The organism is Peribacillus sp. FSL R5-0717 (assembly GCF_038002945.1).
Classification (GTDB): Bacteria; Bacillota; Bacilli; order Bacillales; family DSM-1321; genus Peribacillus; species Peribacillus frigoritolerans.
Genome location: NZ_JBBOOF010000001.1, coordinates 1,730,144 through 1,787,814, shown reverse-complemented (window position 1 = coordinate 1,787,814; position 57,671 = coordinate 1,730,144). Strand labels below are relative to the sequence as shown.

At 36.0% G+C, this 57,671-nt stretch carries 57 protein-coding genes and 6 pseudogenes (1 of these 63 cut by a window edge); 49 read left to right on the top strand and 14 right to left on the bottom strand.

What is annotated here, in order from left to right; all coding sequences use genetic code 11:
* The 7 genes from NYE65_RS08660 to NYE65_RS27215 form a co-directional block, all read left to right on the top strand.
* Positions 1–84: the 3' end of a GNAT family N-acetyltransferase gene (locus tag NYE65_RS08660; protein WP_328177403.1), read on the top strand. 405 nt of this gene lie to the left of the window's left edge; the window shows 84 of its 489 coding nt (coding positions 406–489); its start codon lies off the left edge, out of view; it ends in the stop codon at positions 82–84.
* Positions 85–530: 446 nt separating this feature from the next.
* Positions 531–1,106 carry a TetR/AcrR family transcriptional regulator gene (locus NYE65_RS08655; protein ID WP_057279053.1) on the top strand — a complete coding sequence of 192 codons (576 nt, stop codon included), beginning with the start codon at positions 531–533 and terminating at the stop codon, positions 1,104–1,106.
* A 111-nt stretch (positions 1,107–1,217) separates the two neighbouring features.
* A complete protein-coding gene (locus NYE65_RS08650) occupies positions 1,218–2,066 on the top strand; it encodes an alpha/beta fold hydrolase (protein ID WP_340860541.1) in 849 nt (282 codons plus the stop codon).
* Between the two features lie 14 nt (positions 2,067–2,080).
* A complete protein-coding gene (locus NYE65_RS08645; RefSeq protein WP_340860540.1) occupies positions 2,081–3,139 on the top strand; it encodes an alkene reductase in 1,059 nt (352 codons plus the stop codon).
* Between the two features lie 104 nt (positions 3,140–3,243).
* Positions 3,244–4,236 carry an NADP-dependent oxidoreductase gene (locus NYE65_RS08640; protein WP_340860538.1) on the top strand — a complete coding sequence of 331 codons (993 nt, stop codon included), beginning with the start codon at positions 3,244–3,246 and terminating at the stop codon, positions 4,234–4,236.
* 144 nt (positions 4,237–4,380) lie between these two features.
* A complete protein-coding gene (locus tag NYE65_RS08635) occupies positions 4,381–4,563 on the top strand; it encodes a hypothetical protein (RefSeq protein ID WP_328177413.1) in 183 nt (60 codons plus the stop codon).
* Positions 4,564–4,574: 11 nt separating this feature from the next.
* Complete coding sequence (locus tag NYE65_RS27215) at positions 4,575–4,934, top strand: DUF4181 domain-containing protein (RefSeq protein WP_445670411.1); 360 nt, start codon at positions 4,575–4,577, stop codon at positions 4,932–4,934.
* 277 nt (positions 4,935–5,211) lie between these two features.
* On the opposite strand, the gene NYE65_RS08630 is transcribed toward NYE65_RS27215, so the two are convergent.
* On the bottom strand, positions 5,212–5,661 hold the full coding sequence (locus NYE65_RS08630; RefSeq protein WP_214771527.1) for a hypothetical protein: 450 nt from the start codon (positions 5,659–5,661) through the stop codon (positions 5,212–5,214).
* Positions 5,662–6,072: 411 nt separating this feature from the next.
* On the opposite strand from NYE65_RS08630, the gene NYE65_RS08625 reads away from it, so the two are divergent.
* The 9 genes from NYE65_RS08625 to NYE65_RS08585 all read left to right on the top strand — a co-directional run bounded on the left by NYE65_RS08625 (position 6,073) and on the right by NYE65_RS08585 (position 12,930).
* A complete protein-coding gene (locus tag NYE65_RS08625; RefSeq protein ID WP_340860535.1) occupies positions 6,073–6,528 on the top strand; it encodes a hypothetical protein in 456 nt (151 codons plus the stop codon).
* 47 nt (positions 6,529–6,575) lie between these two features.
* Positions 6,576–7,013 (top strand): hypothetical protein, encoded by a 438-nt coding sequence (locus NYE65_RS08620; protein ID WP_340860534.1) that lies wholly within the window; start codon positions 6,576–6,578, stop codon positions 7,011–7,013.
* A gap of 164 nt (positions 7,014–7,177) precedes the next feature.
* Positions 7,178–7,795, top strand: a complete 618-nt coding sequence (locus NYE65_RS08615; protein WP_340860532.1) for an NUDIX hydrolase — start codon at positions 7,178–7,180, stop codon at positions 7,793–7,795.
* Positions 7,796–8,088: 293 nt separating this feature from the next.
* Positions 8,089–9,009 carry an alpha/beta hydrolase gene (locus tag NYE65_RS08610; protein ID WP_340860530.1) on the top strand — a complete coding sequence of 307 codons (921 nt, stop codon included), beginning with the start codon at positions 8,089–8,091 and terminating at the stop codon, positions 9,007–9,009.
* A gap of 286 nt (positions 9,010–9,295) precedes the next feature.
* Entirely contained in the window at positions 9,296–10,084 is a 789-nt protein-coding gene (locus NYE65_RS08605; RefSeq protein ID WP_340860528.1) for a class I SAM-dependent methyltransferase, read from the top strand.
* A gap of 183 nt (positions 10,085–10,267) precedes the next feature.
* Complete coding sequence (locus tag NYE65_RS08600) at positions 10,268–10,762, top strand: GNAT family N-acetyltransferase (protein WP_328177910.1); 495 nt, start codon at positions 10,268–10,270, stop codon at positions 10,760–10,762.
* Positions 10,763–10,811: 49 nt separating this feature from the next.
* A complete protein-coding gene (locus NYE65_RS08595) occupies positions 10,812–11,297 on the top strand; it encodes an HIT family protein (RefSeq protein ID WP_134783723.1) in 486 nt (161 codons plus the stop codon).
* 205 nt (positions 11,298–11,502) lie between these two features.
* A complete protein-coding gene (locus NYE65_RS08590) occupies positions 11,503–11,772 on the top strand; it encodes a DUF3784 domain-containing protein (RefSeq protein ID WP_340860525.1) in 270 nt (89 codons plus the stop codon).
* A 450-nt stretch (positions 11,773–12,222) separates the two neighbouring features.
* The gene (locus NYE65_RS08585) at positions 12,223–12,930 is read left to right on the top strand and encodes a cytochrome c biogenesis CcdA family protein (RefSeq protein ID WP_340860523.1); all 708 of its coding nucleotides are present in this window, start codon (positions 12,223–12,225) and stop codon (positions 12,928–12,930) included.
* Between the two features lie 252 nt (positions 12,931–13,182).
* Here the strand turns inward: NYE65_RS08585 and NYE65_RS08580 are convergent, their stop codons facing one another.
* The 3 genes from NYE65_RS08580 to NYE65_RS08570 all read right to left on the bottom strand — a co-directional run bounded on the left by NYE65_RS08580 (position 13,183) and on the right by NYE65_RS08570 (position 14,843).
* The gene (locus NYE65_RS08580; protein WP_230163494.1) at positions 13,183–13,386 is read right to left on the bottom strand and encodes an alpha/beta-type small acid-soluble spore protein; all 204 of its coding nucleotides are present in this window, start codon (positions 13,384–13,386) and stop codon (positions 13,183–13,185) included.
* Positions 13,387–13,634: 248 nt separating this feature from the next.
* On the bottom strand, positions 13,635–14,042 hold the full coding sequence (locus tag NYE65_RS08575; protein ID WP_214926098.1) for an ester cyclase: 408 nt from the start codon (positions 14,040–14,042) through the stop codon (positions 13,635–13,637).
* Positions 14,043–14,081: 39 nt separating this feature from the next.
* Positions 14,082–14,843 (bottom strand): MBL fold metallo-hydrolase, encoded by a 762-nt coding sequence (locus NYE65_RS08570; protein ID WP_328176550.1) that lies wholly within the window; start codon positions 14,841–14,843, stop codon positions 14,082–14,084.
* A 129-nt stretch (positions 14,844–14,972) separates the two neighbouring features.
* On the opposite strand from NYE65_RS08570, the pseudogene NYE65_RS08565 reads away from it, so the two are divergent.
* The 8 genes and pseudogenes from NYE65_RS08565 to NYE65_RS08535 all read left to right on the top strand — a co-directional run bounded on the left by NYE65_RS08565 (position 14,973) and on the right by NYE65_RS08535 (position 23,732).
* Positions 14,973–15,383 (top strand): annotated as a pseudogene (locus NYE65_RS08565) (Lrp/AsnC family transcriptional regulator).
* Between the two features lie 220 nt (positions 15,384–15,603).
* Positions 15,604–15,705, top strand: a complete 102-nt coding sequence (locus tag NYE65_RS27210; RefSeq protein ID WP_412762767.1) for an LPXTG cell wall anchor domain-containing protein — start codon at positions 15,604–15,606, stop codon at positions 15,703–15,705.
* Between the two features lie 186 nt (positions 15,706–15,891).
* A complete protein-coding gene (locus tag NYE65_RS08560; RefSeq protein WP_340860515.1) occupies positions 15,892–16,542 on the top strand; it encodes a class I SAM-dependent methyltransferase in 651 nt (216 codons plus the stop codon).
* A 674-nt stretch (positions 16,543–17,216) separates the two neighbouring features.
* Positions 17,217–18,128, top strand: a complete 912-nt coding sequence (locus NYE65_RS08555) for a DUF4240 domain-containing protein (RefSeq protein WP_328177393.1) — start codon at positions 17,217–17,219, stop codon at positions 18,126–18,128.
* 1,005 nt (positions 18,129–19,133) lie between these two features.
* Complete coding sequence (locus tag NYE65_RS08550; RefSeq protein ID WP_340860512.1) at positions 19,134–20,021, top strand: LysR family transcriptional regulator; 888 nt, start codon at positions 19,134–19,136, stop codon at positions 20,019–20,021.
* A gap of 238 nt (positions 20,022–20,259) precedes the next feature.
* Entirely contained in the window at positions 20,260–20,919 is a 660-nt protein-coding gene (locus NYE65_RS08545) for a type 1 glutamine amidotransferase domain-containing protein (RefSeq protein WP_340860510.1), read from the top strand.
* Between the two features lie 363 nt (positions 20,920–21,282).
* Positions 21,283–22,078 (top strand): annotated as a pseudogene (locus tag NYE65_RS08540) (SDR family NAD(P)-dependent oxidoreductase).
* Between the two features lie 328 nt (positions 22,079–22,406).
* Positions 22,407–23,732, top strand: a complete 1,326-nt coding sequence (locus tag NYE65_RS08535; protein WP_253514430.1) for an FAD-dependent oxidoreductase — start codon at positions 22,407–22,409, stop codon at positions 23,730–23,732.
* A gap of 398 nt (positions 23,733–24,130) precedes the next feature.
* Here the strand turns inward: NYE65_RS08535 and NYE65_RS08530 are convergent, their stop codons facing one another.
* The 3 genes from NYE65_RS08530 to NYE65_RS08520 all read right to left on the bottom strand — a co-directional run bounded on the left by NYE65_RS08530 (position 24,131) and on the right by NYE65_RS08520 (position 28,244).
* Positions 24,131–24,799, bottom strand: a complete 669-nt coding sequence (locus NYE65_RS08530) for a TetR/AcrR family transcriptional regulator (protein ID WP_328177414.1) — start codon at positions 24,797–24,799, stop codon at positions 24,131–24,133.
* 32 nt (positions 24,800–24,831) lie between these two features.
* The gene (locus NYE65_RS08525; protein WP_253514432.1) at positions 24,832–25,989 is read right to left on the bottom strand and encodes an FAD-dependent oxidoreductase; all 1,158 of its coding nucleotides are present in this window, start codon (positions 25,987–25,989) and stop codon (positions 24,832–24,834) included.
* A 671-nt stretch (positions 25,990–26,660) separates the two neighbouring features.
* The gene (locus NYE65_RS08520; RefSeq protein ID WP_340860504.1) at positions 26,661–28,244 is read right to left on the bottom strand and encodes a vanadium-dependent haloperoxidase; all 1,584 of its coding nucleotides are present in this window, start codon (positions 28,242–28,244) and stop codon (positions 26,661–26,663) included.
* A 282-nt stretch (positions 28,245–28,526) separates the two neighbouring features.
* On the opposite strand from NYE65_RS08520, the pseudogene NYE65_RS08515 reads away from it, so the two are divergent.
* The 6 genes and pseudogenes from NYE65_RS08515 (at position 28,527) to NYE65_RS08490 (ending at position 33,768) form a co-directional block, all read left to right on the top strand.
* Positions 28,527–29,365, top strand: a pseudogene (locus NYE65_RS08515) (tyrosine-type recombinase/integrase).
* A 180-nt stretch (positions 29,366–29,545) separates the two neighbouring features.
* Positions 29,546–30,202 carry a VanZ family protein gene (locus NYE65_RS08510; RefSeq protein ID WP_328178658.1) on the top strand — a complete coding sequence of 219 codons (657 nt, stop codon included), beginning with the start codon at positions 29,546–29,548 and terminating at the stop codon, positions 30,200–30,202.
* 218 nt (positions 30,203–30,420) lie between these two features.
* Positions 30,421–30,768 (top strand): DoxX family protein, encoded by a 348-nt coding sequence (locus NYE65_RS08505; RefSeq protein ID WP_328178659.1) that lies wholly within the window; start codon positions 30,421–30,423, stop codon positions 30,766–30,768.
* A 459-nt stretch (positions 30,769–31,227) separates the two neighbouring features.
* Entirely contained in the window at positions 31,228–31,974 is a 747-nt protein-coding gene (locus tag NYE65_RS08500; protein WP_328178660.1) for a polysaccharide deacetylase family protein, read from the top strand.
* Between the two features lie 566 nt (positions 31,975–32,540).
* Entirely contained in the window at positions 32,541–33,044 is a 504-nt protein-coding gene (locus NYE65_RS08495; RefSeq protein WP_340860500.1) for a hypothetical protein, read from the top strand.
* 241 nt (positions 33,045–33,285) lie between these two features.
* Complete coding sequence (locus tag NYE65_RS08490; protein ID WP_340860499.1) at positions 33,286–33,768, top strand: DinB family protein; 483 nt, start codon at positions 33,286–33,288, stop codon at positions 33,766–33,768.
* A 519-nt stretch (positions 33,769–34,287) separates the two neighbouring features.
* Here the strand turns inward: NYE65_RS08490 and NYE65_RS08485 are convergent.
* The gene (locus NYE65_RS08485) at positions 34,288–35,346 is read right to left on the bottom strand and encodes a YkvI family membrane protein (RefSeq protein WP_340860498.1); all 1,059 of its coding nucleotides are present in this window, start codon (positions 35,344–35,346) and stop codon (positions 34,288–34,290) included.
* Between the two features lie 127 nt (positions 35,347–35,473).
* A complete protein-coding gene (gene proC, locus NYE65_RS08480; protein WP_340860496.1) occupies positions 35,474–36,373 on the bottom strand; it encodes a pyrroline-5-carboxylate reductase in 900 nt (299 codons plus the stop codon).
* Positions 36,374–36,829: 456 nt separating this feature from the next.
* Here proC and NYE65_RS27205 point away from each other — a divergent pair, with 456 nt between their 5' ends.
* From NYE65_RS27205 to NYE65_RS08425, 12 genes and pseudogenes are all read left to right on the top strand, one after another.
* Positions 36,830–37,126: a TIGR04104 family putative zinc finger protein gene (locus tag NYE65_RS27205; RefSeq protein ID WP_445670410.1), complete on the top strand. Its 297-nt coding sequence runs from the start codon at positions 36,830–36,832 to the stop codon at positions 37,124–37,126.
* A 100-nt stretch (positions 37,127–37,226) separates the two neighbouring features.
* Positions 37,227–37,981, top strand: a pseudogene (locus tag NYE65_RS08475) (class I SAM-dependent methyltransferase).
* Positions 37,982–38,066: 85 nt separating this feature from the next.
* The gene (locus NYE65_RS08470; protein WP_340860494.1) at positions 38,067–39,353 is read left to right on the top strand and encodes an MFS transporter; all 1,287 of its coding nucleotides are present in this window, start codon (positions 38,067–38,069) and stop codon (positions 39,351–39,353) included.
* A gap of 280 nt (positions 39,354–39,633) precedes the next feature.
* Entirely contained in the window at positions 39,634–40,197 is a 564-nt protein-coding gene (locus NYE65_RS08465) for a hypothetical protein (RefSeq protein WP_340860493.1), read from the top strand.
* A 564-nt stretch (positions 40,198–40,761) separates the two neighbouring features.
* Positions 40,762–41,244, top strand: coding sequence for a DinB family protein (locus NYE65_RS08460; RefSeq protein WP_340860491.1), 483 nt, complete (start codon positions 40,762–40,764; stop codon positions 41,242–41,244).
* Positions 41,245–41,550: 306 nt separating this feature from the next.
* Entirely contained in the window at positions 41,551–41,973 is a 423-nt protein-coding gene (locus NYE65_RS08455) for a hypothetical protein (protein WP_340860489.1), read from the top strand.
* 155 nt (positions 41,974–42,128) lie between these two features.
* Complete coding sequence (locus tag NYE65_RS08450) at positions 42,129–42,539, top strand: hypothetical protein (RefSeq protein WP_328177909.1); 411 nt, start codon at positions 42,129–42,131, stop codon at positions 42,537–42,539.
* A 173-nt stretch (positions 42,540–42,712) separates the two neighbouring features.
* Positions 42,713–43,138 (top strand): 3-hydroxyacyl-ACP dehydratase FabZ, encoded by a 426-nt coding sequence (gene fabZ / locus NYE65_RS08445; RefSeq protein WP_305162552.1) that lies wholly within the window; start codon positions 42,713–42,715, stop codon positions 43,136–43,138.
* A gap of 195 nt (positions 43,139–43,333) precedes the next feature.
* Positions 43,334–43,804 carry a hypothetical protein gene (locus NYE65_RS08440; protein ID WP_340860482.1) on the top strand — a complete coding sequence of 157 codons (471 nt, stop codon included), beginning with the start codon at positions 43,334–43,336 and terminating at the stop codon, positions 43,802–43,804.
* A gap of 439 nt (positions 43,805–44,243) precedes the next feature.
* Positions 44,244–45,206: a proline dehydrogenase family protein gene (locus NYE65_RS08435; protein WP_340860480.1), complete on the top strand. Its 963-nt coding sequence runs from the start codon at positions 44,244–44,246 to the stop codon at positions 45,204–45,206.
* 214 nt (positions 45,207–45,420) lie between these two features.
* Positions 45,421–45,828, top strand: a complete 408-nt coding sequence (locus NYE65_RS08430; RefSeq protein ID WP_106027950.1) for a GNAT family N-acetyltransferase — start codon at positions 45,421–45,423, stop codon at positions 45,826–45,828.
* A 217-nt stretch (positions 45,829–46,045) separates the two neighbouring features.
* On the top strand, positions 46,046–46,429 hold the full coding sequence (locus NYE65_RS08425; RefSeq protein ID WP_340860477.1) for a YkvA family protein: 384 nt from the start codon (positions 46,046–46,048) through the stop codon (positions 46,427–46,429).
* 128 nt (positions 46,430–46,557) lie between these two features.
* Here NYE65_RS08425 and NYE65_RS08420 read toward each other — a convergent pair whose 3' ends face one another.
* Complete coding sequence (locus NYE65_RS08420) at positions 46,558–47,067, bottom strand: DoxX family membrane protein (RefSeq protein WP_328178176.1); 510 nt, start codon at positions 47,065–47,067, stop codon at positions 46,558–46,560.
* Positions 47,068–47,341: 274 nt separating this feature from the next.
* Here NYE65_RS08420 and NYE65_RS08415 point away from each other — a divergent pair, with 274 nt between their 5' ends.
* Positions 47,342–48,160: an alpha/beta fold hydrolase gene (locus NYE65_RS08415; protein WP_340860475.1), complete on the top strand. Its 819-nt coding sequence runs from the start codon at positions 47,342–47,344 to the stop codon at positions 48,158–48,160.
* A gap of 178 nt (positions 48,161–48,338) precedes the next feature.
* Positions 48,339–48,722, top strand: a complete 384-nt coding sequence (locus tag NYE65_RS08410) for a YkvA family protein (RefSeq protein WP_328178178.1) — start codon at positions 48,339–48,341, stop codon at positions 48,720–48,722.
* A 78-nt stretch (positions 48,723–48,800) separates the two neighbouring features.
* Here the strand turns inward: NYE65_RS08410 and NYE65_RS08405 are convergent.
* The 3 genes and pseudogenes from NYE65_RS08405 to NYE65_RS08395 all read right to left on the bottom strand — a co-directional run.
* A pseudogene (locus NYE65_RS08405) lies at positions 48,801–49,922 on the bottom strand (IS3 family transposase); the annotation flags it as partial.
* A gap of 185 nt (positions 49,923–50,107) precedes the next feature.
* Positions 50,108–50,486 (bottom strand): annotated as a pseudogene (locus NYE65_RS08400) (CatB-related O-acetyltransferase); the annotation flags it as partial.
* Positions 50,487–50,887: 401 nt separating this feature from the next.
* The gene (locus NYE65_RS08395) at positions 50,888–52,228 is read right to left on the bottom strand and encodes a nucleobase:cation symporter-2 family protein (protein WP_340860474.1); all 1,341 of its coding nucleotides are present in this window, start codon (positions 52,226–52,228) and stop codon (positions 50,888–50,890) included.
* A gap of 247 nt (positions 52,229–52,475) precedes the next feature.
* Between NYE65_RS08395 and NYE65_RS08390 the strand changes: the two genes are divergently transcribed.
* A complete protein-coding gene (locus NYE65_RS08390) occupies positions 52,476–53,663 on the top strand; it encodes a PucR family transcriptional regulator (RefSeq protein ID WP_328178180.1) in 1,188 nt (395 codons plus the stop codon).
* 96 nt (positions 53,664–53,759) lie between these two features.
* On the opposite strand, the gene NYE65_RS08385 is transcribed toward NYE65_RS08390, so the two are convergent.
* Positions 53,760–54,950: a PucR family transcriptional regulator gene (locus tag NYE65_RS08385; protein WP_340860472.1), complete on the bottom strand. Its 1,191-nt coding sequence runs from the start codon at positions 54,948–54,950 to the stop codon at positions 53,760–53,762.
* A gap of 239 nt (positions 54,951–55,189) precedes the next feature.
* Between NYE65_RS08385 and uraD the strand changes: the two genes are divergently transcribed.
* The 4 genes from uraD to tpx are packed head-to-tail and all read left to right on the top strand — an operon-like array spanning position 55,190 to position 57,613.
* The gene (gene uraD, locus NYE65_RS08380) at positions 55,190–55,687 is read left to right on the top strand and encodes a 2-oxo-4-hydroxy-4-carboxy-5-ureidoimidazoline decarboxylase (RefSeq protein ID WP_340860470.1); all 498 of its coding nucleotides are present in this window, start codon (positions 55,190–55,192) and stop codon (positions 55,685–55,687) included.
* A gap of 13 nt (positions 55,688–55,700) precedes the next feature.
* A complete protein-coding gene (pucL, locus tag NYE65_RS08375) occupies positions 55,701–56,684 on the top strand; it encodes a factor-independent urate hydroxylase (RefSeq protein WP_053536436.1) in 984 nt (327 codons plus the stop codon).
* Positions 56,684–57,043: a hydroxyisourate hydrolase gene (gene uraH / locus NYE65_RS08370; protein WP_340860467.1), complete on the top strand. Its 360-nt coding sequence runs from the start codon at positions 56,684–56,686 to the stop codon at positions 57,041–57,043. Before pucL ends, uraH begins: the two co-directional genes overlap by 1 nt.
* Positions 57,044–57,073: 30 nt before the next feature.
* Positions 57,074–57,613: a thiol peroxidase gene (gene tpx / locus NYE65_RS08365; RefSeq protein ID WP_063575047.1), complete on the top strand. Its 540-nt coding sequence runs from the start codon at positions 57,074–57,076 to the stop codon at positions 57,611–57,613.
* The last annotated feature ends 58 nt before the right edge of the window (positions 57,614–57,671 follow it).

The window sequence follows — 57,671 nt, the reverse complement described above, 5'->3', positions numbered from 1 at the left end:
TTCAGTGTGCTAAATATAGATTTTGAAGAAAAAAAGCAAATTGTCGATAATGAAGAATGTTTGGTTCAATCCTTTCAAATTTAAACAGATAAACAACTGGTGCGTTGGCTGAAGATCGTAGCTGTCTTTAAGGCAGCTTTTTCATTTGGCAACTAAAGGGGCAGTTTGGTTGAGTAAGGGCTCAGGTGTTTTTTTCTAATTGCTGTTTCTTGTTTATTTGGTATGAGTGCATGTAAAAGAGTTTGATCCATTAATTGTACAGTGAAAGAAAACAACCCTGAAGAAACTAAACGAATAAAGAAATGCTTGGCAGTACCCCTAGGTGAAAGTTAAAGGATAACATTGTGGTATGCAGCAAATGTGTTGGGGATTATTGGGTATTTATAATTCTTTACTAATCGTTCTAAAAAGGGTAATATTTAATCATGGTTTGAAATTCATGTGTTTATTTTAGAACGTTCATTCTATAATGGATTATGACGTTTGTTTTTGTTAGTATTGGTTCATGGATTTTTTAAAGGAGAAATAAAATGGCTAGAAGTAAAGAGTTTGACGAAAAAGCAGTATTAAGAAAAGCAATGGAGCTTTTCTGGGAACAGGGTTATGAAAAAACATCCATGCAAGATTTGGTGGATCATATGGGAATACACCGCAGGAGTATATATGATACATTTGGTGACAAGCGTTCATTGTTTTTAGCTTCCCTTAATCACTATGAAGAGCTCATCGTCAATGAGATGGAAAGGATAATTAGTAGCACTTCATCCATTAAACAGACGATACGTGATGTTTTTATTTTCGTACTGAATTCCATTGAACAATACCCAAAAGGTTGTCTATCAGTAAATGCAGCCATAGAATTATCTTTGCTGGACAAAGAAATTGGACGCATAGTTACAAAAATGTTTAACCGTACTGAAGATATGTTTAATAACCTTATAAAACGGGGCCAGACTAGTGGAGAGCTATCAAAAGAAATCGATTCTGATAACACGTCTCGTTTCTTACACAACAATTTGGTAGGTATAAGAGTACTAATAAAAACTAATTACAATAAAAAAGAATTAGAAGGCATCATCACTCTAGCACTTTCAGTGTTGGACTAGCTTTCTTTTTTTTACCCTTTTTAGAACGTTCATTCTAAAAATGAACATGAAACAAACCATCATAATGCATACTTATAAAACCGTTTTTTATTTCTAAGGAGGAACACAATAATGACTAACTTTAAAATACCAACAGAATCAGAATTTATTGAAGCAGATGGAACTCGTTACGCATATAGAAAATTTGGTACACAAGATGGTATACCAGTAGTATTTCTTGTTCACTTTAGAGGAACGATGGAAAACTGGGATCCAAACATGCTTGAACCTATTGCAAATACACGCCCAGTAATCTTGTTTGACAATAAAGGGGTTGGTGAGACCGATGGACTAACGCCTACTACAATTACTGATATGGCAAAAGATACAGCAACATTTATAAAAACTCTTGGATTAGAACGAGTTGACATTCTTGGTTTTTCCATTGGTGGCATGGTTGCACAAGAGCTAGCTTTACAAGAGGGAGATTTAGTAAGAAAAATTATTATGGCAGGTACATCGCCTCAATTTGGTATTAATCCAAATCCAGAGATTTTTGAAAGAATGAATCGTCACGGCGGAACGGAAGAAGATGGAATAAATGATTTTATGTTCTTTTTCTACGGACAAACCGAAACAAGTAAATCTGCAGGAATGGCTTCACTGCAAAGAATTTTTAATCAGAAAAAAGTAAACAGTTCAGAACAAGTAAAAGAGGCACAATTACAAGCCATTGCAAAATGGGCTAAACAAAAATCCAATCATGATTATGAATGGTTACAAAACATCAAACACCCTGTACTTGTTACTAATGGTGTTAATGATGTGATGGTACCGACTAAAAACAGTTATATCTTAACAGAGAAATTACCCAAAGCACAGCTGATTATATATCCTGATTCTGGTCACGGGCACCTGTTTCAATTTCCAGAACTATTTGCAGAACACATAAATTCATTCCTTGATTCTAATTCTTATTAAAAAGGAGTATTCATATGAGCAGATTATTTGAAAAAGTTCGTATCGGAAACATTGACTTGAAAAATCGTATAGGAATGGCTCCGATGACTAGAAGTAGAGCTTTACCAGATGGTACACCGAGCGATTTAATAGCAGAGTACTATGGTCAGCGTGCTTCAGTCGGTTTAATTATTAGCGAAGGAACCCAACCTTCAGATGATGGGCAAGGTTACACTAATACACCTGGTATTTATACAGAAAATCATATTAAAGGGTGGAAAAAGGTAACTTCTAAAGTTCATGATGAAGGCGGTCATATTTTTGTTCAGCTTATGCATGTGGGACGTGTATCACACCCTGATAACACACCTCACCACCGCCAAGCAGTTGCACCGTCAGCTATTGCACCTGGTGTAGAAATCTTCACGGCAGAAGGAATGAAAGAAATTCCAACACCAAGAGAATTGAGTGAGCTTGAGATAAAAGATGTTATCAATGACTTTCGTTTAGCAGCACGTTCAGCAATTGAAGCTGGTGCAGACGGAGTTGAAATTCACGGAGCGAATGGTTATCTGATCCAACAATTCCTTAGTGAAAACTCCAATCATCGTCAAGATGCATACGGTGGTACGATTGAGGGGCGTTCTCGAATCGCTATTGAAGTAGCTATAGCAGTTGTTGATGAAATAGGAGCAGAAAGAACAGGCATCCGTTTTTCTCCTCAAGGAACACTGCAAGGCATTGATGAGGGGGAAACTAGCCTTGAGATGTATCGCTATTTAATAAGCGAATTAAATAAGCTTAACCTTGCATATCTGCATTTAATGCACTTCGGAAACGAGCAATTCCTAAAAGATGTGCGTCAACTTTGGGATCAATCACTTCTTGTTAACCGTCCAGGCCGTCCTCTAGATCAACTTTCGTCTGATGTAGATAATAATCTTGCAGATGTTGTCACAGTAGGCACTTGGGTACTAGCTAATCCAGACTTTGCAGAACGGATTCAATCAGGTGCTCCCCTAAACGAACCTGATAAAAACACGCTCTATGCAGGAGGAAAAGAAGGTTATACAGATTATCCTTTCTTAAAATAATTTATTTAATATGAATATCCCATCCAGGGATATTCATAATCTTTTTTCTTAGGGTTCGTTATGAAAAGATACATGTACGTTAAATAAAAATGTGGAGGATTATAATGAAAGCTTTAGCAATTGAAAACTACGGTAAAAATCCAAATTTTTTAGACTTCCCTATGCCCAAAATAAATAATGACGAGGTCTTAGTTGAGATATATGCGGCAAGTATAAATCCTCTTGATACAAAAATTCGAAAAGGTGAATTAAAATTATTATTGAAATACAAGATGCCGTTAATTTTAGGAAACGATTTTTCTGGAAAAATTGTTGAAGTAGGTACTAGTGTCACGAAGTTTAAAGTCGGTGATGAGGTATATGGTCGACCTAGAGCAAATAAAATGGGAACTTTTACTGAATATCTCTCTGTTAACCAAGAAGATATTGCATTAAAACCTAAAAATTTAAGTTTTGAAGAAGCCGCCTCCATCCCTCTAGTCGGATTGACATCCTACCAAGCTTTACATGATATTCTGCGAATTGAAAAAGGACATAAAATATTAATACATGCAGGTTCAGGGGGAGTAGGAACATTTGCTATCCAACTTGCAAAACATATGGGAGCTTTTGTCGCAACTACAGCTAGTGATGGTACTGATTTGGTGAAATCTCTTGGCGCTGACGAAGTTATTAATTACAAGAAAGAAAAGTTCGAACATTCGATTCGTGACTACAACGCAGTTCTTGATACCATTGGGGGGGCGACATTAGAGAAATCATTTGTAACATTAAAAAAAGGAGGAAAGATTGTTTCTATATCTGGAATCCCGAATGGTAGCTTTGCTAAAGAAAACGGATTTAGCTCATTTAAAAAAACCTTATTTTCCATTGCAAGTTATAAACTTACGAAGCTAGAAAAAAAACATAATGTCCAATACACATTTCTTTTTATGAAGCATAGTGGAGAGCAGTTAAAAATTTTAACAGAAATGTTAGAGTCAGAAGTAATTAAGCCTACACTTGATAAAGTTTTTATTTTCGAAGATGCCCAAAAAGCATTGGAGTATGCAGAGACTGGAAGAGCAAAGGGGAAAATAATACTCAAATTGAAATAATCAGTCTTATCTAACAAACCTTTTCTTAGGTAGAAAGGTTTATTTTTTTAACTTATCGAGGTTGCTAATAGAACTAACGGGGCAGGTTGGTTCAACAATTCATTTGCTATTTTTGGTAAAATTGATAAAGGGTGGTGAGGAATTATGAAAAAGAATTATACGGTTTTCTTTTTACTTTTGTTTATTGTAGCTATTTGTGGTGGTATGGCACTTAAAAATTATATCGACTATTCTATGATTATTGGAGTTGGTTTAGCGACAGTATCTTTATTAGCTGCTGGGTTTTCGCTTAAAAAAAGGAACAAGGTAAATAATTCACATCATTAAATAGTTTATAATTGGTAGTCAGGGCAGGTGAGTTTTTTGGTAAATTACATCATTTTTATTATAGCTTTTTTAATTATTGTGAACGTTGGTTGAAGAAGAAATTAAAGATTGGTAAAAGTGAGGGTCATTTTTACAAAAGTATTAATAAATATCTCAAGTGGATTGAAGTGTCTATGCTAATAGCGTTTCTTATCTTAATATGGTTTGTTGATAATTCTATCCCCTTGCTTATTGGCTACTTCCTTATTTCATTAAGTTTTCGTACTTTCATGGAATGGAAATATAAAAGAGAAAAAAAGGAATACATCTTAACTCTATACTCTATGTTTATTTACCTTTTTGTTTTGGTCACAGGCTTTTATTTAATTTAATATTATCTAAATGAAAACAGCCCCAATAAGGGACTTTTTTTACTGTGTCCTTAATGAACTAACGGGGCAGGATAGTTCAATAAGGAATGATATTATTAACCTATCGAGGAACTTATTTTAAGGAGGAAAACATGAGCTTGGACCATGAGTTTTTCCTTATTTCCAAGACAACTATTGTTCAATTGAAAAAGCATCAGTAAAAGTGGATAGGGCACATTTGCTGATGCTTGATTTCAAAAGAAGATATTTCAGAATCCGAATATATAACAAACGTGAACTAATCTATCTTAGCAATCTCTTCAAACTCTTTGCCTAAATATTTATACCTCACCGATATTGAATGAACTTCAACACTATGTTTTATAGACAGCGCATAGACAGAAACAATTTCTTCTTTATTTTTATTCACTACTTTTTCAGGCTCAATTGCTATTGAGTCATAATCTATAAACTCATATCCTGGATTATCGAAAGTATCTGTAATAGCAAATCCTTTACCAGTTTTATTTACTTGAAGCTTAACTTTATTGGGTTTTTGAGTACCGTTAACATGAATATCGAGTAATTGAATATCACGAAATCCCGTGTTTTCTAAAGTGACTAATATGACCTTTTTATCTTCTCCTGTTCCTAATAAATTCGCTTCAAGATTTGGTTGAGCAAGTACTAAATAAAGCGCAATACCTATAATAACTATAATCCCAAACAAAAACCCAATTTTTTTCACTACGGAACCTCCCATCGTCTGAACCTTATCGTAAATATTGAATCCCGAAACATATTTTAATAATCGAACACCCTTACATATATTGTATATCAAAGGCCAAGCACCAACAAAGCTGTGGCTTGAAATAAAGTTTAATAATTTATAAATGCAATCTTTATTTCAAATTAACAACAATATATTTGAATCAAAATAAAATCCCTTACATAACCATTGGTCCTGAATGTCAATGGCTAATAGTTGAGTATAGAATCAATCCTTACGGTGCTCTAGCTGAATAAGAGCTGTCTTTAAGGCAGCTTTTTCTTTATGCAACAAACGGGGCAGGTTAGTTCCATAAGAGAAGGAATGCTTGATCTATTTATTGAACTTATTGGTATGGTTATATATTTTTTATAGTAGAGGTGTTGTGTTATGAAAAAGTATGAAAAAATGTTAATTGCGATTAAAGATGTGAATTTGAATTGTTTTGCTAATAAGGGAGATTGGCTTTATATTGCGAATAATAAGGATACAAAAAAGGGGCTATTTAGATTACCTAACTATATATATTACTTTGTGTCTATAAATGATGAGCGTATGCCTTGTGAAATTGGAGTAGTAAAAAAAATTAATGGTCATATCACTGCAAAAGAACTTGCTGAACTTGATTATAAAAGTAGAAAAAAAGATATTTCGCTTCTGACTGATGAAACTGTGAAAGAATATGAATGGTTTTTAGAAAAAGTTAATGCTCAGCAGGAACATACTCCAATGGCTGTAACTTGGTTTGAAAAGGTCTTACCTAAAAAAGAAAAAGAATTAAGAGTTCATAAAAAGTTCTTCACGGGTCTATCAAAAGAAGAGAAAAAAGAATTGTTTGAAATCTAACTCTGAACTATTAACTAAGGGTCGCGTTAGCTTAAGGGGTGATTGGATTGAAAAGTGTTCCAAAGGTAAGGGAAATATTGCTTGACGAAGAAATAAATGAACAGGAGTTTGTTGGTATAATCAATGGCATTTATAAGAAAGACTGTTATATCTATGCCGTTATTCCTGAATGGGAAGAAGAACTATTTAACGAACTTTCAAATGATTTTATTATAATTAATAAATTTCCGTTCCCTCTAACACGCATTTTTCCAAGAACAATGGGGTTTTTAGGATATGTAAAGGATAGAAAGAAACAATATATATACGAATTTTACTTACGGTCTACAACAATGGATTTGTTAGTGTTTTCAAAGACTGATATATCTCAACATTTAAATATATTAAACAAGAACATTGATATTTACAACGTATTTGAATCAAATAAAATCCCTCACATAACCATTGGTCCTGATGGTCAATGGCTAAATATAGTTGAGTATTGAATCATTCCTTAATGAACTAACAGGTGCGTTAGCTAAAGATCGGAGCTGTCTTTAAGGCAGCTTTTTCTTATGGAACTAACGGGGCAGGATAGCTGAATAGGTTATTATCAATTCTAAAGGATTAATGGTAATATTTAGGCATTATTGAATTGGTGGTGAAATATATGGAACCTAAATGGCTTGAATGGGCGAAACAACTCCAATCGATTGCACAGGCGGGATTAACGTATTCGAAAGATGTATATGACTTGGAAAGATTTGAATTGGTAAGAAATATAAGCGTTGAAATATTGTCGCATCAAACAGATATGAACAAGATAATAATAAAAGATCTGTTTGCCAATGAAACTGGTTATGCGACTCCTAAGGTAGATATTAGGTCAGTTGTCTTTAGAGATAATAAGATTTTAATGGTTAGAGAAAACACTGATGGAGATTGGTCTTTACCAGGAGGTTGGGGCGATATCGGATTAACTCCAAGTGAAGTCGCAGTTAAAGAAGTAAAAGAAGAAGCAGGGTTTGATGTTAAAGCAATTAAATTGTTAGGTGTCCTTGATAAGAAATGTCATCCACACCCTCCGTCACTTTATCACGTTTATAAAATGTTTATCCAATGTGAAATAATTGGTGGCCAACCAAAAGAAGGAATAGAAACGAGTGCAGTTGAGTTTTTTGCTGAAAATGAACTACCATCATTATCAATAGCTAGAAATACAGAATCACAAATTGAATTGGCTTTTAAACATTTACATAATCCGCAAGAACCTATCCATTTTGATTAATTTTCAAATGGGTGTGCCCCCAGTTAATCAACTAACTGGTGCGTTAGCTTAGGATCAGAGCTGTCTTTAAGGCAGCTTTTTTCTTATGCAACTAAAGGGGCAGGATAGTTGAAGAGTGCTGTTTGATCTTTATTCAACAATTGGGCCAGATTGTAGAAAATCATACTCATAGGTGCGCGCTAACAAGATCTCCTTTTGGGATGAAGGTTACTAAGTAAATCAGGAAGCTCTAAATTAATTCCTAGCTTGTTCATGTTAAAATATTACTATCAAAAATAGAGGGTGAACCAGAAATGACAAATTTAAACTACCTAGAACCTGGTATTCGAAAATTAGTTACGCAGTTTATCAATAGCAGTCGTCCGTCAGCAAGTAAACAAACAATTCAGGATCGTCGGAAGGGATATCTGAGCTCAATTAATTTAGCTGGTGAAGCCTTGCCGGTATGGGATGTTTTTGAACAAACAATCGATGACTTACGGCTTCGTATATACAAGCCATTAGATCAAGGTAACCTTCCAATTATGATTTATTATCATGGAGGGTGTTTTGTTAGTGGTGACTTCGAAACTCACGATCGCCAGTTGCGACAGATAGCTAACTTAGGAGGCGCTTTAGTTATCGCTGTTGATTATCCGTTAGCTCCAGAGCATGTTTATCCAGCAGCTCATGACGATGCGGTGAAATCCGTTCATGTCGTACGCCAGCATGCTTTATCTTGGGGAGGGAATCCAGACAACATTTCTATTGCTGGCGACAGCGCAGGTGGACATCTTGCTTTAGTAACGTGTTTACGATTAAAAAAACAAGGCCATTTGATGCCTAAACGGCAAATTCTAATTTACCCAATGCTTGATGCAAAGGCATCAAGCGATAGTTATAAAAAATTCGGTGATGATTATGTGGTGACAGCCGATGCTTTAATAAGTGGCTTTGAGGCTTATTTATCAAATTGTCTACCCCCTGAGCACCCAGAAGCAAGTCCGTTATACTCAGATGATCTCGAAGGGTTACCAGAGACTCACATTTTAACTGCTGAATTTGACCCTCTTGTTGACGAAGGTGAAGATTTTTATCGTCGTTTACTTAATGCAGGGGTAGAAGCACAATGCCAACGGTACCTTGGAGTTACACATGGCTTTTTTCAGTTAGGTGGTATTAGCCTAGCAGGTAGAAAGGCAATTCAAGATGTCGCTACCATATTATCTAATTGAGATTATAAAAAGATTTTATTAGGTGGTGGTAGAATGGATAATTGTCTTAATAGTATATTATCCATTGTCTAACCTAGAAAATTAATGATTACTCCATTAAAGGGCGCGATTCTTGAAGAAGTTTCGCTTTTCTTAATGAACTAACGGGTGCGTTAGCTGAAGATCGAAGCTGTCTTTAAGGCAGCTTTTTCTTATGGCACTAACGGGGCAGGTTAGTTCATTAAGGGTACATGCAGAATATGTTATAATTTGAATAGTTTGGAAAATGTTCCTTGGAGGGATATGGATGGAAGTAAATTTTGGAAACGTGGCAAAAAATTACGTTCAATATAGAAATGACTTACCTGTTGAGTTATTGGAAAGTTTAAAACTTAGAGGAATAGATTTTAACAATAAAAAAGTGGTGGATTTGGGTTCTGGGACGGGAGTATTAAGTCGAGTTTTACATAATGAGGGTGCAGCTGTTGTGGGAGTAGAACCTTCAGCAGAATTAATAGAACAAGCGAAAGTAATTGATAAGAGTGAAGGTAATATTATTGAGTATATAAATACATACGCTGAATCTACAACGTTAGATAATGATTTGTATGATTATGTAACTGTTTTAAGAGCATGGCACTGGTTTAATCGGGAAAAAACCCTAGATGAAATTAAAAGAATTCTGGCGAAAAAGGGTAAATTGATTGTAATGGATTCAGGGTTTATATCAGAAAGTAAAGTTATAGATGATACACTTCAAATTATTAAAGCACATATGCCAAATGGAGAGTTAAAACCGGCTGGCGCTAAGGCTGAATCAAAACAGTTTATCAATGGATTTCCAGTTGAGTGGTTTAAGGAATGGCAGAAACATAAATTTGACTTAAAAGAAACATATAAGTTCAATTACACAGTATCTTTTACCAATAAAGACTGGTGTGGAAGAGTTGGTTCTCTATCTTGGCTTTCAGGATTTACAGAAAATCAACGAAATGAAATACTTGATGAAATCTTTACTCATTTAGTAAAAGAATATGGAGACATTCAACATAATATCCAACATGGATGCTTTATAACTATATTGAATCATTTATAAATGTCTCTTTAATTTGGGGGTCAATTTGTTTATTGTCTTATGGAACTAACGGGTGCTTTACTTCAATAAGGAAGGTTGCTGAGGCAGCCTTTTTCTTATGGCACTAAAGGGGCAGGTTAGTTGCAGAACAGGTAATAAAATGTCTATGTCGAATTAGTATAAAAACAAATGGGGTGATTAATTTTGATACATGTAAAAAGTTTGGAACAAAGTGAGCATGATTTAGATTTTTTAACGGATATGATGTATGAAGCTATTCATATTCCTGAAAATAAGCCACCTAAAGAAGAACTGTTAAATTTACTACATATCAAAAAATATAGTGAGGGATGGGGACGAAAAGGTGATAGAGCAATAATTGCTTTTGAGGATAATTTTCCTGTTGGTGCTGCATGGTATCGCCTATTTGCAGAAAATCAAAAAGGTTATGGATATGTTGATGATAAGACTCCTGAACTAGGTATAGCTGTAATTAATAAAGTAAGAGGTAAGGGAATAGGTAACCTGCTTATGGGAAAGTTATTTGAAACAGCTTCTAGAGATGGATATACATCACTTTCTTTGAGCGTTGACCCTAAAAACACTCAGGCTGTACAACTTTATAAGAAACTTGGATTTGAACACTGTGGTTCATCAGGAACATCTTGGACAATGATCTATAACATCTCTTCCAGTTAGAAATTTTTATCTTTTTAAGAGAGATAATATTTTGTTTTTGGAGGGAATTATGAGGGAAATTACTTTGTCTAATGGAAAAACAGTTGAAGTCGAATGTTTAAGTTGTGCTTTAACAAGTGGGGAAATAGAACCTGATGGTGGTGTAATAGTCGAAACTGAATATTTTCATGCTCACCAAGACGTTGCATATCCCATTAAAGGTTTAGTAATTTTAGCATCTAAACGCCATATTAAGTGCTTTGACGAGTTAAATGACTTAGAAAAGGTTGATTACATAAACTTATTATCTAAGATTAGAAAAGCTCAAAGGGAAGTATTGGGGATAGAACATGTTTATTACTTTTATAATGAAGATACTACCCACCATTTTCATACTTGGATGGTTCCTCGATATGAATGGATGTACGATTTTGGACGTTCGGTAGAATCTGTTAGACCAGTTTTGCTCCATGCAAGAAACAAATTGAATAATGATGAAAATGTAAAAAGTGTAATTGATGGAATTAAGGCTTTAAAAAAAGAATTATACACTTAATCCTTCCTTGTCCCACTTTCAGTTGCTTTACTTCGATAAGAGAGTTGCTTTGGCAGCTCTTTTTCTTATTGAATTAACGGGGCAGGTTAGTTGAATAATAAAAATGGTTTTTTGTGGTAATATCAATAGGGAAAGGTAACTTTTACCTTTTTAGTTCGTGTTAAAGTAAAATAATATTGTCCTTTGGGGGTGAAAAGGTGGATTATTGGTTATTGGTATAGCTCTTTTACTTGTATCGTACTTAGTAGCTGTGAAAAAACAGACCTGGTTGTTAGCAGGGTTTAATGAAAAAATGATAAAAAATAAGTCTTTATTAGGTACAGTAACAGGTGGAACTTTTTTTCTACCGTTAGGATTATTAGTAGTTCTCAATAGTTTTATTGACTATCCTTATGAATTAACGGTACTTATAATTGCTATGTTGCTTTTATTAACGATTGTGTACGTATATATAAATAGTAGATTACTTGATTAATTTAACTATAGCTTTAATGAGCTGTGACGATCACGATCAGCTCTTTTTCTTATGGAACTAACGGGGCAGGTTAGTTGCATAAGAACTGGTATAATTTAGAGAAAAGTAGAGTGTAGAGGTGAATTATGTTAGGAACGTTTTTTAGTTTTTTTGTTATCTTTTTTATTATTGCAAGACTTGTTAGCCAAATGGGTAAGATTAGCTGGATGCCACTGATAAGAACAACTACGAGACAGGATGCAATATTAGCCATAATCTTTTCATTAATTTTCTGTTTTACTTAATGGATAAAACACTATTTAGACCATTTGAAATATCAGGTGCGTTAGCTTAAGATCGGAGCTGTCTTTTAGGCAGCTTTTTCTTTATGCAGGCAGGATAGTTCAAGAAAACACAGGAATATATGGTAAAATCTACATGCGATAAAAAACAAAATAGGAGGAAATTGGATTGGAAGACTTAAACATTTTTTTATCTTTCGGTGCAGGGGTATTATCTTTTATATCTCCGTGTTGTTTGCCTTTATATCCTGCATTTTTATCTTATATTACAGGCTTTTCAGTTAGTGAGTTAAAAGAAGATAGTAGAAAATTAAATCGGAAGACAATACTTCATACCTTTTTCTTTTTGATTGGGTTTTCAATTATTTTTGTAGTGTTAGGGTTATCAACATCGTTTTTTTATGCCCTTTTTTATGAATACATTGATTTAATTAGACAAGTAGGGGCAATTTTGATAATTGTTTTTGGGTTAATTATTGTTGGGGTTTTTCAACCAAAATTTTTAATGATAGATAGGAAAATAACTTTTAAAAATCGTCCATCAGGTTATATAGGTTCTGTTTTAATTGGAACAGGGTATGCTGCTGGTTGGACTCCTTGCGTAGGACCAATATTAGGTGCCGTTATGGCCCTTGGTTTATCTACTGGTCAGGGATTAATATATATGATTGCTTATATACTTGGTTTTTCCATACCGTTCTTTACAATGTCCTTTTTTATCGGTAAATCAGGATGGATAAGGAAATATAATCACAATATAACTCGATTTGGCGGTTATTTCACAATTATTATGGGAGTTGTCTTGTTCTTTGATTTGATGAATAATATTACATCTTTTCTTGTAAATAATGTATTTGGAGGCTTTACGGGTTATTAATGCCTAATGAATAACAGGTGCGAGCCTGTTCCTTAATGAACTAACGGGTGCGTTAGCTGAAGATCAGGGCTGTCTTTAAGGCAGCTTTTTCTTTATGGAACTATCGGGGCAGTTTAGTTGAATAAGCATAAGTTTTCGTACTGCGACATAGCAAAATAACAGCCACTGTTGTTTCTGTTTCTTTTTTGAAATTTGTAGAATTATAAATAGGGATAGTCGAATCACTATCCCTAACATTACATATGATTTCGATTAACGAGTTCTTCCGCCTAATTGCTGTTCAGCCATTTGCACTAAACGTTTTGTAATTTCTCCACCAACAGATCCGTTTGCACGGGATGTTGTATCAGCGCCTAGTGTAACACCGAATTCACTAGCGATTTCGTATTTCATTTGTTCTAGAGCTTGCTCTGCACCATTAACTACTAATTCATTACTGTTATTATTTCTAGCCATGTTGTCAGCTCCTATGAATGTAATGTGTTGCTAGTCATAGGTTTTGATATTGTTAAGAGTTATATACATAGATTTTAAAATAAATTAAGGCGAGGCTGCCTTTTTCTTATGGCACTAAAGGGGCAGTTTAGTTTAATAACGGATCTGAATATGGTGATTTAACATTAGGGGAACTTAGATGAGAAAAAAATAAAAAAAGACCCAAAAAGGGTCAATTTGATACTGATTCATTTGATTTAATAAAAAAATTAATCTTTAAGCTGTCGAAGAACATCATTTACATCAACATGTGATCTTTTCTCAATGATTTTACCATCTTCAATTCGTAACTTCATCATAAGAGAGAATCTAACGGTTTTTCCAGTAGCAGGAACACCCAACAACGGGATACCTGTATGAGTTCCTTCAAAGGTGAGATATGCTGCTACTTGATCACCTTCAGCTATTATGGATTGAATAGGCATTTTAAAGCCAGGGAATGCATCAAAGTTTTTCTTTTCAGATTCCACTAAGCCTTCTAAGCCTGGAAAGGGTGTATCCAACTGTGGGTAGAATACAAAGTTTTCATGGCAATAATCTTTAAGAGCCTCATAATTTTCTTGTTCAATTGTTTCATAAAAACGACGAACTAGTTCTTTGTTAGCCTCAACAGACACAGATATCTCTCCCTTAATGGACTATTTATCCTATTATTATTAGAATGTATATGATTCACCGTCAGCTGGTACTAAAACGTTAGAAGACATCTCTTTTTCGTTAATAAAGCTCTTTAAGTCTTCTCTAGACAATCCCCAGTGGTTAACAGCTTCCATGTGAACACAAATAATTTTAGCTTCAGGAGCAGCTTTGTGCACTTCATAGACATCATCTTTGCCCATGACTAGAGAACCGCCTTGGAAGAATTGGTTATCCCCAGCATTTACAACAATAACTTCTGGTTTATTTGCCTCAATTACATTTTGAACTTCTTCATACCATACAGTGTCTCCAGCTACGTAAAGTGTCTTTTCAGTCGCATGTTTAAACACAATCCCACAAACTTGACCAGCAAGCTTTAAGATTTCTCCTCTTCCGTGCTCGCCTTTTGTTTTTACTAATTGAATACCTTCAAACTTTGTATCGTCTTGTAAAACCTCTACATTTTGGAAACCAGCGTTTCGAATCTCTGTCGCATCTTCTTCATTTTGGGCAAATATTTTGGTCTCTTTTGGTAAAGCTTCTTTAGCAGCATCATCCCAATGATCATAGTGCAAATGAGTAACAATAACTGCATCTATATCTTTTATAATATTGTCAATGGATGTTGGTAAGCTTACTAAAGGATTGTTTTGATCTTGCCTTGGCGAATTTGGGAAAGGTGGGTAAGTACCTTTTTCCGCTAACATTGGATCGATTAAAAACTTTTTCCCTGCGTATTCCACAACGATTGTTGCATTACGAATTTGATGTATATTCATGTTTATTATCTCCTTTTTGTTTTGTTTTGTTTTAGCACTCTTTTAGTTTAAACTATGACCAACTAACGAATACATGGGGTAAACAAAGTCTTTAGGCGGTTTTACTTTGTTAATGAAAGGATTATTAAAATGTTAGATAAGACGGATATGGATATCCTTGATGAACTATCCAAGAATAGTCGTATCACGATGAAAGAATTAGGCGAGAAAGTCCACTTAACTGGACCAGCTACTTCAGCTAGGGTGGCAAAGTTAGAGGATAGTGGGGTTATTGAGGGATATACCATAAAAGTTAATCATGTCAAATTGGGATTTTATATACATGCTTTTCTAACCATCATTACACAGAGTACAAACCAACAGCCATATTAGTCATTCATCAAAACGCAGGAACAATACCTTGTACGTAACTATAAAATCAGTGGAGATGGTTGTTACCTTCTTGAATGTAAATTTCCAACCAATGAATTAATGAATAATTTTTTGGAAGGGTTAAACGAGCATGCAAATTATAAATTATCCATTGTTATTAAAAAATAGGGAATCAATACAATGGAGAGTTTGTGAAGAAATACACTTAAGCTAACGGGTGCTTTAGCTTAAGATCGGGGCTGTCTTTAAGACAGCTTTTTCTTATGGAACGATCGGGGCAGTTTAGTTTAATAAGACTTTTAGAATCAAAAAATCAGTTGAAACCTTTTTAGGTAAAATCTTGTATATAGATTTAGGAATATGTTTTTTAGAATAGGAGGAACAGGTCGTGTTAGGGGATATTATATATCAAGTTATTGTTTTCGGAGGTATAGCATTAATTTTAGGTGTTTTAGGTTACTTATTTTTTAAGAGGAACAAGAAAAGCTAATTAAATTTCTAATTTTAGTATCGGGTAAGTTAGTTCATTAAGAAGGCCGCCAATTTGGGAGCCTTTTGAAAATAAAAAAAGCACTCATATACAACTAAAAATCTGGATAGTGTATTTTGAAATAGCCCTGAATTATTAGTTGAAAATTTTGTAGAAAACAATACTTTAACAATCGGGGGTGCCAAAATGAAACAAAATATGTGGGAGAAAGAATATAGAAATGTTGAGAGTTTATGGGGTTTCAATCCTAATAGTATCTTATCTCAATATGTTGAAATGCTTCCTGAAAACGGAGAGGTTTTAGACATAGGTATTGGAGAGGGAAGAAATGCCCTTTTTTTTGCTAAACAGGGATTTGCTGTTGAGGGTATCGATATTTCGGAAACAGCAGTAGAACGATGTTTGGAACTTTCGAAAGAGCACAATTTGAATATTAACGCTAAAGTTCAAGATATTACTTCTTTTGAGATTGAACCAAATAAATATTCTTTAATTATACTTTCTAATGTACTTAACTTTTTTCCTGATAAGGATATTAAAATTATTATCGAAAAGGTGAAAAATGGGCTGATTAAAAATGGGTTGGTATATATTAATGCCTTTGATGATAAAGAACCAGGTAGAAAGAAAGCTCCAGAGAAGTATGAGCAGTTAGCAGAGCATACGTTTTATAATGAAAGTTCAAATATGTTTCTTCATTATTTTACAAGAAGTGAATTAGAAGGCTTTTTTGCCGATTATAAAACGATAAGCTTGTCTCAGTCTTACTCTATGGACATTTCGCACGGTCAACCTCATTTCCATAGCACATTAGAAATAATGTCACAAAAGTCTTAAAAAAGTTATCATTATTATTACACTAATAACTGTGTTAATTCCTGAAAAGTGCCATCATTTGATGGCCTTTGGAATGTAAAAAAATATCCTTAATGAACTCCCATGAAAATTAAAAAAGCTCAAAATCCAGAAAAAATCACAACAAAATAGACCCAGTAAAAACGCTTTTTAAAAAAAGGCTGAGCCTTATGAGTAATCTGATTGAGTTTGGTAAAACGTTAAACAAAAACCTCCAATTATAGCAAATTAAGTAGAGGCTAGCGCGACGACCAAAAAAGGATTAATCTCCCATGAGTGCTACCCATAAAGGGCGCGACAGTCGGTGGTACACCGTGGTCGTCGGAGTCAGACTAACGGATGGGCTCAAAGGCACCATAGTTCAACGACCTTCTTCGCCAGCCATTAAAACATTATCGACATAGAGACCAATTTTCATTCTCTGTGGTGAAGCGCTGATTTTTGCGCTTCATGGATGGCTAACGGGTGCTTTAGCTGAAGATCGGAGCTGTCTTTAAGGCAGCTTTTTTTTATGGAACTATCGGGGCAGGTTAGTTCAACAAGGATTCCCCAATTAAATGGTGAAATATATACCTATGGATATACACATATCAAGATTCTTATAAACATTTGTTACTTCATATAATTCATCTTTTGTAAATCAGGAGGAAGAGTAATTGGAGAATCAAAAAAAGATAAAAAAACAAAAAGTAGCAATTGGGGATGTATATGCGGTAAAACTCCCTGATGGGAGATATGGAGCATTAAGAATTGTTAACTGTGATCGAAACTCTTATCTTCTTGCTACCACCCCATATATAGGGGAGACCATCCCAATGATTGAAAATAATGTTTTAAGTAAAACTCTCCTGCAAAACCGTTTTTATTTTGAAAACGCCCCTGCAATTTGTTGGTTTGATGGTAAAATTCCTGGAAATTTTTTTTACATTGGGAACATTCAAGGGACTAAAAAAATGAGACAAAGTAATTATGGTGGCACCTGGGATGAAACAACAGGTATGGAAGCCTTTTATGAGTGGCGTTGGATCAATGACAGAGATAACTTTGAGAAAGAAATACTAGAGGAAGAGCGAAAGATTGAACAACTAATGGAAAAACCGCAGAAACCAAGGAAGATGATGACAGATGAATCCTTTTGGTACATAATATCTCTTCTAGATTGGGAGTCAGTTAATGATGAGGATGAAGTTATAGAAGTTGCTGTTAGAGAGCTTGAGAAAATGGGAGTAAGGAATATTAAGCAATTTGAAGAAGCCATGTCCTACAAACTTTATTTATTAGACACAAAGGAACACGCAAAAAACATAGGCGAATATTCATACAGTAAAAACAAGGATGATTACTTCTCACCTGATGTGTTTTTATACCTTCGGTGTGAAGTAATTGCTAAAGGAGAAGGCTTTTTCAATGCGGTTCTAGAATACCCTGCACTTATGCCTAAGGAGAATACATTCGAACCATTGCTTTCCATAGCAACTGAAGCATATGAAAGGCTTACAGGAAAAGAGTTTCAGTATATCACTGGATGTGATTATGAGACTTTCTCAAATGTTGCAGGTTGGAAATAATGTTGCAATCTTCAACCAACGAGGGCGTTAGCTGAAGATCAGAGCTGTCTTTAAGGCAGCTCTTTCTTTATGCAACTATCGGGGCAGGATAGTTGCATAAAGACATTGGATTTTATGGTGAAATAAATCAGGGGTGGGGGTTGTTTTTCTTGATAACCTCGTTAAAAACATTCGTATCTTAGAAATGCCTTTTTAATCTTCAACTAACGTGAGCAGGATAATTTGTAATATTGATTTAATTGAAAGGAGGTTGTTTCATATGCCAATCTGTCAGCACTGTGACTATAAATGGGGGTGGATAGAGACTTTTTTTTAAAATATTTACCTTTAAAAACAAGTTAAGATGTTCATCCTATGATTCATCCCAATACGTTTCCAAGAAATCAAGAAACCAATTAATCCTATTTTCATTTATACCATTATTGATTTTACCATCAGTATCATTTGGTGGTACCTAAGGGTTACGACTTATCTTTTGAAATAGTTATAAGCTAAGTAACAAGGATGAACCGATGTGGTAGTATTCTTCAGGTGGAGGTACGTTAGAATAAATGATTACATAATACTTTAAAAGGAGGCTACTATATGGATAACTTTACCTAGTTCTTTCCAATGCTTGTGATGCTTCTTATTTTTGCTTCAGTAGTTGCAGGAGTTATTTTCATTGCTAAGAAAGTACTTAAGAAGTAAAAAAGAAGCCTCCTAGTTTATAGGGGGCCTCACGTAATTGACCAGGGATTAAGCTTGCCTTCAACAACCCATGACGAAGAAGTTGAGCAATCCACTCAGCACCCTTGACATTTACACAAAGCCATAATCAGCTAGAACTCATATCATTAAACCGTTAATATAATTTCAAGGGTTATGAAATCCTGTGAATAAGTAAGGAATGAAGGAGTTTAATAAGGGGATGAAAAGTGATTATATTAAGAGCTATAATCGAAAAATAGCTATAGGGATTGTTGAACACTTTTGTTAAACTAAAAGGTCGGGGGGATTTATAATATGGTTGATTTTGAGTGGTATAGAAGTTTTATATATATATATATACATAACTCTGTTTCTGAAGCTGCAAAAACTCGTATCATGACACAACCAGCAATGAGTCAACACTTAGCTGCTTTGGAAGCTGAGGTTGGGGAACCCTTATTCATAAGAAAGTCAAGAAAAATGGTCCCAACCGATAGGGGCAAGGAATTATATTCACAGTTGGCTCCACTTATTGAATCATTAGAGGAAACTACTATAAGTTTTAAAGCAGCTTCTTTACCAACTCATTCAGTTATCAGAATTGGATCTGCTCATGAATTTTACAATGAAAAAATACTTCCCCAGCTTCGAGAATATAAAACATGTATGATTTCACATTTTGGTACTGCCGATGTTTTGTTAGAATTATTGAAGGAAGATAAAGTGGATATAATAATCACATCAAAAAAGTTTCAAACTCCAGGGATTGAATATATGAAATTATGTGATGAGGAATTTGTCATTGTTGCACCAATGCAATTGGAAATACTTAAGGATACTGATAACCTCAAATTAAAAGAACAGTGGCTTTTGTCACAAGATTGGATTAGTTATGGGCTGGAGTTACCGATTATAAGAAGGTTATGGAGGGAGCACTTTAAAAAACGCCCTGTAATTAGACCTACTCATGTGATTCCTAATTTACATATGATTCTAAAAGCAATCGAAAACGGTGTTGGTTTAAGTTTAATTCCGACTTACATATTAACAAATTCGATGAATGAGGTAAAAGCTAAAGTTATTTTTGAGGATTTAAAAGTTAAAAACGAACTATATATTGCATATAAAACGAAACATAAACATCTACCTGAAATTAATAATATAACGAAAGTAATTAGAGAAAACACTAAAACTATAAATTAATCTTTTATATAACTAGTTTTTCGTTTTTATAGCAGCCAGGTTATTCTGGGTGCTTTTTCTTTTTATAAAAGACATGTATATTGTATCTTTTGAATTTTATGTTAAGAAAAAATTTTAAAAAAACCTTTTTATAAATATTTTTATAGATTAATTATAAAATCATAATTTGTTTTATATGAACCTGCGGCTTAGAATAGCGAGTGTAACAAAAATCATAATATTTAGGAGATAATGCCATATGTCAAAAAAAGTTTTAATCGTTGTCACTAATCATACAGAAATTTATGAAGGCAAACCAACTGGTATTTGGTTATCGGAGTTTGCTGAAGCATATATTGAATTCACAAATAAAGGGTACGAGATTACAGTAGCAAGTCCTCTTGGAGGAAAAAGTACAGTTGATCCTGGTAGTGTAGATGAAAACACGCTTCAAGAGATTCTAGAGACAGAAGAATATTTACAAAACACCATGAAACTTGAGGATTTATCTCACGAAAGTTTTGATGCAATTTTCTTACCAGGTGGTCATGGAACAATGTTTGATCTTCCAGAAAATCAAAAACTTCAGGAATTACTACGTGATTTCTATGAGGGGGATAAGATCGTTGCGGCAGTTTGTCATGGACCTGCTGGTTTAGTTGGTGCCACTCTATCAAATGGTCAACCTCTTGTAGCTGGGAAACGCATCAACGCCTTTACCGATCGTGAAGAAACGGACACTACTCTTGACCGACATCTGCCATTCTTACTTGAAAGTAAACTACGTGATCTTGGTGCCATTTTTGTTGCTGCACCAAACTGGTCCATACATTATGAAGTAGATGGAAATCTAATTACAGGACAAAATCCGCAATCCACTCTAGCTGTGACAAAAGCTGTTATTGAAAAACTAGGTTAATAAAAGAAAAGGCTGATCTATACTGTAATCAGCCTTCTTTTGATTTTAATATTCTTAAAATTAGAATCACTTGAATCCAATTACAATTAAGTTATCAATAGATATTTATCATCTAAGGGAGGGATTTCTATGAGTACAGATAGTATTGGCATAGACTCAAATACAAATAGAAGCACACTTGCCTACTAGCATTGACAATCAAAACGTTTTCCTGCATTCACTACGGGATATGCCAGACAAGGAAGTCAAGCAGATATTTCTCTTCCGACACCTGTATTAGAAATGGATGATGTAGAATATATCACCTTCAGCATTTTAGTTAGTGTATAAAAAACTCTATTCAGATTAAGTGAGGTAATGGAATTGGACTTGAAATTAAGTGGGAAATTAGTATTAGTAACTGGCTCGACAAGCGGTATAGGCAAAGGTGCTGCCAAAAGTTTTTTACAAGAAGGTGCCAGAGTTATTATCAATGGACGTACTGAAGCTGGTGTTAATGCAGTTGTTGAAGAACTATCATCAATGGGCACGGTTTACGGTATTACAGCTGATGTTTCAAAAGCGGAAGATTGCGAGTATCTGGTAAAGAAAGTTAATAAAATTGGAAATCTAGATGTTTTAGTAAATAATACAGGTATTTTTTGAGGTAAAGCCATTTTTGGAAGTAACAGATGAAGAATGGTTAAATTATTACCAAGTAAATGTTTTAAGTGCTGTCCGATTATCAAGGGCTTTTTTACAAGAGATGATGGAGCGTAACTTCGGCAGAATTATTAATTTGGCAAGTGAAGCTGGTATTAAACCATACCCCGAACTGGTTCCTTACGGTGTCTCTAAAACATCTTTAATAACACTTTCCCGAGGACTTGCTGAAATAACTAAAGGAACTGGAGTAACCGTTAACTCGATCCTTCCAGGTCCTACATGGACAGAAGGTTTTGCTCAATTCATTACAGATCTTGCAAATGAAAAAGGACAAGATTTAGATACCTTTATTAAAGAATACTTTAAAAATGACCAGCCTACTTCACTTATCCAGAGATACGCAACAGTAGAAGAAGTTGCCGATACGATCGTGTTCCTCGCTTCTGAAAATGCATCTGCTATCAATGGGGTTGCTCAACGCGTAGAGGGTGGAATCATACAATCAATCTTGTAAATTGGTAAGGCAAGAAGTTTTGAGTTTCTAGGTGGAACTGATATTTGCACTTGGAGATAAATATACTGATTGAATTAAAAAATGGTTTGATTTTTCAACAACGGGCTATAGCAAAATAAGAGGTCATTTTTACAGCTCTTTTGCATTTGCAAATTCGTTGGTGCTACTTCAAACGGATCTGTTGAATCAACAGATCCAAGTGATAGCTAATCTTTCTACTCCTATTTTTGTTTTTTAGTTATAATAAGTCGTGCTTAAAATGGAAAAACAGTAAAAGTTTTCCGATTGCTTCAATCATGCAAATTTAAAAGAAAAATGGAGGAGTAAAATGCGGGAAAAGGCTGTAATCATTGGTGGTGGGATTGCCGGTAAATTAGCTGCTAAAGCGTTGTCTCATTTTTTTCAGCAAGTTATCATCGTTGAAGCAGGTCAAGAATGTAAAGAAAAAGTTCCTAGAAAAAGAGTTCCTCAGAGTTACCACCCTCACGTTTTATTGAAAAGAGGAGAAGAAGCCATTGAGATTTTGTTTCCGGAGATATTGTCTCAATTAATAGAAGATGGCAGCATTGTCACTAATTTTACAAATGATCTGAAGTGGCACCATTTTGGTTATTGGAAACATCGGTTTTCTGGAGAGTTTACCCTGATTCAGCAAAGCCGGCCTATGCTTGAATGGCATTTACAAAGACGGGTTGAGGAAGTTCCTAATATTACTACTCGATATGAAACAAAAACAGAGCAGCTGCTAGTAAACAAGCATGACCATACCGTTCTGGGAGTCCGAGTACGTTCCTGTAAGACGGGTCTGGCAGAAGAACTGGATGCCAGTTTTGTAGTGGATGCCAGCGGTTCTGCCTCTAAGAATATAGAGTGGCTACAAGCACTTGATGTAAAAGTGAAGGAAGAAAGAGTTAAGATTCAATTGTTTTATGCAACACGCCTTTACTCTCTTAAAAAACAAGAACATCCCGAATGGCAAAACCTCCTTATATCACCGAGCTTTCCCGATAACCCTTACGGTGCCTATATTCAAACTCTTGAAGACAACCGATTCTCTGTCACGTTCAGCGGGTATGCTAATGCACATGCACCAAACACAAATGAGGAATTTATCTCATACGCTAAAAAACTTCCTGTTCCTGACGTTCTTCGATTTCTTGAGGGAGCAGAGCCTCTTTCCGAGATTAAAATACATCGGGTTCCTTATCAAGTACGACGCCGTTTTGATCTAGCAAAAAACATTCCGGAAGGTTTCTTGATCATTGGTGATGCTCATTGCCGTTTTGATCCTCTTTTCGGACAGGGAATTTCTGTTGCTGCGGTGCAGGCTTTAGAGTTGCAATCTTCTCTTTTTCAAACGAAGAGGGCTGACAAGGGATTTGGTCAAAGATTTCATAAGAGGGTTTCTAAGATTATTGACGTTCCTTGGGAGATGGCGACAACAGAGGTTCTTCGTCATCCCGAAATTAAAGGGGAGCGAACTTTTGTTCAGCCATACAAGCAGTGGTACTGCAAAAGGGTATATGAACTTTCAGCTTCTGACCCTGAAATATATAGTCGATTAGTAAGAGTAATGAATCTTATCCGAAGCCCTCTCCATCTGTTTCATCCAAAAGTACTATTCGCGATTCTTACTAATCAGCGGCATGAATGATTCTCCTGTTGTAAAGGATGTAACAATTATGGATCTCTGAATACTTAATAACAAAAATACGAGAAAAAAGACTCTTGATTCGTTTGTGAGTCTTTTTCTAATGAAAAAGACACTGTTAAATAATCTTGTTGATTTTCTTGATGAACAAACGGGGGGGTTAGTTGGAGAAAAATAAGCTCACTTGCATTTCATTTTAGGCGCGATTGTGGAGCAGGAAAGAAAAGGGAGGATACCTATTATACAAGACTAATATGTATCCCCCTTTATTTTTATGGCTTTTTACGATTTAGGTATTGATAATTTATAATATCTTCGTCCTCGAAGGGTTGCTCTGTTTTGTGCAATAGCATAGGAGAAATAAAACAAAGATATCACCTCATAACGTGCTGTGTTCTCATTTATTTTTGCATTTGTAACATCCCTTGCAGGATCACTTCTAATCCCCAACGAAAACGTTCTTGTTCTCCAGAAAATAATTCCTCTTTCAAACTGGATATTATTGGATATTCCCTAGCATCCACTGATTGGTAAGAAACGTAAAGGGAATCCATCGCAGTTCCATTCTGTTTACGTGAAGCTTGTTCGAATGCCACTGAAGTAGCATAGATAAATAGTTGATCTACTCCCCATGCAGCTGAAGTAGAATGAATTCCACCCGCATGAAGCCGCTGAAGGACATATTCTATCATTGCTAACGAGTTAGGTCCTATTGGAAGTGTCGTTAAAGCAAGTTCAGCGATCCCTGGTGATTCATAGAGAGTCATTAGATAAGATTCTAGTACATCAAATAACTCATCTTTCCAATGCCCATCTTGGTTATCTGACAAAACAACTTTTTCTAATCCATAATCTAACACATACGCTCTTAACTCTTGAACGTTTTTGACATACACATATAGAGAAGATGGTCCCGTATCTAAATCTTTGGCAATTTTACGCATGCTCAGCCCAGAAAGGCCTTGGTTCTTTAAAATTTCTAACGCAGTTCTCACAATAAGATCTTTGCTTAATGGATCCTTAGCAGGCCGCGAACGACGGCTAATAATCGTGCGTTCTGAATTATTCATCATTCTTTTCCAATCTCCTTTATCAAATGGTGTCATTTATATTGTTTCATTAAATCCATCCATTTAGCTGCGGCATTATCTGAAAAACAAAGCTTGAGGTTCGCATCTGACTCTTCGGCTGATTGGGAGGAATACACATACATTTTTTTCTCATATCGTTGAACCGCCTGATCAACATTCTCATGCGTAACAATTGACAATGCCAATTCCGCAGCATCACGCATTGCCAAGTTTGCGCCTTTTCCGGCAAAAGGCGACATTAAGTGTGCCGCATCCCCAATCAGAGTTACACCTGGTTTATGGATCCATTTAAGGCCAATAGGCAACATATATATACGTCTTGGGAGTATAGCTTCATCAGCCAATCGGATATAATCTTTTAGAGACTGGTCCCAATCATTAAAGTACTGAAGGAGCTGTTGTTTAGCTTTATCAAGTTCATTGAACGGGATTTCACAAGTATCTAGCCAGTTGTGGTCAACTTTAAATGATAAATATACACGAATATTCCCATTTCCATTTAGCTGCGCAAAAATACTTTTATGATCAGCGAGGGCAAAGAATGTTCCATTGCCATTAAGCTCAGCAATACCTGGATGAGAGGTTGCTACATTTTTTATATTTAGCTCAACCATGCTAAGTCCAGTATATTCAGGTACGGAATCCGTTACAAGAGGGCGAATACGTGAAAAAGCGCCATCGGCAGCTATCAAAAGATGAACAGTATCAACATGCCCATTCTCAAAGTGAAGTTCATGTATGCCATTTTCTAAAGGAACGGCATGTGTCAACTTATGTCCCCATTGAATACAAGTTGAATCAACAGAATCTAATAATAATTCACGAAGAGTTCCACGATCGATTTCAGGACGCTTTCCATTATTTTTATCTGTAACTTCATCCAAATAGACTTTACCCGTTTTATCTACAAGACGAAAGTCTTCTCCTTCATATCGAGCCAGCGTTTGGAATTTTTCAAATAAGCCAGCTTCTTTTAACGCCCATTGTCCGGACTCCTCATGAAGGTCTAATGTACCACCTTGTTGGCGGCTAGTTGGAGACTGTTCTCTTTCATAGACGACCGTTTTTACACCATGTTTCTGTAAAATGCGAGCTAATGTGAGACCGCCTGGACCTGCACCTATAATAGCAATCCGTTGTTCCTGTATTTCTTTTGTTTTCATTATCATAATTATCAACCCCTATAAATTAAATTTTAAATGCCTTGTTCTATTTATAATATAACGAACGATGTTTGTAAAGAACAGTGTTCGTTATATTTGGTGGTAACTTTTTAAGTTCACGTTTCTCTATTAACTAAAGAGCTGATTTATCAATTATATTCTTAAATCTTTGTTCCGAACTAATATAAGTTTGTGAAGAAGTGTACTTAAACTAACGGGTGCGTTAGCTGAAGATCGGAGCTGTCTTTTAGGCAGCTTTTTCTAATGGAACTATCAGGATTGTTGAAGAAGGAAAATAGTTATAAAAGGAGGTTTTTGAAATGAAGATAAAGAGAAAAATTTTTTTTATTACATCCGTTATCTTTATCATTTCTTGTAGTAGCTATTATTTTAAACTCTATCACGCTTGAATACACCCAAAATGCTTGTATTGATAACAATAAGACACCAAAAATCGAGCAAGATTTTTTAACATTAAATTGGTCTGTTTCTTGTGAATAACACATACTACCTTGTTTCGTTAACGGGTGCAAGAGTTGAACAACGAAGCTGTTATTTTGGCAGCTTTTCTCATGGTGAAGCGGAGGTGAAAATTGGTTGGCAAATCTGAAGTAAATCAAAAAGGACACAAAGCTAAAAGACACCAAGTTTAAAGATACAGGGTGTCTTTTATTTTCTCAGATTGTTATCTTTGTCCCATCAAATTTTGTGAGAGAGAATCCTTTGAAAAACTCGTTATAGGTTTTTCTGTAATCCCTCATTATCCCAATGGCCATAGATTCTCCGAGCATAATTCCATCGAAATAATCGTTGCGGTAGTGAATACCACCGAACGACCGGCCGATGGAAATATTTGATGCAAGTTTATTTAGTTCCCCGCCTATCGTAAGCGGCGGACCTTCGTAAGGTATGAGGGAAAGACCATCGGAACTGGCAACAACCGGATCGGGGATTACAAACGATTCATTAAAGTAGGCCTTCAGTATTGTTACCATTGCTCCAATAAGTGCTGCATGACCGGAAACATAGGATGGATGCGCAGGAGCTCCTTCTGCATATGCCTGAGGTAGCAAATAGGTGCCGAATTTATTAAAAGTTTCGGCAAGTGCTTCCGAATTCAGAACTACCGGATTGATCGGGTAATTAACACCCGATTTCTGATTTTGAATTCGGCCGCCTAATTCCTCCGGACGGAGACTGCGATGGACCAGCCATTTTTGGAACCAAACTGCCTCAAGAGCCGGACGCGAAGCTCTTGTCACAAAGTCCAAGATATGCGGTGGTCCAAAGGTAGTGAAACCAACCTGGGTTGCAGAGTTAAAGTAAGGATTGGACGGATTCAAAGCTTGTCTGCCAAAACTGAGCAAAATGTAACAAGCAATTAACCCGCCATCAATGGAACTATCCCTGTGTACCCATTCTCCCAAATCCCGGCCATTTCGAATATAGCGAGGTAGGGGGTCAAAACGATTTGGGGTAGGAGGACTGGAGCCGTTTTGTACAGCCAGCCAGTCGTCGTAAGAAGTTAGATGGTCGTCCCCAGGAACAGTGGTACGGTATCGCTGGATAATTTTAGTTGAAACAAAAGGGACATCTTTCCATAAAAATTGTGAAATATATGGCCCTGTTAAGTCGCCTTGAAGGTTCCCTCGGAATAAGGTACCTGTCGTGACTAGTCCATTCTTTTTCGGTCCCCGAAAAACAGGCAGGCTGGAAAGTTCTTTTGCAGCATCATTTGTTAATGGGTCTTGATTATATATATTGAAAGGAATATCCCGTGCCAATGCTTGCCAATAAAGCTCAACCATCTCTCCAGCTATTTCAGCACTGCTAAAGGCTGGTGGTGCAGGAATAACCAATTGGTGACTATCAGGTCCGACTAATTCGAATGCATAAGCACCCTGTGGATTTACTAGTTTAACAACGCCACCCAGTGGAATCTTCTCAAAGTCGTTAGGGTCTCCTGTTTCCAATGCTTTTAAATATTTATTATAAGCTTGGATGTTTACCTCGCCTAACTGATTATGCGGAAATGCTTTTGTATAACTGGCAATTTTATTTGGATACCTATCTTCATCCCCATTACAGGGATGGTGAACTAATGGCTGATTTTTATAGAATCTCGCAGCATCCTTACGAATATCAAATGCCTCCTCGCGTCTTTCAGCAGGAGTTAAGGGACCGAGAAGACACGAATTTTTGTCCTTAGCACTTTTGTCATTTTTCATTTTACATTCATCCATACTTTCTTCGTTATCCATTTTTAACACCTCCATTTGATAACTTATTCAAAAGTTAAATGGAGGATTGGACAAACTAACAAATAGATTGGATATGATTTGGAGTGGTTTTTGAATCATCTTGTGAATAAAAATACTTAAACTATAGGGTGCTTTAGCTGAAGATCGGAGCTGTCTTAAGGCAGCTTTTTATTTTTTAACTAACGGTGTTACTGTTTAATGAAAACTCTACTAATCTAGTATAATAGTTATTCTTTTGACTATACTGTCTATTAATAAGGTATAGATTGGAGAGAAATTGGTATGATCTTAACTGATGTATGGGGTTTATATAAGGCAGATAAGCAAATCCAAGGTTATTCTCAACAAACATTAAAGGCCTATTACGTACAATTTAACTTGTTGTTGAATACTTTTGGAAATATATCCATTCAAGAACTTTCAACTAATTCTCTTAAAGTTTATCTGGGAAAAGCAGCTGAAAAGCTTAAGCCATCGAGTCTGGGTCACAGAATCCGATTTATTAAATCTTTATTTAGATGGGCTCAGGATGAAAATTTAATTAATGGAAATCCCGCTTCCAAAATCAGGGAACCAAAATTAGAATTAAGGGTACCAAAATACTTGTCTGAAGAGGAAATTGAACATTTGCGGGAAGCTTGTCATACAACATTTGAAAATGCTTTATTTGAGTTTTGTATTCAACAGGATGCAGAATTGGTGAAGCAATAACTCTAGATAGGGCCTCAATTAATTTCTCTAATCAATCAGCAATCGTTTTAGGTAAAGGGCGTAAAGAACGAGAAGTATATTTCAATACTCGTTGTGAAATATGGTTGAAGCGATATTTAAGTGAGCGAAAAGATAATGAGGAAGCACTATTTGTGACAACACGCGCACCCCATCGAATGAGTATTTCTCAAGCGAGAAACATTATAAAACTGGTAGCAAAGAGAACGGACATTAAAAAGAGCATTCATCCCCACCAGCTTAGACATAGTTATGCCACAAATTTATTGAATAATGGAGCGCCTCTAGAAGTGATTCAAAATTTAATGGGTCATGAAAAAAGTGAAACCACAAAAATTTATGCATATCTAAGTGGTGCAATGCGGAGAGACTTGTATAGAAAGTATTTTTAAGGGACCAAGAGTCCTTTTTATTTTGTTCTTAATAAACTATCGGGGCAGGATAGTTCATTAAGAAACGCAATAAAATCTTGGTTTTATTGGTGATAATGAACGAGCAGAATTAAATTCTAACCAAGGCAATATTATATGGTAAAATAAGGTTTGTTTGAGCTGGAAGGAAGGGTCGATAGAGTGTATTTAATTAATGGTAGTTTGCTTATTGGAATTGGAGTTATATGTTATTTGGCTGGAAGAGGTATTTTAATAGGGTTTAAATTAAAAAAACAAAAACAAGTATATTGGTTAAGGGAAGTTATTAATTTTCTTTTTGTTTTATACATACTTATGGTTGTTTCCGTTACACTGTTTCCATTAGCTTTATGGATTGATTTTAATATGCAAAATATTAAGTTTGGCTTAAATCTCACTCCATTTGTTGGAATTATAAACGATATTAAACAAATAGGTATTGCATATGATGGTGATACCATGTTTATGATTAGACTAATTATTAGAAATGTGGGTGGGAATATATTATTATTGATGCCTTTGGGTGTATTATCACCGATAATATGGAATAAATTTAAGGATTTTAAAAATATTGTACTTTTAGGATTTGTTATATCTATTAGTATAGAATCTATACAATTTATTGAACTAATAGCAGGTGGTAGGGGAAGAACAGTTGATATTGATGACGTGATTTGTAATGTATTAGGTGTTATTCTTGGATACTTCATTTATAAATTTACGTTTAAAATAGCCGATAAATTTCAGATTGAAATAGTACAAAATTTAAACTCTGGGAATTCAAGAGTGTTTGATAACGATAAAGGAACTCAATTATAAAATTATTGAACAAACGGGTCTTTACTTCAATAAGGAAGGTTGCTGAGGCAGCCTTTTTGGCACTAATGGGGCAATTTAGTTAAATAAGAAAGCAAAATTAATACTTCCCTTCTGCTCTTGATACTAATAATTATAGAATCATTAAATACATATATATCCATACAATCATTAAAAGAAAATACCCCCCTTAAATTGGTCTTTAAAAGGAGTGAGGTTAGATGATTGCTATTATGCAAGTAATTTTAGCAGTTTTTATTTTAGTCGGAGGTTTCATAAAACTTTTACGTATCCCGTTTCAGGTTGAACATTGGCAGCATTATCAATATCCATTATGGTTCATGTCTGTAATTGGATTTATTGAACTTATTGGAGCAATAGGAATGATTGGGGGTATCTGGAATAGATACTTGGCTATTGGATCAGGTGTATTGTTTGTACTTATCATGATAGGAGCACTACATGCTCATATTTTTCGAGCGCATCAATCTATTGTAATGATTATTCCTGCCATGATCTGTTTAATATTATCTATCATGGTGATTATCAAGAACTTAACGTTTGCTTAAATTTGTTCACTAATTTAGAGAGTTTAATAAAACTTATAATTTTACTTCCTCTATTTATGTTAATCCCCTACTGAATCAGTCTTTGAGGGGCTTTGTGAATGTTCTTGTTGAACTAACAGGTGCGTTAGCTGAAGATCAGGGTTATTCGTCACCAGACTCATGGTCGCAAGGAAGAGGTAACGCCGCAGGCGTGATCTATTAAGGATTAAATAGTACAAATTTTCTTCAACTAAACGGTGCTTTACTTCATTAAGGGAGTTGCTTTGGCAGCTCTTTTTCTTATAGAGCTAATGTGGCAGTTAGTCCGAATCCTTAGTGTTTTAAGAAATTAGTTTTTCATTTGGGATTATCAAAGTCACCATTGATTAATGGGAGATAGAATCAAATTCATAATAGAACTATGCTTTTGAGGCACAATAAATTGAAAAGATAAAAAAAGGATGCAAAGCGAGGAATTTTATGAAAAAGGTTGTAATGTTTTTCCTATGTCTTCTTATCTTAATTCTTCCATCACAAGTTTTTGCTCAACGAAAAGTACCTATTTTAATTTATCATTCGATTGACGAGTTTACTGGGCAGGGTTCTAAGGAGCTATACGTAACTCCTGATAATTTCCAGAAACAAATGATTTATTTAAAAGACCATGGCTACACATTATTAACTTTTGATCGTTGGCAAGAAATTTATAAAGAAAAAAAACCCATTTTCATTACCTTTGATGACGGATACAAAAACAATCTGAATGCATTTGCTATCTTTCAGAAACTTGAAAACGAACGTTTTAAACCAAGTGGTACCATTTTTGTTATTTCTGACTTTATCGGTCGACCAAACCGATTATCGAAATCGGATTTAAAAATGATGGCTGATTCGGGTATAATCTCAATCCAGTCTCATACTGCTACACATCCTGATTTGACGGAAATAAAAAATTATGAATATGAACTGAAAGGGTCCAAAGATAAAATTCAAAAAATAACAGGCAAACCAGTTAATGCTCTTGCGTATCCATACGGAAATTTCAATGACAAAGTCGTAGAAGAAACGAAGAAATATTATTTGTTTGGACTTACGACAACTCCTGAACTATTTTCTGAGAAGGGCATTAAAGACGAACTTTATCTTTTACCACGAATTTATATCAAGTATTCAACTACTCTTGATGACTTTGCAAAGATAGTTGAAGGCGGCTCCTATACCAGGTAATCGCTTTTTCTTTTGGAACCAAGGGCTTAATATTGTTTATAAGAAATGGGGTAATTTAACTGCAAAGAGTATGTGAAATTTTGCACTTAAACTAACGGGTGCGTTAGCTGAATATTGAGCTGTCTTTAAGGTAGCTCTTTCTTTATGCAACCTATCGGGGCAGGTTAGTTCAACAAGAAAAAGGATTATTTATGTTCGTAACCGAATTTGACAAAGAGGGAAAAGCTTTTCCACCCAGGTAATCAATAATTTCATTAGTTATACCTAGATTTCACCATCGGGATTTAACATAAGGAAAATAAAAGTTTAGACGGAGATGAAATATGAAATGAAAAATATAAAAAGTGACTTTTATAACAGTAAAATGAACAAGCCTTTTTGGAGCACTTAGATGATTGAGACGAAGCTTTTTGGGATAGCTTGAGCTTCTTGAATGAATTAAATAATATCGGAAGATTCGATAATGAGGATGTAGCATTTTATCAAGCTAGATTCCTGATAACAGGCTAATCAATCATATAGCATCCGCATATCACCTTTTAAAAATGGGGTTAGAAGATGAATGTTTGATTATGTATAGACAATCACTTGAAAATTCATGGCTATTAAAGTATTTCATCCAAAAACCTAATCATGCTCGGGAATGGAAGGATATAGAAAACCCAAAGAACATTAGACCTAAGCAAAGACGAAAAATAATAGAAAATGAAGAAGCTGCGGAACGTATTTACAGTAAATTATCATCAGTTGTTCACTCCAATCACAAATCATTTTGGGGAGTTTGTGTCGGCGGCATGTTCAACCACGTCATAACTGATGAACTTTTCGGTCATCTGATTGCAACAGTAAATGAATCTATACAATATTTCACCGAAATCATGAATTTATTTCATACAACCATAGAAGAAACAGAACACGCAGAATTGTATAAAGAAATTTCTCTAAAATTAGGAATGTGTATATATATAACAAGCTATTTCAAAGACCCTAATAGAACAATATCCATGCTAAAAAAGAACGGAGAAGATGATGTTATCCGATATTTAAAGTCTAATTATAAAAGAGTTTAAAAGCATTTAAAAATAATGGAAGAGCAAAAGCTACCGAGGAGGTTGCCTTTTTCCTTTTCAATAAGGTCGAAACTAGCTTTATTATAGAATTAACGGGGCAGGTTAGTTGAACAAGTAAAAGGTTTTTGTGGTGGTTATCTCGAAACTAAATGAGTAGGAAAATCATTTTAACATCAGGGAGGATGGCTGTTGTACTTAATTTAGGGATCCATATTCTAATTAGAATTGAGGAGTGAATAGAATGACCAAAGTAAAAGATATTATTTCTGACCAGTTCTTAGCGAATGCTAATGACCCTAGTTGGTACAAACCATTTTCAGAATCAGTTGAAAATTTGACGGAAGAACAGGCTTTATGGAAGCCAAGCAAAGATAGTAACAGTATAGCTGAAATTGTACAACATCTGATTTATTGGAATCAAACTTGGCAAACCAGGTACGAAAAATCCAACGTAGACGCTGTATCTTCAATCGGAGATAATAATCGGAGCTTTTTAAGTCCTGAATATATGTGCTTTAACGATTTGAAAAAAATCTTATTAGAAGTCCTTTTAAAGTGGGAAGGGTTATTAACTAATGAAAAAATAGAAAGTGATGTTATAGGTTTTCCTGAAAAAGTTAAGTGGTGGCAAATTCTTGGAAATGCAACTACCCATAATGCATATCATATCGGTCAAATTATTTATATAAGGAAACTGCAAAACAGTTGGAAGGCGAATGCATGAGAAGTTGACTTAGCTGCTAATTGGAACTTTTCGCTAGAATGGATTGCTGCGGCAATCCTTTATTCTTCTTCAACTAACGGGGCAGCATTCCTGTAATGAACGAATCGGTTTATTTATGCAAAGCCAACTAAGTTTGTGAATAAGTACACTTAAACTAACAAGTGCGTTAGCTGAAGATCGGAGCTGTCTTTAAGGCAGCTTTTTCTTATGGAACTATCGGGGCAGGTTAGTTTAATAAGCATCATCAAATTGGTAGGAGGAAAATATGAAGAAGAAATCCCTTTGCAAGAAGGTAAAGTGATTTTTTTTAAGAATCGGATTTCTGGGATGATTGGTTAGCAAGATGCCATCAAAACAGCGACAAACAATTTTAATTTAAAAAATGTTTTTATCAGAGGTTATCATACCTCGCGAATAAGGAAGAATTATATATTGATAAAACAAGAGAGGTAATACAAGAATTACCTCAAAAAAACCTTTCTACACATGAGTAGAAAGGTTGATTAAACAATCCGTAATTTAATTTTCTTTCGTTAATCGACTCATTCGGAATGGAGTAATGATGAGAACGATAATAAGGACAATTCCCATATAGCCAAAGATTGGATAGAGAGAGGAAACAAGTTTAGTGAAGCCAAAGAAGCTTGCTATAAATCCGATCAATAGTGATGAAATAACGATCACTTTAAATTTTGTGGTCTGCGGATCTGAAAAGCGTGTTCCAAATGAGTAGAACATGCTGACTGCCGTATTGAAAATCATAGCGAACAGAACGAGAGAGTACAGAATACCTAGGAGAGGTGAAATACTGTTGGCGATTCCCAGCATGGGCATATCCAAGTCCGATACAGTATTAATATTTGAGAAAATAGTAAGGTGACTAATTATAAGAAGTAGACCTAAAGCGATTCCTCCTGTAAGTCCTCCAATGGATGATATCCTTTCATCGGGTTCATTTCCACCCATAACAAGTGTCATGGAAGCCCCCATTGCAATGGTTATTGAAATATAGTTTATTGCAGATATAAGCCAATGTCCCGCAGCTGAATTTTGTTCCAGCGCATGTGGTTCAAGTGACGTAAAAGATGAATTCATTGTAAACATACTATAAATGAATAGAAAAAGTACGACAAGAATCAGAAATGGTGTGACGGATGCAATTACCTTAATCACACGGTCGACTTTCAGCATAACTGTTATCATAACAAGAATAGTCATAAGAATGGTTCCTATAAAGGAAGGTAATCCGAATTGCTGATCAAAGATTGAGCCTGACCCCGCAATCATGACAATTCCTATACCAAATAGGATGGCGTTCAGAACATAATCAATGATACAGCCGAGAAAGCGACCACAAATCTTATAAATTACTTCCTGATGCGAATCTGTTTGTGTACGACTGCCAAGCTTCATCAGAATCATTCCAAGGTATGCAAAAATAGCGACTGAAATGATAGCTCCAATTGTGCCCAAGTTCCCGAAGCTTACAAAATAAAGCATGGTTTCTTGTCCTGAGGCGAACCCTGCTCCGACTAGAATTCCGATAAAAGCGCTAGCGATCTTAAGGATTCTCTTCATGTTGTCCTCCGTTTTTCTTACGTTTATATTTTTTTCTTAACTATTTGATAGGAGTGTTATTTGATAACCACATCTTTTGATACATATAATTTCCTAAGGAGGCTCCATGGTGTATTTATGGAGATGATTAACTTAGACACCGTCCTTTTATGGTACTGAAGTTCCCCAGTACTCTCGGGGGATTAGTCGATTTCCCGTACGCTACTGCCATCTCTTCATTCAGCTCTTTCGAACGTTTCGCTGCATGATGAATCGCCTGTGAAATGGCTCTGCCGCCATTATTTTTCCGTAACGCATCAAGTCCGGATGCTGTCGTTCCATTTGGTGAAGTGACTTTCTCTCTGAGGCTTGCCGGTGTCTCGTCGTTCACCATAATCATCTTGGCTGCGCCTAAAATCGTTTGGGCGACAATCTCACGGACCATCGCTTCATCCATCCCCTTTTTAACGCCAGCGTGTTCCATATGCTCCATTAAATAATAGAAGTAAGCAGGTCCGCTTCCTGCAATTCCTGTGAAAATATCCATATGCTCTTCTTCAATTAAGAACACTTTTCCCATACAGCCTAACAGTTCTTTCACTGCTATCACATTGTCCATCGCTGTATGTCTTCCCGGACATAACGCAGTTGCCGACTCCCGGATCATGCTCGACGTATTCGGCATCAACCGCACAACCTGCTGTCCAAGCTGTAGATGACTTTCCATGAATTCAGTGGAAATGCCCGCTAAAACAGAAATCACAACTTGATCCACTCTTATTTTATCTTTGAGTGCATCAAGAGCATCTGCTGCTCCCTGGGGCTTCATTGCCAAAATGAAGAAATCAACTTCTTCATATGGCAATGCATCCTGATGGACCGCATGGACTCCATACACGTGATTCATTTCCTCGAGTCGTAATTGATTGCTGCGATTTGTCACATAAATTCTCTCTGCTGGTATGCTCCCAATCTGCACAATTCCTGAAATCATCGACTCTGCCATCGAACCGGCTCCTAAAAATGCAACAGTTTTATCTCTCAACATTATGCCCTCCTAAAAGTTCATTGTTCGTAATTCCGTTCGTATTTTTTAACCTTGTTATCGTAACATGCTCAGATTTAGATTCAAGGGAAGAGAGGACATTCACAAGGAAAAGGCCGAGATAGTGAAGGGAAGCGTTATCATTTGGGGCTTACATGCCAGTCAGGTCATTTAATCAAGGATAATCGGCTGTAATCGGGGTATTTGCGGATATATTAGGAAGAAAAACGTAATAAAAACTATGGAGCTGAGTTGAACAATACGGGTAACTGCGGCACCTCTTTTTCCTATTCCAAAGTTATTTTGTGAAGGATTGTACTTAAATTAACGGGTGTGTTAGCAAAAGATCGGAGCAGTCTTTAAGGCAGCTTTTTCTTTATACAACAAACTAGTCAGGATAGTTTAGGAATAAATGATATAATTTGTAATATTGATTTAATTGAAAGGAGTTTGCTGCATATGCCAACCTGTCAGCAATGTGGCTATAAATGGGGTTGGATAGAGGCCTTTTTTAAAATGTTTACCTTTAAAAAGAAGTTAAGATGTTCATCCTGTGATTCATCCCAATACGTTTCCAAGAAAACAAGAATGCTATTAAGCCTATTTATATTTATATCTTTATTGATTGCACCGTTAATATCATATGGTGTACCTAAAGGTTATGTCTTAGCTTTTGAAATAGCTGCGTATGCTTTAGTGATTATTTTGATGTCATTTTTATATAAGCTAAGTAACAAGGACGAACAGATGTGGTAGTCATGCATTAGCAAAAGATCGGAGCTGTCTTTAAGGCAGTTTTTTGGAACTATCAGGGCAGGGGAATGAATGTAAAGCAAAAGAACAGGGAGAAGTTAACATGAATCAGAATATTGGTACAGAAGAAGCGATTAAAAGGTGGGATAGTTTCGCGGATACATATTCTGTAAATCATACCGAGCAAGGAGATTTTCATAAAGAAGTTTTTTTAAATCCAACTTTATTATCACTTATGGAAACAGTAAGGAATAAAAACGTTTTAGATGCCGGGTGTGGTGAGGGGTATTTAAGTCGAATGTTGGCGAGGTCCGAAGCGATTGTAACGGCTGTGGATTATTCATCACGGATGATAGAAATTGCTAAAGAAAGAACCCCGAATGATTTGTTGATTGATTATAGGCAGGCTAATTGTGAGGACTTGAATTGTTTAGAGGACAAAAGTCTCGATTTAATAGTATCCAATATGGTCATTCAAGATCTTGCAGATTACGAAAAAGCATTTCAGGAAATGTATCGTCTATTAGTAGATGGAGGCTGTTTTATATTTTCGATTTTACATCCTTGTTTTGTTACTCCAGAAAGTGGTTGGGAAAAACAAAGGGCGGTAAAAAACTGCATTGGAACGTAGATAAATATTTTTATGAAGGTGTGTATGAACAACGTTTAGGTGATAAAGAAAAAATGCTATTCTTTCATAGAACATTAACAAGTTATATAAACACTTTAATCAAAACAGGCTTTATTTTAGAAAGCATAATAGAACCTAAGCCATCAAAAGAGATATTAGAAAAATATCCTTCATTTGAAGAAGATTTCAGATGTGCTGATTTTATAGTTTTTAAACTAAAAAAGTAAAGGTTATAAAAATATTATAAAATCAACTAGAGGAAGGTGTACACGGTGGGGGGAAATTACAGAATGATGAATGAGGTCTTAACAAATGTCCAGTAAAACATATCAAATGAACCAGAGTTATGCTGATTCTCAAGAAAAACAAAAAATGTTATACAAACGTACATTAATTATTATAAGTATTTCACAAATTTTTGGCGGTGCCGGGTTAGCGGCTGGAGTTACGGTGGGGGCACTTCTTGCACAACAAATGCTTGGCACAGATGCATTTGCTGGAGTTCCATCGGGTTTATTTACTTTAGGATCTGCCGGGGCTGCTTTAATCGTGGGGAGACTTTCTCAACGTTACGGTCGCCGTACAGGTCTAACAGCTGGTTTTTTGATAGGTGGGCTTGGAGCGATAGGAGTCATAACGGCAGCCATCATAAATAGCGTTTTCCTTTTATTTGCTTCCCTGCTCATCTATGGTGCAGGAACAGCGACAAATTTACAAGCTCGTTACGCTGGTACGGACTTGGCTAACAATAAACAGCGAGCAACTGCCATCAGTATTACCATGGTGTTTACAACATTTGGTGCAGTTGCTGGTCCGAATTTAGTGAATGTAATGGGGGATTTTGCTCTTTCTATTGGCGTTCCTTCACTCGCTGGTCCTTTCATTTTATCAGCGGCAGCATTTATCTTGGCAGGTCTTGTCCTTTTCGTTTTACTTCGCCCGGACCCATTAGTTATAGCAAGAACAATAGAAGCGTCCAAACAAGAAAGTAATCGATTGGGATATTCGGCTGATACTGAACAAATGGTAAACAAAAGAGGAATTATTGTTGGTGCGGCAATTATGGTTCTTACTCAAATTGTAATGGTGGCCATTATGACCATGACGCCAGTTCATATGAGACATCATGGACATGACTTGGGTGAAATAGGGCTCGTTATAGGATTTCATATAGCTGCCATGTATCTTCCTTCACTGGTTACAGGTGTCCTTGTTGATAAGTTTGGCCGTACTGCCATGGCTATTGCCTCTGGAGCTACGCTGCTTCTGGCCGGTTTAATATCGGCGATTGCACCAGGCGATTCTATGATTCTCCTAGTTATTGCCCTTTCTTTACTTGGATTAGGATGGAATTTCGGTTTAATAAGTGGGACGGCTCTTATTGTTGATTCAACTGACACTTCGAATCGGGCTAAAACCCAAGGTACGGTGGATGTTTTAATTGCATTATCAGGAGCCTCTGGTGGAGCCTTATCTGGAATGATTGTGGCCGGCTCAAGTTATACAGCATTATCATTTATCGGAGGGTTATTATCTTTATTATTGATTCCAGTGGTCATCTGGTCTCGGGGAAGTGAAAAATCAAAAGAAACCATATAATAAGTAAAAAAAGTCATTTCCTATCGTACAGGAAATGGCTTTTGAAGGTCATTTTGGAACGCTTGAACGTTTGCCCCTTTTTTGCCATACAAAAAATCCCCTCCATCCTCAAAGGGGTGCTCTGTTTTGTGCAATAGCATTGGAGAAATGAACAAAGTTTACCACCTCATAATTATTGTAGCATTGATTGATGAGCAATCTGTAGATTATAATAATAATAGGAATACTACAAATGTACATATAAATTCATAAGAACTAACGGGTTGAAGGAGAAATTATGATGAAAAAACTAGCAAAGGCATTAACCGTAGGAGTATTAGCTCTAGGAATACTGGCAGGAGTTGGAGCAAATAAAGGAGAAGCTGCAACAGTAACAAAGCCGATCGGTTCAACTTTCTATAAGAGCGCCTTAGTAGGTACTACCTATAAGGTTCAAGATTATAAAGGTAATACAATTAATGCAAAAACAACTAAAGCTGTAACGTTAACTCCATATGCAACAAATAAAAACTTTTCATATGCTACAGTAACATTTGTAGATTATGATAAAGTAGGAACAAAGTGGGTCAAGTATACAAAAACAGCCAAAGGATATTTCTTTACTCCTATTAAAAATGGTATAACTTACAATGAATATACGAATGTAAAAAAAGGAATGACTTATAATCAAACGGTATCTATCACAGGTGAATATATGAAATTAGATTCAACATATACCTATGGCGGCATTACCCAAAAAGATTATACCTGGAGCCGTTACAGTGACACTAATGACACACATTTTTATACGGTTTTTGAAAACAACAAGTTAACATACAAAAGCTATTCTGTAAGTGAATATTAATAACAAAAAAGCCCCTCTCGTGTGAGAAGGGCTTTTTATTTTTATTATGCCAAGTATAAAAATTGTTTCTTTTTCATTTAGGTGAATTTTGACATTGTGAGGGGAGGGGTGAAGTTTTGGAAAATACAGGATAATCGAACGAACAAGAAGCAATACCTTTGATATTGACTGTTGTTTAGTTATAGCTGCATTACTGGTTTTTTTATCGCAGATCGATACCGAATATAGATTTAAGGATATCGATTTTTTTATTTTGATATTGGATTTTTAGTGGCTTTGATTTTGGGTACCAAGGCAAAGCAATTTGGTATAAGAGTAATCAGCGTTTTATCAAAGCTTTCGGGACCATAAAGCAGGTTTTAGCCATAATAAATCCAAATGATTAATTTTAGGTGCTTTAGGAGCTGTCTTTAAGGCAGCTTTTTCTTAATGAACTACGGGGCAGGATTGTTGAAAAAGGAATTCAACCTATGTGTGTCTAAGTAGTAATATTTAACAATGTTTAGGCATTGCTCTAATAGTATTTTAACAGTTAAATTATTTTCTAAATGGGGAGGGGCATTTTTGCAAACTTTTTTTAGATATAACTGGATGGTAAGAGAAGACTGGTATCGTTGGTGTGAAGAGTTAAGTGAAGAAGAACTTCTGCGGAACCGAACGGGTGGAATGGGAAGTATATTGCATACACTTTTCCATATTGTTGATGTCGAATGGAGCTGGATACGTCTCTTACAAGGTGAAACTGACTTTCAGGAGAGTTTCGATAGTTATAAAAGCTTGAACAAAGTTCGAAAATTGGACGCTGAATTTCATATAGAAGTGGAAAACTTTGTGAACAACTGGGATGCTAGTATGGAAAATCAATTATTTTATGATACCTTGCAAGATGGAAGAATTGTGACGGATACTTGGGGTGAAATATTGCGACATACTATTGCTCACGAAATTCACCATATAGGTCAATTATCAATTTGGGCAAGGGAATTAGGGAAAAAGCCTGTTTCTGCAAACCTTATAGGTCGAGGTCTTTCCTCTCATTCCATATAAATAATTCAAATAGATATTAATTTAGTCGGTTTCTATATATATTGAGTGAAATCCTTCAATTAGAAATCGCCTTTTAGATGTTCTGCTGCTGGTCAGTTTTGTTAAGCAAAATCAGTTTGTGAAGAATTGTATTTAAAGTAACGGGTGCGTTAGCTGAAAAAGGCTGTCTTTAAGGCAGCCTTTTCTTACGGAACTAACGGGGCAGGATAGTTGCATAAGAAGTAGTAAAATAGAGTTGATAAAAGATTGAAATCCCTCATCTCCCATTGTTTATAAATGGTACAATAGGAAAAAAGAGGTGTCAGTATGAGGAAATTATTATGGAATTTAAGTTTGGTTGTTATCATTGTGGCGTTATGGGGATGTTCAAGTTCCTCTAAAACTTCGGGTTCTCCTGAAGCAAAAGATGTTGGCTATCAATATCAAATAGTAGAGTACGGTGGATTAAGTGATAAACGAGCTGTATTGGATAAAGATAATGTCAAAAAGATTGAAGATATTATAGCAGACGTCAAATGGGATAAAACAGTTTCAGTTGATAAAGGTAGCAAAGAAGATGCTGTATTTTGGTTTATAGACCAAGATAACAAGGAAGGGCAGAAATATAAGGTCTGGTTCAACGAAACTGGCTCCGCAGACGTGCAAGATGGGAAGAAAGTATGGGGCGTTTTGGAAGGGAAAGACGGTGAAACATTATCCTCTATTTTCAAACTTAATGATCAGAAATAAAGAATAGAGAAATATTAAACTAACGGGTGTGTTAGTTCTGGATCGGGAGCTACCAATACGGTAGCTTTTTTCTTAATGAGCTAACGGGGTAGGATAGTTGAAGATAAGCTGGAACTATTTTTTAATGTAAACGTCTAAATTTATGGAGGTGTATGATGAAAAAAATAATAAATTTTATTTCTCTTTTTGTCTTTATGGTGTTATTGGTCGGATGTATTGAAGAAAAAGGACAATTATCAAGAGTAGATGTTCAAAAAATTGATACAGAAGGAAAATACGAAGATGTCGTAATGATAACAGATAGAGAATCAATAGAGCTGCTAAGGCAGGCATTTGAACAAATCAAATGGGATGATAAAGTGGTTAAAATGGCTAGAAAACCAGACGTAGAAGCTACTTTATTTTACACTTTTGATGAAAATAAACCTGAAAGACTTTATGAATATGAAATTTGGTTTAATGAAAGTGCAGGTACAGCAACAATTATTAGCAATAATGAAAACGAAAGTTATGGAGAGTTAGATAAAGATAATGCACAAGCCCTAAAAAATAATTTTCTTAATTAACAGTAACAAGTGCTTTAGCTGAAGATCGGAGCTGCCTTTAAGGCAGCAGTTTTTCTTAATGGCATAACGGGGCAGGATAGTTCCATAAAAGCATTTTTTAGTACCAACTATTAATACCAAGTGATAATATAAATAGATATTAATAAAATAGTATTGTTATGGGGGCTTTAATGATGTTAGATACTCAAAAAATTAAGGAAGTAATTAGACATCGTTATCCATTTCTTTTAGTGGATAGGATTTTGGAATTAGAAGAAGGAAAAAGAGCAGTTGGTATAAAAAATGTTACAGCAAATGAGAATTTTTTTAACGGGCACTTCCCCAATTACCCAGTTATGCCAGGTGTATTAATAGTAGAAGCATTAGCTCAAGTAAGTTCAGTTGTGATGTTAACTAAAGAAGGAAACGAAGGACGATTAGGGCTTTTAGCAGGTATAGATAAATGTCGTTTTAAAAAGCAAGTAAAACCAGGAGATCAACTTCGTCTTGAGGTTGAAATCACTAGATTAAAAGGTCTTATAGGAAAAGGTAAAGGTATAGCTACAGTTGATGGAGAATTAGTTTGCGAAACAGAAATAATATTTGCATTTGGTGATTAAAAGCTATTAATTTTAAAAATGTTATTCAGATTCTTGAACAAACGTGTATCCTCTTAGATCAGAGCTGTCTTTAAGGCAGCTTTTTCTTATGGAACTATCGGGGCAGTTAATGATAAATAGTTAAAATGGGATAATATGGATTATTAATGTATAATTGGATTGAAATTAGAAAGGGTGAAAAATAGGGGGTATGAAATGAAAGGCTTTTTTAGATTATTTATAGGTATGTTTTTAATTTCTATATTAACAGGATGTATTGGAGAAGATTATGATGTTGGTGTTCCAACTGCTCATTTATATTCAGAAGACCTTGCTACATCTGTGCAATTAGCAGAAGGAAATGTCAGTTGGAGTTCATCAAGTGGAGATGTAGATCGAAAAATAGATGATATTCAAGAATTCGGATTATCACAAGAAAAAATGAAGGTTACTGCTAACGAAAAAGTTTCCTTAGATTTTCAAGAGAACGCAAGAAATGGTGGAGATATTTGGACAGACCCAAAAATAACAGTTGCCCTACTGAAAGATGAACAACGAATTGAACTCGAATTGCATGAAAATAGGGAATTTCAAATCCCCAATAACAAAGGGGGTTATGTTTTAGAAGTTGTATTCACAAGTTCAAGAGGTACTGCCCAATATTTAGGGAATCTCTTAATTCAATGATAGTGAAAATACCTTATTTTTGATCAAAAGGGGATAACGGAAAATATTAGAAGCTTGGAGATACATTTTTAAGCTCATTATAAGTGTATATTTGCTTTAGTTTTTCACCCTAGAATGCGGTGTTTGATACCATAAACGATTATGATTTATTCAAAATCAACCAAGAACTCTAACATAGCCTTTTCTTATCTAGAAACGTGGCAGCATTCCTGTATTAACTGAAATACTAAAAAGTTTGTGAAGAAATCTACTTAAACTAACGGGTGCGTTAGCTGAAGACCGAAGCTGTCTTTAAGGTAGCTTTTTCTTATGGGGTCAGGTAGTGTATACGGACTTTACGGTAACACATATTATGATCTAGTAAAATGGTATACTATATAAAGAAATCAGAATTTTCGCAAACGAATCTAAACTATCCATAAAAAAGGGCGTGATATAAATGTATAACGAAGCAGAACAGCGTGTTTCAAAAGCATTGAAATCGATCGCACGAAACGAAGATATCAAAGAATACATACAAAACTCTAAGGAACTTTTCCCTCTCTTTATGAAAGCTGCAACAAGATTTGTCTCAGGTCATACACGGGCAGAGGGATTGGCACGTATTTCCATGCTTGCTCAAATGGGTTATCAAGTATCCATCGAGTATCTTGGTGAAAACACACGATCCGAAAATGAATGTATCTCAGCAAAGAATGAATTTCTCTCACTGATTAACGAGATTGGCGCTAAAGAAATGAAATCAACCATTTCTTTCGATCTTTCACATATAGGTATGTCGATCTCAGATGCTCTTGTATCTAAACACTTGAAAGAAATCGCACTACAAGCTCAACAATACGATATCCAGCTCATGATTAGCATGGAGGAGTCAGAAAAGACCGATCAGATCCTTAACATATATAAAAAACTGTCACCGATGTATGCGAATCTCGGCATAACATTACAAGTACACTTACTCCGTTCCCAATTTGACCTGCAAGAATTACTGGAATTTCAAGGGAAAATTCGATTAGTAAAAGGTGCTTATCAAGAAAAAGAAGGTACGTATATCCCACGATCTGTAGAACTAGATAAGCGTTACGTAGACTTTGTTATGGCTTGTGTGGCAAGAAACCATCCTCTGTCGATAGCAACACATGATGAAAAGCTTGTGGCAACACTTAAAGAAAATGGACTGATTGCCAATCCATATACTGAAGTAGAAATGTTAGATGGTGTTCGTCCAGATTTACTTAAATCACTGAGAAATGAGAATTTCCAGACGAAGGTGTACGTCACATATGGAACGGAATGGTACTTATATCTTGCACATCGCATTGCAGAGCATCCACCAAATCTGTATACGTTTGTGTCTGATATGATTGAGTCAAAAAACCTACAGACCTCCCTTTATGAATAAGGAAGACTATGCCTTTTTTTATTTCTAAGTTTATTTCAACTCTACATAAGTCTTAATGAACTAACGGGTGCTTTACTTCCATAAGGGAGTTGATTCAGCAGCTCTTATTCTTATGAGCTAAAGGGACAGGCTTACAGAAGGGAATATGTGGATATCACATAAATTATATGTTTATATAAAGCTGTAAGATACAAAAATTCAAGGAGGCAATTGTATGGAAAGAACTATACTTTATACAATAGAACCCCCTGAAAATTTTAAGCAATTACTAACCTTATATGAATCTTTAGGATGGAATTCACTTAAATTAACAGTTAATGATTTGAAACAAATGTGCAATCAAAGTTGGTATGCAATTTATGCTTTTGATGAACAACAGTTAGTGGGTATGGGACGTGTTATTTCCGATGGTGTGATTACTGGAATTGTATGTGGAGTATGTGTACTACCAAACTACCAGTCCAAAGGAATTGGCAAAGAAATGTTGAATCGAATAATTGAACATTGTGAGCAAAATCGAGTAATTCCTCAACTTATGTGTGTAGAAAGTTTGAAATCATATTATGAAACTTTTGGATTTGAGAAGTTTACCATTGGAATGACAAAGAATATAAATCGTTAAATTTAATTTACTGTCTAATTAACGTATGTTTAGTTAAATAAGGAAGGTTGCTTCGGCAACTTTTTTCACTAACAGGTGCGTTAGCTGAAGATCCAGCTGTCTTTAAGGCAGCTTCTTCTTATGGAACTATCGGGGCAGGTTAGTTCTATAAAAAATTCATTTAGTAATCTTACTTTTGATATAATCGAATAAAAATAAATGTTATTTGGAGAATAAAATGCTTAAGAAAATTAAAGCGTGGACAAGGAATTTGAAGAAACAGGTTTTTATACTTTACTTTGCTTATAAAGATAATAGAGTACCCTGGTATGCAAAGTTATTTGCTGCTTGTGTAGTAGCTTATGCATTCAGTCCAATTGACTTAATACCTGACTTTATACCGATTCTTGGCTATATAGACGATGTAATTATTGTTCCATTAGGTATAATGCTTGCATTAAAGATGATACCAGAGAGTGTAATAACCGACTGTGAAGAAAAGGCAGAAGAGTTGATGAAAAAAGGTAAACCTAAGAATTGGATAGTCGGTTCAATAATAATATTAGTTTGGGGCTTAATTTTAATATGGGGTATTATTACAATTTATAATTTCTTGAACTAAAGGGTGGCGTTACTTCTAGAAGGAAGTGACGCTTTTCTTGTTGAACTAAAGGGGCAGGTTAGTTCAACAAGAAGATTGCAAAAAAGACCGCCTATACTGGCGATCTTTCGAATCTACGTATTAAAAAACTAAGCAGCATCTTTTATCTCTCTTGTTTTGTTAGCAAATAGTTTTTCTTTAAGAGTTGGCATAATCATACCATCTACCCCATATCTTCCTGCATTCATAGCAGAAACTAAGATAAACATTGACAATAAAACAAGTTGTGGGTTTGTACTTGTAGTACCACTAAACATATAAGAAAAGTTCATCGCCATTCCAAAAAACACTGCTGTTTTTGTAAAACAACCGATTAATAGACCTAGACCTACTAATAGTTCTCCCCAAGGAACTAAGAAATTAAATACCTCTATATTAGGAATCGCTATATTTTTTAGAAATACCACCCACCATTCTTGAACTGCCGGGTGTTCTCCTGTTGCGTTGGCCAACGCACCCTGTAAAAAGCCAGAGGCATCAAACTGTCCACTTGCTATTTTCCCCCAACCAGCCATAATCCATGTATATCCGATATATACACGTAATACAGCTAAGAGTATAGAAATGTTTTTGTTTTGTCTTAGAGCATCAATCATCATGTTTTTCCCCCAATAGTTCAAAATAAAAAGTACTAAGAAATATAATAACATAACTGAAAATGATTTTCATTATCATTTATGTGAAGAATATGTAAAAAAAGGCCCAAACAACTATGGAATATGATTAAAAAATAAATTCCCTAATATACCGAGTGGTGCAAACCATTGATACATCAATAGTTATAGAGGGAGGATAGTTGAAGAAGGAATTGAAGAAACAAAAAGAGAATAGGTACTGTTAGTTAAAATGATTTTTATAGAAAGAAGGATTAATATGGCATATTGCAAAGTTCGCCAAGCTGAAATTTATTATGAAGATTTAGGGGAAGGAAAACCAATTTTAATGATACACGGTTATTCTCCGGACCATCGATTAATGAGTGGTTGTATGGAACCAATATTTACTAAGAGGGAGGGGTGGCGACGTATTTATATCGACCTGCCTGGGATGGGATTAACAAAAGAATATAACGAAATAAGTAGTTCTGATGAAATGCTGAATGCTGTTTTAGAGTTTATTCAAGCTGTAATTCCTAACCAAGAGTACGTAATTGCTGGGGAATCTTACGGTGGCTATATAGCTAGGGGCATTATTGAAAAGCATCAAGAACAAATACTTGGTGCAGCATTTATATGTCCTCTTATTTTTCCTATTCCAGAAAATAGAACAGTTGAGATACATAAAATAATGAGAACGGATGAGAAGTTTATTGAAAGCCTATCAACGGGTGAATTAGAAGATTTTAGAAATAACAACATTATACTTGATGAGTACACATGGTTAAGGTACAACAAAGAAATACTAAGTGGTTGTAAAATTGGAGATGAAAAGTTTCTAAATAAGGTTAAGAATAAATATGGGTTTTCTTTTAAGATTGACCAGTCTGATTTTATTAAACCGAGTGTATTCCTGTTAGGAAGACAAGACTCTTCGGTTGGATATAAAGATGCTCTTGACATAGCAAACAAGTATCCGCGAGGAACATTTGCTGTATTGGATATGGCAGGTCACAATTTACAAATTGAACAACCACAACTTTTTAGCACTCTATTAAATGAATGGTTGGATAGAATTGAAGAGTTCCAAAACTAATACTTAACGCAGTAATCGAAGTTTGTGAAATAATAGTATTTAAACTAACGGTTGCTTTAGCTTAGGATCGAAGGCAGCTATATCTTATGGAACGGGGAGGTTAGTGAAATAACAATCCTTTGTAAATCTTATATTGTTATAATGGAAATAAAAGCTTAATTATTATAGGAGGATAAAAATGTTTGATAAAATAAAGACTTGGGCGAGGAGTCTAAAACGACAAATTTTTATCCTTTACTTTGCTTGTAAAGATAAACGGGTGCCTTGGTATGCAAAGGTATTTACGGCTTGTGTTGTCGCTTATGCATTCAGTCCGATAGACATAATACCTGATTTTATACCCATTCTTGGCTACTTAGACGATGTAATTCTCGTTCCAATAGGGATAATGATCGCATTAAAGATGATACCAAAGAGTGTATTAACCGACTGTGAAGTTAAGGCAGAAGAAATGATGAAAAAGGGTAAGCCGAAGAATTGGATAGTCGGCTCACTAATAGTAATGATTTGGGTCTTAATTATAATATGGGCTATTAAATATATTTATCGTTTAATGAACTAACGGTTGCTTTACTTCACTAGGTTGCACTAAAGAAGACCACTTATGAAGTGAACCCAAAAAGTTAGACACTTTATTTAATTAGGCAGCCTTGAGGGCGTGAACCCGGTAATCTACTGGGCTCATGCCTTTTAATTTCACTTTGATTCGTCGGTGATTATAATAATGGATATAATCCTCAAGTTCTTGTTTGAAATGCTCCATGCTTTCGAACTTCTGTAAATAATGTAATTCAGATTTTAATAAGCCAAAGAAGTTTTCTATGACCGCATTGTCTAAACAATTTCCTTTTCGGGACATACTTTGAGTAAGACCATGTGTTTTCAGGGCTTGTGAATAAGATTTCATTTGGTAATGCCAGCCTTGATCCGAATGAAGAATGGGGGGAATCTTTCGATTCCAATCGAATAAAGGCTTGGTCGAGCATCTTGGAGACTAAGGGATAAATAGGACGTGATTCGATATTGTAAGCAATGATCTCTCCATTAAATAAGTCTAGAATAGGTGATAAATACAACTTCTCACCGTATAAATGAAACTCAGTTACGTCCGTGACCCATTTTTGATTGGGCTTTGTTGCTTTAAAATTGCGATCGAGAATATTGGGCGCAACCTTTCCAATCTTGCCTTTGTATGAACGGTATTTCTTCATACGGACCAGACACTTTAGCCCCAACTCCTTCATCAATCGAAGAACCGTTTTATGGTTCATTTGAATCCCTCTATTACGTAATTCCAATGTAATGCGTCGATACCCGTATCTCCCTTTATTCGTATGAAATATCTCTTTGATAACTGGCTTTATTTCTTCGTATTTATCCTGACGCCCGAAGGTGTTTATCCAATAATAATAGGTACTCCGTGCGAGATTTGCGACGGACAGAAGTAGCTTTATATTAAAATTTCCCCTTAGTTCATGTACTACTTTCGCTTTTTGCGTTCGGACGCTTCGCTTTCTTGAACTAAGGCTCTCAACTTTTTTAAATATGCATTCTCTGCACGTAATCGTTCATTTTCAGCCTGTAACGCCTCTAATGAACCTTCTACTGGCTTTTTCTTCGTTTCTTTTTTCATGGATGGACGCCCCTTTTTATTCGTTTCAAGAGCGTCAACCCCGTTCTCCTCCAATTGCTTTAGCCACTTATTAATAGTAGAAGGAGAAGCAAAGTTATACACAGCTGCTGCATGGGTACTAGACACTCCAACAATTGGGGTGCAGTTCATTATAGGTGGTCTCTTTTATTTGTTCAAAAAATCAACATTACTCTTTAACAAAGCCTTGGTTAAAAAGCGATCTTAATATAGTCAATGGAATCATTCTATTATAAAAAGTGATATTCACTCCATTTTGTGGTACAAGAATCGGATTCTCTGTAGTTGATGCATTGTCATTTTTTATTTTTTAAGATTCTTAGGTTTTCCATATCCCCATTTACTATCACATCAATATGAGCAGAGATGATATCAATATCTAAATCCCACCATTTAATTTCCAGCAGTTCGTTAATGATTTCTTTTGAGAAGCGGGTTTTAAGTTTCTTTTCGGGATTCCCTCCAACGATGGTGTAAGGTTCCACATCTTTGGTAATAACCGATTTGGCGGCTACAATTGCACCATCCCCGATTTTTATTCCAGGCATGATGACAGTATCCATTCCTATCCAAACATCATTTCCAATTATGGTATCACCTTTAAACGGCAACTGATAACGTTGGCGTATACTTTTCCCATCCGTGTCCGAAAATGTTGAAGTTGCAGGGCTTACCTCCATTACCCCCTAATAAGCTAAGAAAGTTAAGCTTAAAGCTCTCCAGAACCACCCCGAATTTCAATTTTATTATGCAAAAAATTTGTCAATGACACCCCACGGAGTCAGACTTTGTAAAAAAATACAATTTAAGGGCCCCCCTTGAATGTAGATTCGAAAAAGGTCGGGAATTTCGGGATTGACTCCAAATTTTGGAGGGTTATATCGCTCTCTTTTCAAATGAAAAAAGTTGAAGAGCCATAATTAAGTAAAAAAAAGCACCTTGCTTACCTATTAAATAGGCTGTTGCAAGGTGCTTGTATTATTTGTTTGAAAATTCCCTGAATAAGGTTATAATTAAAAGTGTTGGAGAACCTAGCCAACTAGACACCCTTAGAGAATTGCCTTGTCCGCTACTTTCTAAGGGTGGATATTAATATTCTGGCTCATGCTTGGTTGAATTTCGGGTATGGAATGATGGTGTGTAATGGATGGATTTGTTTTTCCATTCAGGATGGCATTTAACACAACCAGTGTTATTGTACCCATCACGACTCCGTTTCCACATATTAATTGGACTGTTTCCGGGAATTTATCGAATGCTTCCGGGACCCCCTTGACTGCCAGACCGACTCCTATCCCAAGTGCAATCGTCAATTGATTGGAAGGTTTGCTTAAATCCGCTTTGGCTATCATCCCCAAAGCTGCAGATAGAAGCATGCCGAACATTGGTATCATGGCCCCGCCCAGAACGGGTAAAGGGATCATTGTCGTAAGACCGGCAACCTTAGGCACAAAAGCTAGAAAGATTAGGATACAACCTGCCGTGACTACTACCGAGCGCTGAGTTACCTTTGTCAGCAAGACCAAGCCAACATTTTGTGAGAAGGTAGAATGGTTGAAAGAGTTGAAGATACCGCTTATGAAGCTCCCTATTCCTTCTGCACGGAGCCCCTTTTCCACATCTTTTTCGGTTATTTCCTTCCCGCATACTTCCCCGAGTGTCAAAAAGACGCCTATACTTTCCACAGCTATGATTAAAGATATGATTGTCATGGTGATAATAGATGAAAAGTCGAAGGTAGGTACCCCAAAATAAAAAGGAGTTACCATTGTAAACCAGCTGGCCTCTGTAAAGCCGGAGGTATCGACCATACCTAAAAAACCAGCCAATATAGTGCCAAGAACCATGGCGAAAAGAACTGAAACCGCTTTCAAGAAACCTTTGGTAAGTGTATTCAATAAAAGGAAACTTACTAGTGTAAAACAGGCTAGCATTAGATTCATAGGATCTCCAAAGGTGGGGGAACCGACTCCGCCCGCTGCATTTTTCATGGCAACTGGCATTAATGACACGCCTATGATTAATATGACGGACCCTGCAACAATTGGTGGGAAATAGGGTATTAATTTACCGATTACTCCTGATAAAATGGCAACAATTATTCCGGATACCATAACTGCGCCTAAAACCCCGGTTATACTATGGACCGATCCTATGGCTATTACTGGCTCGACCACGATAAAAGAAACAGCCATTAAAGCAGGTAATCTTATACCAAAGCCTTTACCGCCAATAACTTGAAGCAAGGTGACTATCCCGCAGGCGAGTAAATCAAACGAGATCAGGTATATGATCTGTTCTTGTGTCAACCCGATTGCAGGACCGACGATTAGTGGAACAGCTACCGCTCCTCCATACATTACACAAACATGCTGTAAACCTAACAATAACGTGTTTAGTTTGCTCAATTTTTCCATGTTTGCCCCCTTTTAATTAGTCACGACTTTCCAATTATATGAATGTAACGAAATCGCCTCCTTGTGATTTTGTAAATACTTCCTTATGAATGGTTTTTCTGTTGCTTATTAAGAAACGCTATTTACAAAATCGGTGTATTTTTATATTATCACCGCCATAATGCTAAATCAAGACTATTTTTTGGAAAAATATGAATATTCATTCTAGTTCATTCTGTATATAATTAAGAAGAATAGGGGGAGAAATATGTATTTAACGATCGAAAAAGCTTTGAAACTTCCTGCCCTAAACCAAGTGGAAGTTATTGGAGGAAGTCAAGGGTTAACTCGGGTAATTAATTCAGTAAGTATAATGGATCATCCGGATATATCATGGATTAAACGAGGGGAACTCCTGCTGACAACCGGTTATGTGTTTAAGGATGACCTGAATGCTCAAATCAATCTTGTTAGGGAATTGTCGAAAAGAGGAAGTGCTGGATTAGCTATCAAGATTAAGCGGTTTCTTTCTACGATTCCTCCTGGAATGGTGGAAGAAGCGAACAAGTACAATTTCCCACTGCTGGAGATTCCTTATGAGATGCCTTTATCCGACTTATTATTCAGCTTTACATATGAACTTGTTAATAAGGAGAAAGTGAAAAACAATGGAAAAGGAAGTGTTGAAGTTTTTCATTCTCTTTTGAATGGGGAAAATAGGAGTTCATCTTTTATCCCCCAATTACAGGAATTTGGCTTTAATCCCGATAGGCCATATATTCTGCTCTTAATAAACGGAACGAAAGAAGAAGGGGATTCAGTCTTTCCAATTGGCAGAATGTTGGAGAAATTAAGCCAAACGGAAAGGGAAGATTTCAAGTATTGGAATATCGACTTCGATGGTCAATTGATTATCCTGCAAGGGAAAGGGGTGGTGACTGATGAACACCTGCTTATGCAGGCTCAAAGAATTGCCATCCTTTTAGAAGGGCTTATATCCAAAGATAATCCTGGCACTTCACTATCCATGGGGTTAAGCAAGGTGAAAAAAGAAATCTACAATATGAAAGAAGGGTTTATTGAAGCTAAAAAGGCCATTCAACTTGGCTCGAGGCTTAACCCGACTAATATCAATGATTACGCAAGCGTTGAAGTTGAAGATCTAATAAACCAAATCCCTAAGGATGCCATAACTCAATACGTGCTATCCATGATTCAGCCGATTATTGTATATGATAGGGAAAATGAGGGGGAGTTATTAAAAACGCTGGAAACCTATCTATTTTCAAGAGGGAGAATAGAAGATGCGGCACGGGCTTTGTTTGTGCATCGAAATACTGTAAAGTTCCGTTTGTCTAGAATTGAAGACTTATTAGGAGTTGATTTAAAATCGAGGGATATTGCTTTTAAATTGCAGTTTAGTATAAAGGCTGCGAAGTTATTATTACATGACTAGGTAAAGGAAGCAATCGGGGATCAACTGTTACTGCCCATGAAAAACTGCCAGGGAATGAAGGATCCCTGGCAGTTTTTCATTTGTATGGGTCATTTCTTATCGATTATCCAACAGACGTTTGGCATATAGGGCAAGTTTTAAAGTGAACAGATCATCATTGCTTAATTCCATTCCTAATAGTTTTTTTATGCTTTTAATTCGAAAATGGATAGTGTTTCGGTGTACCCCCATTTTTCTGGCCGTTTCAGCAGGTCGAAGATTGCATTGCAAATATGCATCCAAGGTTTTGATCAGATCAGACTGGGTTTCATCGTCATGGTCCTTAAGCGGTGCTAAATTACCTGTAACAATATCCATGAGCACATTTTTTGGAGCATACTGCAAAATTTTAAATGTTATTAATTCTTTGTAGCCGTAAATTTCTTTTCCTGGGTTCAATCGTTTTCCCAAATCAATAGATTGTAAAGCTTCCTGTAAGCTATTGGCCAGGTTATTAATACCTGTATGATAGTTACCTACTCCCAGTGTAAGTTCCATTGGCAGGTGTGTAGATAAAGTAGAGATAATCTGTTGGCTTATCTGGGTGACTTGTGAATAAAAGCGGGTGTTCCCTAGGGGGATGGTATCCAGATAAATGATAACTAGACTGCCCTTGATATTCCTTATGAGCTTATCGATTTTATATTGCTCGGTTAATGTTTCAATTGTCTTGATAAGCTGTTTATAAGTAATGGAATCATTCCTTTGATTCCATTGCAGCGTTAAAGGTAAAACCGTACATATGAAGCCCCCAGTAATTTGTTGGAAGCTGGATTTGTCCTCCGTCATTCCTAAAATCCCGTAACTTAAATTTTCGGCACCAACTTCGGAAATATCCTCCATGCTATAACTTTGCCTTTTTTGTTCATTCTGTCTCGTCACTATTTCACGAAGCAGGGGAGACATGATATCTGATAGCGAAAACTCAGGGGGGATTTTGAGAATAGGCAAATTGGCCATATTGGCAATGCTGATGGTGGTTTGCGGAATTTCTTCCAGTTTGATGAACAATCCTGAACAATTCATTTTTGCCAATTCGATTACGAATTGGTCTAATTGTTGCGGATTATCTTGAAATAAGTATCCGGTTGTTAGAATCAATTCATTTGGCTTCAACCAGGAAAGCACATCAGGAGCATCAAAGCTATTGATGGATTCTATTTCTCTATTAAGTCCCTGCATGCCAGCTGCCACTTGGCATTGTTTGATCTGTGGTAATTTTAATGCATCAGTCATCGTTAAATGCATGATAGGTCCCCTTCGCTGTGCCTTTTTTCTCTAATTTAACTAATTTTTTGAATATTGGCAACTGGATCTAAGCTATTAAGATGGCCTATTCTTTAAAAGGTGAGTGCGGTAAGCACAAAGGGGTTGGAAAAATATTAGCTTTTTCAGCTAATGACCTATAAATGAACGCATGTATATAATTCAATTAAGTTAAGAATGTTTTGAATTATAAAAATAATCAGAAGAAGGGAGGGCCCGTATTGATATCTGACCTTAATAGCATTAATGAGTTGAACAAGGCGGAATTCATCGAAAAGTTAGGTTGGGTATATGAACATTCTCCATGGATCGCAGAGCGTTCATGGGAGTACAAGCCATTCATTTCCGTAGAGGACCTAAAACAGAAAATGGAAGTAGTTGTGCAAAATGCCTCATTATCGGAAAAGCTCCAATTAATCAAGTCTCACCCGGACTTAGCAGCCCGGATTGATATGGCTGAAGCATCAGTTAAAGAACAATCCGCAGCCGGTTTGAATTCGCTTTCTCCGGATGAATATGAAGAATTTCATGCGCTAAATAATCAGTATAAAGAAAAGTTTGGATTTCCGTTCATATTTGCTGTCCGTGGCAGCGATAAAACGGTGATAAAGGCAGAGATGAAAAGAAGGATTGGTGTGGATCAGGCAAATGAACTTAAGGAGGCCATCAAGCAAATCCACTTAATCGCCAGCCACAGGTTATCTGATTTTATAAACTAGGAGGAGGAATAATATGACAGCTCAAAATGAAAACAGAACGATGTATTACGGTAAAGGGGATGTATTTGTATACAGGACTTTTGTGCAGCCTCTTACAGGTTTGAGGAAAATACCGGAATCAAGTTTCACAGAAAGAGATAATACTATTTTCGGATTCAATTGCCAGATTTCTCTAAAAGGGGAAGCTTTTTTATCTTCTTTTACGGAAGGAGATAATAGCTTGGTGGTTGCAACGGATTCCATGAAAAACATCATTCATCGCCAGGCGGCCAATTATCAAGGAAATACGGCGGAAGGATTTTTAAAGTTCATATGTGAAGTTTTCCTTGATAAGTATAGCCACATAGATGCAGTGGAACTGACAGCAACTGAAGTTCCCTTCGATCATGTACTCGTTCCAAAAGGGGAAGGACATGAAAATAGTGATGTTGTCTATCGATGTTCCAGAAATGAAAGGGCTACCACTACAATCGAAGTCAAAAGGACACCTACTGGAAGCAAAATCGTTAAGCATTCAAGTGGAATAGTTGATGTCCATTTAATCAAGGTTAAAGGAAGCTCTTTTTATGGATTTATTCAAGATGAATACACCACACTGCCAGAAGCTCAGGATCGTCCACTATTTATCTACTTGGATTTCGATTGGGAATATAGCCGCTGGGAGGATGGCACTGGAGCGGATCCAGAAAAATATGTAGCAGCAGAACAAATTTGTGATATTGCAAATACAGTGTTCCATGAACTGAATAACCGTTCGATACAGCAGCTCATTTATCATATTGGCATTAGGATTCTGGAACGTTTCCCTCAGCTGGCGAATGTTCAATTTAAAACCAATAATCGTACCTGGGAAACCGTTGTGGAAACCATTCCGAATTCAGAAGGAAGTGTTTATCAGGAACCACGTCCTCCGTTTGGCTTCCAAGGCTTTGTCGTTACACAAGAAGACGTTAAACAAAAAAAGGCAGCTGATTCAACTGTAGGGGCTTCCCGATAATGGACAGTAAGCTGACCACACATGTTTTAGACCTCTCTAAAGGTCTGCCGGCAAAAGGGATGAAGATAGAACTTTGGGCCATAGCAGAACAGGGAGACCATTCTTTCATAAAAGAGGTCTGTACAAACAAAGATGGGCGAGTGGATGATCCGCTTCTTCAAGGAGATGATCTCAAACCAGGTGAGTATGAGCTTGTCTTTTATGTCGGGGAATATTTCAATGATGGTGCGACTGATCCTAATATAAGGCCATTTTTAAATAAGGTACCACTTCGTTTTGGAATAGGAAGTAATGAAGAACATTATCATGTTCCTCTGCTTGTTGCTCCGGGAGGATATAGCACCTACCGAGGAAGCTAATAAATCAGTAAGAGAGTTGGAGGGTTCAATTTGGCACATGAGCGTACTGGTGCAGTGACTTTAGGCGGGAATCCAGTGACCTTGATTGGTCCTGAACTAAGAGTAGGGGATATGGCCCCTGACTTCACACTATTAACAAATGACCGCCGTAAAGTACATTTAACAGACTATAAAAATAAGACATGCATCATCACGACTGTTCCTTCGCTTGATACTGGTGTATGTGACTTACAAACAAGGCTCTTAAATGAAGAAGCAAGCAAAATGGGTGATGATGTAGCGGTGTTGGCTATCAGCGCAGACCTTCCCTTTGCTCAAGCAAGATGGTGTAAAGAAAGTAATGTCGAAGCTATAACCATTCTCTCCGATCACTTTGATTTGTCTTTTGGTACTGCATATGGAACGTATATGAAAGAACAACGATTGGAATGCAGGGCAGTATTTGTAATAAATCAAGAAGGAACCATTAAGTATGTGGAATATGTACCGGAAGTCACGGATCACGCAGATTATGAATCCGCATTGCAGGTAGCGAAGGAAGTGATAAATAAAGCTGGTGCAGCTAAATAAACATTTTCCCTCACGAAGCATAGTAAAAGTACATTCTATTATCCGCAAGGCCGTCCGA

What these genes read in the sequence shown, in the direction of transcription:
- NYE65_RS08655 (WP_057279053.1), top strand. Translation starts at nt 531, where the DNA reads ATGGCTAGAAGTAAAGAGTTTGACGAAAAAGCAGTATTAAGAAAAGCA.
- NYE65_RS08650 (WP_340860541.1), top strand. Translation starts at nt 1,218, where the DNA reads ATGACTAACTTTAAAATACCAACAGAATCAGAATTTATTGAAGCAGAT.
- NYE65_RS08645 (WP_340860540.1), top strand. Translation starts at nt 2,081, where the DNA reads ATGAGCAGATTATTTGAAAAAGTTCGTATCGGAAACATTGACTTGAAA.
- NYE65_RS08640 (WP_340860538.1), top strand. Translation starts at nt 3,244, where the DNA reads ATGAAAGCTTTAGCAATTGAAAACTACGGTAAAAATCCAAATTTTTTA.
- NYE65_RS08635 (WP_328177413.1), top strand. Translation starts at nt 4,381, where the DNA reads ATGAAAAAGAATTATACGGTTTTCTTTTTACTTTTGTTTATTGTAGCT.
- NYE65_RS08625 (WP_340860535.1), top strand. Translation starts at nt 6,073, where the DNA reads ATGAAAAAGTATGAAAAAATGTTAATTGCGATTAAAGATGTGAATTTG.
- NYE65_RS08615 (WP_340860532.1), top strand. Translation starts at nt 7,178, where the DNA reads ATGGAACCTAAATGGCTTGAATGGGCGAAACAACTCCAATCGATTGCA.
- NYE65_RS08610 (WP_340860530.1), top strand. Translation starts at nt 8,089, where the DNA reads ATGACAAATTTAAACTACCTAGAACCTGGTATTCGAAAATTAGTTACG.
- NYE65_RS08605 (WP_340860528.1), top strand. Translation starts at nt 9,296, where the DNA reads ATGGAAGTAAATTTTGGAAACGTGGCAAAAAATTACGTTCAATATAGA.
- NYE65_RS08595 (WP_134783723.1), top strand. Translation starts at nt 10,812, where the DNA reads ATGAGGGAAATTACTTTGTCTAATGGAAAAACAGTTGAAGTCGAATGT.
- NYE65_RS08580 (WP_230163494.1), bottom strand. Translation starts at nt 13,386, where the DNA reads ATGGCTAGAAATAATAACAGTAATGAATTAGTAGTTAATGGTGCAGAG.
- NYE65_RS08570 (WP_328176550.1), bottom strand. Translation starts at nt 14,843, where the DNA reads ATGAATATACATCAAATTCGTAATGCAACAATCGTTGTGGAATACGCA.
- NYE65_RS08560 (WP_340860515.1), top strand. Translation starts at nt 15,892, where the DNA reads ATGAAACAAAATATGTGGGAGAAAGAATATAGAAATGTTGAGAGTTTA.
- NYE65_RS08550 (WP_340860512.1), top strand. Translation starts at nt 19,134, where the DNA reads ATGGTTGATTTTGAGTGGTATAGAAGTTTTATATATATATATATACAT.
- NYE65_RS08545 (WP_340860510.1), top strand. Translation starts at nt 20,260, where the DNA reads ATGTCAAAAAAAGTTTTAATCGTTGTCACTAATCATACAGAAATTTAT.
- NYE65_RS08535 (WP_253514430.1), top strand. Translation starts at nt 22,407, where the DNA reads ATGCGGGAAAAGGCTGTAATCATTGGTGGTGGGATTGCCGGTAAATTA.
- NYE65_RS08530 (WP_328177414.1), bottom strand. Translation starts at nt 24,799, where the DNA reads ATGAATAATTCAGAACGCACGATTATTAGCCGTCGTTCGCGGCCTGCT.
- NYE65_RS08525 (WP_253514432.1), bottom strand. Translation starts at nt 25,989, where the DNA reads ATGATAATGAAAACAAAAGAAATACAGGAACAACGGATTGCTATTATA.
- NYE65_RS08520 (WP_340860504.1), bottom strand. Translation starts at nt 28,244, where the DNA reads ATGGATAACGAAGAAAGTATGGATGAATGTAAAATGAAAAATGACAAA.
- NYE65_RS08505 (WP_328178659.1), top strand. Translation starts at nt 30,421, where the DNA reads ATGATTGCTATTATGCAAGTAATTTTAGCAGTTTTTATTTTAGTCGGA.
- NYE65_RS08500 (WP_328178660.1), top strand. Translation starts at nt 31,228, where the DNA reads ATGAAAAAGGTTGTAATGTTTTTCCTATGTCTTCTTATCTTAATTCTT.
- NYE65_RS08490 (WP_340860499.1), top strand. Translation starts at nt 33,286, where the DNA reads ATGACCAAAGTAAAAGATATTATTTCTGACCAGTTCTTAGCGAATGCT.
- NYE65_RS08485 (WP_340860498.1), bottom strand. Translation starts at nt 35,346, where the DNA reads ATGAAGAGAATCCTTAAGATCGCTAGCGCTTTTATCGGAATTCTAGTC.
- proC (WP_340860496.1), bottom strand. Translation starts at nt 36,373, where the DNA reads ATGTTGAGAGATAAAACTGTTGCATTTTTAGGAGCCGGTTCGATGGCA.
- NYE65_RS27205 (WP_445670410.1), top strand. Translation starts at nt 36,830, where the DNA reads ATGCCAACCTGTCAGCAATGTGGCTATAAATGGGGTTGGATAGAGGCC.
- NYE65_RS08470 (WP_340860494.1), top strand. Translation starts at nt 38,067, where the DNA reads ATGTCCAGTAAAACATATCAAATGAACCAGAGTTATGCTGATTCTCAA.
- NYE65_RS08465 (WP_340860493.1), top strand. Translation starts at nt 39,634, where the DNA reads ATGAAAAAACTAGCAAAGGCATTAACCGTAGGAGTATTAGCTCTAGGA.
- NYE65_RS08455 (WP_340860489.1), top strand. Translation starts at nt 41,551, where the DNA reads ATGAGGAAATTATTATGGAATTTAAGTTTGGTTGTTATCATTGTGGCG.
- NYE65_RS08450 (WP_328177909.1), top strand. Translation starts at nt 42,129, where the DNA reads ATGAAAAAAATAATAAATTTTATTTCTCTTTTTGTCTTTATGGTGTTA.
- fabZ (WP_305162552.1), top strand. Translation starts at nt 42,713, where the DNA reads ATGTTAGATACTCAAAAAATTAAGGAAGTAATTAGACATCGTTATCCA.
- NYE65_RS08440 (WP_340860482.1), top strand. Translation starts at nt 43,334, where the DNA reads ATGAAAGGCTTTTTTAGATTATTTATAGGTATGTTTTTAATTTCTATA.
- NYE65_RS08435 (WP_340860480.1), top strand. Translation starts at nt 44,244, where the DNA reads ATGTATAACGAAGCAGAACAGCGTGTTTCAAAAGCATTGAAATCGATC.
- NYE65_RS08430 (WP_106027950.1), top strand. Translation starts at nt 45,421, where the DNA reads ATGGAAAGAACTATACTTTATACAATAGAACCCCCTGAAAATTTTAAG.
- NYE65_RS08425 (WP_340860477.1), top strand. Translation starts at nt 46,046, where the DNA reads ATGCTTAAGAAAATTAAAGCGTGGACAAGGAATTTGAAGAAACAGGTT.
- NYE65_RS08420 (WP_328178176.1), bottom strand. Translation starts at nt 47,067, where the DNA reads ATGATGATTGATGCTCTAAGACAAAACAAAAACATTTCTATACTCTTA.
- NYE65_RS08415 (WP_340860475.1), top strand. Translation starts at nt 47,342, where the DNA reads ATGGCATATTGCAAAGTTCGCCAAGCTGAAATTTATTATGAAGATTTA.
- NYE65_RS08410 (WP_328178178.1), top strand. Translation starts at nt 48,339, where the DNA reads ATGTTTGATAAAATAAAGACTTGGGCGAGGAGTCTAAAACGACAAATT.
- NYE65_RS08395 (WP_340860474.1), bottom strand. Translation starts at nt 52,228, where the DNA reads ATGGAAAAATTGAGCAAACTAAACACGTTATTGTTAGGTTTACAGCAT.
- NYE65_RS08390 (WP_328178180.1), top strand. Translation starts at nt 52,476, where the DNA reads ATGTATTTAACGATCGAAAAAGCTTTGAAACTTCCTGCCCTAAACCAA.
- NYE65_RS08385 (WP_340860472.1), bottom strand. Translation starts at nt 54,950, where the DNA reads ATGCATTTAACGATGACTGATGCATTAAAATTACCACAGATCAAACAA.
- pucL (WP_053536436.1), top strand. Translation starts at nt 55,701, where the DNA reads ATGACAGCTCAAAATGAAAACAGAACGATGTATTACGGTAAAGGGGAT.
- uraH (WP_340860467.1), top strand. Translation starts at nt 56,684, where the DNA reads ATGGACAGTAAGCTGACCACACATGTTTTAGACCTCTCTAAAGGTCTG.